This is a genomic window from Micromonospora sp. NPDC007208, from assembly GCF_042869175.1.
In the GTDB taxonomy this organism is placed as follows: Bacteria; Actinomycetota; Actinomycetes; order Mycobacteriales; family Micromonosporaceae; genus Micromonospora; species Micromonospora foliorum.
Genome location: NZ_JBIAFG010000009.1, coordinates 170157 through 227012 on the forward strand (window position 1 = coordinate 170157; position 56856 = coordinate 227012).

51 protein-coding genes (2 of these 51 running past the window's edge) are annotated in these 56856 nt (G+C 69.9%); 21 read left to right on the forward strand and 30 right to left on the reverse strand.

Annotated elements, in window-relative coordinates:
• Both ACFYL6_RS19715 and ACFYL6_RS19720 read right to left on the reverse strand, forming a co-directional pair.
• Positions 1 to 523, reverse strand: partial view of a copper resistance protein CopC gene (locus ACFYL6_RS19715; protein ID WP_387172943.1) — the 5' portion only. 35 nt of this gene lie to the left of the window's left edge; only the first 523 of its 558 coding nucleotides appear in the window; it begins with the start codon at positions 521 to 523; the stop codon falls past the left edge of the window.
• A gap of 1 nt (position 524) precedes the next feature.
• Positions 525 to 1094 carry a hypothetical protein gene (locus ACFYL6_RS19720; RefSeq protein WP_387172945.1) on the reverse strand — a complete coding sequence of 190 codons (570 nt, stop codon included), beginning with the start codon at positions 1092 to 1094 and terminating at the stop codon, positions 525 to 527.
• A gap of 235 nt (positions 1095 to 1329) precedes the next feature.
• On the opposite strand from ACFYL6_RS19720, the gene ACFYL6_RS19725 reads away from it, so the two are divergent.
• The 8 genes from ACFYL6_RS19725 to ACFYL6_RS19760 all read left to right on the forward strand — a co-directional run bounded on the left by ACFYL6_RS19725 (position 1330) and on the right by ACFYL6_RS19760 (position 14898).
• A complete protein-coding gene (locus ACFYL6_RS19725; RefSeq protein WP_387172947.1) occupies positions 1330 to 2385 on the forward strand; it encodes a carboxymuconolactone decarboxylase family protein in 1056 nt (351 codons plus the stop codon).
• A 37-nt stretch (positions 2386 to 2422) separates the two neighbouring features.
• Positions 2423 to 3478: a carboxymuconolactone decarboxylase family protein gene (locus ACFYL6_RS19730; protein ID WP_387172948.1), complete on the forward strand. Its 1056-nt coding sequence runs from the start codon at positions 2423 to 2425 to the stop codon at positions 3476 to 3478.
• A 361-nt stretch (positions 3479 to 3839) separates the two neighbouring features.
• The gene (locus ACFYL6_RS19735; RefSeq protein WP_387172950.1) at positions 3840 to 5804 is read left to right on the forward strand and encodes a CRTAC1 family protein; all 1965 of its coding nucleotides are present in this window, start codon (positions 3840 to 3842) and stop codon (positions 5802 to 5804) included.
• 5 nt (positions 5805 to 5809) lie between these two features.
• Positions 5810 to 6805 (forward strand): enediyne biosynthesis protein, encoded by a 996-nt coding sequence (locus ACFYL6_RS19740; protein WP_387172952.1) that lies wholly within the window; start codon positions 5810 to 5812, stop codon positions 6803 to 6805.
• Positions 6802 to 12567: an SDR family NAD(P)-dependent oxidoreductase gene (locus tag ACFYL6_RS19745; protein WP_387172954.1), complete on the forward strand. Its 5766-nt coding sequence runs from the start codon at positions 6802 to 6804 to the stop codon at positions 12565 to 12567. Before ACFYL6_RS19740 ends, ACFYL6_RS19745 begins: the two co-directional genes overlap by 4 nt.
• Positions 12564 to 13004 (forward strand): thioesterase family protein, encoded by a 441-nt coding sequence (locus ACFYL6_RS19750; protein WP_238660301.1) that lies wholly within the window; start codon positions 12564 to 12566, stop codon positions 13002 to 13004. The genes ACFYL6_RS19745 and ACFYL6_RS19750 overlap by 4 nt, the downstream gene beginning before the upstream one ends.
• The gene (locus ACFYL6_RS19755) at positions 13001 to 13552 is read left to right on the forward strand and encodes a flavin reductase family protein (RefSeq protein WP_387172956.1); all 552 of its coding nucleotides are present in this window, start codon (positions 13001 to 13003) and stop codon (positions 13550 to 13552) included. The genes ACFYL6_RS19750 and ACFYL6_RS19755 overlap by 4 nt, the downstream gene beginning before the upstream one ends.
• A complete protein-coding gene (locus tag ACFYL6_RS19760) occupies positions 13549 to 14898 on the forward strand; it encodes a cytochrome P450 (protein ID WP_387172958.1) in 1350 nt (449 codons plus the stop codon). Before ACFYL6_RS19755 ends, ACFYL6_RS19760 begins: the two co-directional genes overlap by 4 nt.
• Before the next feature lie 126 nt (positions 14899 to 15024).
• Here the strand turns inward: ACFYL6_RS19760 and ACFYL6_RS19765 are convergent, their stop codons facing one another.
• The 7 genes from ACFYL6_RS19765 to ACFYL6_RS19795 form a co-directional block, all read right to left on the reverse strand.
• Positions 15025 to 16179: an iron-containing alcohol dehydrogenase gene (locus ACFYL6_RS19765; RefSeq protein ID WP_387172960.1), complete on the reverse strand. Its 1155-nt coding sequence runs from the start codon at positions 16177 to 16179 to the stop codon at positions 15025 to 15027.
• Positions 16180 to 16299: 120 nt separating this feature from the next.
• Positions 16300 to 17760 (reverse strand): NAD-dependent succinate-semialdehyde dehydrogenase, encoded by a 1461-nt coding sequence (locus tag ACFYL6_RS19770; RefSeq protein ID WP_387172962.1) that lies wholly within the window; start codon positions 17758 to 17760, stop codon positions 16300 to 16302.
• 241 nt (positions 17761 to 18001) lie between these two features.
• Positions 18002 to 19078, reverse strand: a complete 1077-nt coding sequence (locus tag ACFYL6_RS19775) for an ABC transporter ATP-binding protein (RefSeq protein WP_387172964.1) — start codon at positions 19076 to 19078, stop codon at positions 18002 to 18004.
• Complete coding sequence (locus ACFYL6_RS19780) at positions 19078 to 20145, reverse strand: ABC transporter ATP-binding protein (RefSeq protein ID WP_387172966.1); 1068 nt, start codon at positions 20143 to 20145, stop codon at positions 19078 to 19080. Before ACFYL6_RS19780 ends, ACFYL6_RS19775 begins: the two co-directional genes overlap by 1 nt.
• Positions 20145 to 21056, reverse strand: coding sequence for a carbohydrate ABC transporter permease (locus ACFYL6_RS19785; RefSeq protein WP_387172968.1), 912 nt, complete (start codon positions 21054 to 21056; stop codon positions 20145 to 20147). The genes ACFYL6_RS19780 and ACFYL6_RS19785 overlap by 1 nt, the downstream gene beginning before the upstream one ends.
• The gene (locus tag ACFYL6_RS19790; RefSeq protein WP_387172970.1) at positions 21056 to 22006 is read right to left on the reverse strand and encodes a carbohydrate ABC transporter permease; all 951 of its coding nucleotides are present in this window, start codon (positions 22004 to 22006) and stop codon (positions 21056 to 21058) included. The genes ACFYL6_RS19785 and ACFYL6_RS19790 overlap by 1 nt, the downstream gene beginning before the upstream one ends.
• Complete coding sequence (locus ACFYL6_RS19795; protein WP_387172972.1) at positions 22003 to 23388, reverse strand: extracellular solute-binding protein; 1386 nt, start codon at positions 23386 to 23388, stop codon at positions 22003 to 22005. The genes ACFYL6_RS19790 and ACFYL6_RS19795 overlap by 4 nt, the downstream gene beginning before the upstream one ends.
• A 438-nt stretch (positions 23389 to 23826) precedes the next feature.
• On the opposite strand from ACFYL6_RS19795, the gene ACFYL6_RS19800 reads away from it, so the two are divergent.
• The 3 genes from ACFYL6_RS19800 (at position 23827) to ACFYL6_RS19810 (ending at position 26070) form a co-directional block, all read left to right on the forward strand.
• On the forward strand, positions 23827 to 24570 hold the full coding sequence (locus ACFYL6_RS19800; RefSeq protein ID WP_387172974.1) for a GntR family transcriptional regulator: 744 nt from the start codon (positions 23827 to 23829) through the stop codon (positions 24568 to 24570).
• 89 nt (positions 24571 to 24659) lie between these two features.
• Entirely contained in the window at positions 24660 to 25229 is a 570-nt protein-coding gene (locus tag ACFYL6_RS19805) for a DJ-1/PfpI family protein (RefSeq protein ID WP_091407098.1), read from the forward strand.
• Positions 25230 to 25248: 19 nt separating this feature from the next.
• Positions 25249 to 26070: an alpha/beta fold hydrolase gene (locus ACFYL6_RS19810; protein WP_387172976.1), complete on the forward strand. Its 822-nt coding sequence runs from the start codon at positions 25249 to 25251 to the stop codon at positions 26068 to 26070.
• A 117-nt stretch (positions 26071 to 26187) separates the two neighbouring features.
• Here ACFYL6_RS19810 and ACFYL6_RS19815 read toward each other — a convergent pair whose 3' ends face one another.
• Positions 26188 to 27141 (reverse strand): DMT family transporter, encoded by a 954-nt coding sequence (locus ACFYL6_RS19815; RefSeq protein WP_387172978.1) that lies wholly within the window; start codon positions 27139 to 27141, stop codon positions 26188 to 26190.
• Between ACFYL6_RS19815 and ACFYL6_RS19820 the strand changes: the two genes are divergently transcribed.
• Positions 27140 to 28534 (forward strand): PLP-dependent aminotransferase family protein, encoded by a 1395-nt coding sequence (locus ACFYL6_RS19820; protein ID WP_387172980.1) that lies wholly within the window; start codon positions 27140 to 27142, stop codon positions 28532 to 28534. The two genes, ACFYL6_RS19815 and ACFYL6_RS19820, sit on opposite strands and share 2 nt — an antisense overlap.
• Here ACFYL6_RS19820 and ACFYL6_RS19825 read toward each other — a convergent pair.
• The 6 genes from ACFYL6_RS19825 to ACFYL6_RS19850 are packed head-to-tail and all read right to left on the reverse strand — an operon-like array spanning position 28485 to position 33932.
• Positions 28485 to 29390 (reverse strand): RimK family alpha-L-glutamate ligase, encoded by a 906-nt coding sequence (locus tag ACFYL6_RS19825; RefSeq protein WP_387172982.1) that lies wholly within the window; start codon positions 29388 to 29390, stop codon positions 28485 to 28487. The two genes, ACFYL6_RS19820 and ACFYL6_RS19825, sit on opposite strands and share 50 nt — an antisense overlap.
• Positions 29391 to 29401: 11 nt before the next feature.
• A complete protein-coding gene (locus tag ACFYL6_RS19830) occupies positions 29402 to 30148 on the reverse strand; it encodes an SDR family oxidoreductase (protein WP_387172984.1) in 747 nt (248 codons plus the stop codon).
• Between the two features lie 36 nt (positions 30149 to 30184).
• The gene (locus tag ACFYL6_RS19835; RefSeq protein ID WP_387172986.1) at positions 30185 to 31309 is read right to left on the reverse strand and encodes a homoserine O-acetyltransferase; all 1125 of its coding nucleotides are present in this window, start codon (positions 31307 to 31309) and stop codon (positions 30185 to 30187) included.
• Positions 31310 to 31336: 27 nt separating this feature from the next.
• Positions 31337 to 32314: a cysteine synthase A gene (gene cysK, locus ACFYL6_RS19840; protein ID WP_387172988.1), complete on the reverse strand. Its 978-nt coding sequence runs from the start codon at positions 32312 to 32314 to the stop codon at positions 31337 to 31339.
• Between the two features lie 29 nt (positions 32315 to 32343).
• On the reverse strand, positions 32344 to 33156 hold the full coding sequence (locus tag ACFYL6_RS19845; protein ID WP_387173086.1) for an arginase family protein: 813 nt from the start codon (positions 33154 to 33156) through the stop codon (positions 32344 to 32346).
• Positions 33153 to 33932, reverse strand: coding sequence for a YqcI/YcgG family protein (locus tag ACFYL6_RS19850; RefSeq protein ID WP_387172989.1), 780 nt, complete (start codon positions 33930 to 33932; stop codon positions 33153 to 33155). Before ACFYL6_RS19850 ends, ACFYL6_RS19845 begins: the two co-directional genes overlap by 4 nt.
• Before the next feature lie 628 nt (positions 33933 to 34560).
• Here ACFYL6_RS19850 and ACFYL6_RS19855 point away from each other — a divergent pair.
• The 3 genes from ACFYL6_RS19855 (at position 34561) to ACFYL6_RS19865 (ending at position 37003) form a co-directional block, all read left to right on the forward strand.
• The gene (locus ACFYL6_RS19855) at positions 34561 to 35334 is read left to right on the forward strand and encodes a hypothetical protein (protein WP_387172991.1); all 774 of its coding nucleotides are present in this window, start codon (positions 34561 to 34563) and stop codon (positions 35332 to 35334) included.
• 215 nt (positions 35335 to 35549) lie between these two features.
• Positions 35550 to 36779, forward strand: coding sequence for a cytochrome P450 (locus ACFYL6_RS19860; protein ID WP_387172993.1), 1230 nt, complete (start codon positions 35550 to 35552; stop codon positions 36777 to 36779).
• A complete protein-coding gene (locus ACFYL6_RS19865; protein ID WP_387172995.1) occupies positions 36776 to 37003 on the forward strand; it encodes a ferredoxin in 228 nt (75 codons plus the stop codon). Before ACFYL6_RS19860 ends, ACFYL6_RS19865 begins: the two co-directional genes overlap by 4 nt.
• 45 nt (positions 37004 to 37048) lie before the next feature.
• Here the strand turns inward: ACFYL6_RS19865 and ACFYL6_RS19870 are convergent, their stop codons facing one another.
• On the reverse strand, positions 37049 to 37411 hold the full coding sequence (locus tag ACFYL6_RS19870) for a hypothetical protein (RefSeq protein WP_387172997.1): 363 nt from the start codon (positions 37409 to 37411) through the stop codon (positions 37049 to 37051).
• Between the two features lie 121 nt (positions 37412 to 37532).
• On the reverse strand, positions 37533 to 38837 hold the full coding sequence (locus ACFYL6_RS19875; RefSeq protein WP_387172998.1) for an amino acid permease: 1305 nt from the start codon (positions 38835 to 38837) through the stop codon (positions 37533 to 37535).
• Between the two features lie 144 nt (positions 38838 to 38981).
• On the opposite strand from ACFYL6_RS19875, the gene ACFYL6_RS19880 reads away from it, so the two are divergent.
• Positions 38982 to 39467 carry an Lrp/AsnC family transcriptional regulator gene (locus tag ACFYL6_RS19880; RefSeq protein ID WP_387173000.1) on the forward strand — a complete coding sequence of 162 codons (486 nt, stop codon included), beginning with the start codon at positions 38982 to 38984 and terminating at the stop codon, positions 39465 to 39467.
• A 237-nt stretch (positions 39468 to 39704) separates the two neighbouring features.
• Here the strand turns inward: ACFYL6_RS19880 and ACFYL6_RS19885 are convergent, their stop codons facing one another.
• The 4 genes from ACFYL6_RS19885 to ACFYL6_RS19900 form a co-directional block, all read right to left on the reverse strand.
• Complete coding sequence (locus ACFYL6_RS19885; protein WP_387173002.1) at positions 39705 to 40052, reverse strand: YnfA family protein; 348 nt, start codon at positions 40050 to 40052, stop codon at positions 39705 to 39707.
• Between the two features lie 174 nt (positions 40053 to 40226).
• Positions 40227 to 41645 carry an FAD-dependent oxidoreductase gene (locus ACFYL6_RS19890; RefSeq protein WP_387173004.1) on the reverse strand — a complete coding sequence of 473 codons (1419 nt, stop codon included), beginning with the start codon at positions 41643 to 41645 and terminating at the stop codon, positions 40227 to 40229.
• 75 nt (positions 41646 to 41720) lie between these two features.
• Positions 41721 to 42278: a GNAT family N-acetyltransferase gene (locus ACFYL6_RS19895; protein WP_387173006.1), complete on the reverse strand. Its 558-nt coding sequence runs from the start codon at positions 42276 to 42278 to the stop codon at positions 41721 to 41723.
• Positions 42278 to 42604, reverse strand: a complete 327-nt coding sequence (locus ACFYL6_RS19900; protein WP_387173008.1) for an ArsR/SmtB family transcription factor — start codon at positions 42602 to 42604, stop codon at positions 42278 to 42280. Before ACFYL6_RS19900 ends, ACFYL6_RS19895 begins: the two co-directional genes overlap by 1 nt.
• 135 nt (positions 42605 to 42739) lie before the next feature.
• Here ACFYL6_RS19900 and ACFYL6_RS19905 point away from each other — a divergent pair, with 135 nt between their 5' ends.
• The 4 genes from ACFYL6_RS19905 (at position 42740) to ACFYL6_RS19920 (ending at position 46188) form a co-directional block, all read left to right on the forward strand.
• Positions 42740 to 43117 carry an ArsR/SmtB family transcription factor gene (locus ACFYL6_RS19905; protein WP_387173010.1) on the forward strand — a complete coding sequence of 126 codons (378 nt, stop codon included), beginning with the start codon at positions 42740 to 42742 and terminating at the stop codon, positions 43115 to 43117.
• Positions 43118 to 43260: 143 nt separating this feature from the next.
• A complete protein-coding gene (arsB, locus tag ACFYL6_RS19910; RefSeq protein WP_387173012.1) occupies positions 43261 to 44376 on the forward strand; it encodes an ACR3 family arsenite efflux transporter in 1116 nt (371 codons plus the stop codon).
• Positions 44373 to 44780, forward strand: coding sequence for an arsenate reductase ArsC (locus ACFYL6_RS19915; RefSeq protein ID WP_387173013.1), 408 nt, complete (start codon positions 44373 to 44375; stop codon positions 44778 to 44780). Before arsB ends, ACFYL6_RS19915 begins: the two co-directional genes overlap by 4 nt.
• Positions 44781 to 44880: 100 nt before the next feature.
• Positions 44881 to 46188, forward strand: a complete 1308-nt coding sequence (locus tag ACFYL6_RS19920) for a hypothetical protein (protein WP_387173015.1) — start codon at positions 44881 to 44883, stop codon at positions 46186 to 46188.
• 94 nt (positions 46189 to 46282) lie between these two features.
• Here the strand turns inward: ACFYL6_RS19920 and ACFYL6_RS19925 are convergent, their stop codons facing one another.
• The 8 genes from ACFYL6_RS19925 to ACFYL6_RS19960 all read right to left on the reverse strand — a co-directional run bounded on the left by ACFYL6_RS19925 (position 46283) and on the right by ACFYL6_RS19960 (position 56148).
• Entirely contained in the window at positions 46283 to 47719 is a 1437-nt protein-coding gene (locus ACFYL6_RS19925) for a rhamnulokinase family protein (protein WP_387173017.1), read from the reverse strand.
• Entirely contained in the window at positions 47719 to 49752 is a 2034-nt protein-coding gene (locus tag ACFYL6_RS19930) for a bifunctional aldolase/short-chain dehydrogenase (protein WP_387173019.1), read from the reverse strand. The genes ACFYL6_RS19925 and ACFYL6_RS19930 overlap by 1 nt, the downstream gene beginning before the upstream one ends.
• Positions 49753 to 49788: 36 nt before the next feature.
• Positions 49789 to 50970, reverse strand: coding sequence for an L-rhamnose isomerase (gene rhaI / locus ACFYL6_RS19935; RefSeq protein ID WP_387173021.1), 1182 nt, complete (start codon positions 50968 to 50970; stop codon positions 49789 to 49791).
• On the reverse strand, positions 50967 to 51344 hold the full coding sequence (locus ACFYL6_RS19940) for an L-rhamnose mutarotase (protein WP_387173023.1): 378 nt from the start codon (positions 51342 to 51344) through the stop codon (positions 50967 to 50969). The genes rhaI and ACFYL6_RS19940 overlap by 4 nt, the downstream gene beginning before the upstream one ends.
• Positions 51345 to 51405: 61 nt before the next feature.
• Positions 51406 to 52488: a rhamnose ABC transporter substrate-binding protein gene (gene rhaS, locus ACFYL6_RS19945; RefSeq protein WP_387173026.1), complete on the reverse strand. Its 1083-nt coding sequence runs from the start codon at positions 52486 to 52488 to the stop codon at positions 51406 to 51408.
• 36 nt (positions 52489 to 52524) lie between these two features.
• Positions 52525 to 53580: an ABC transporter permease gene (locus ACFYL6_RS19950; RefSeq protein ID WP_387173028.1), complete on the reverse strand. Its 1056-nt coding sequence runs from the start codon at positions 53578 to 53580 to the stop codon at positions 52525 to 52527.
• A complete protein-coding gene (locus tag ACFYL6_RS19955) occupies positions 53570 to 54631 on the reverse strand; it encodes an ABC transporter permease (RefSeq protein WP_387173030.1) in 1062 nt (353 codons plus the stop codon). Before ACFYL6_RS19955 ends, ACFYL6_RS19950 begins: the two co-directional genes overlap by 11 nt.
• On the reverse strand, positions 54628 to 56148 hold the full coding sequence (locus ACFYL6_RS19960; RefSeq protein WP_387173032.1) for a sugar ABC transporter ATP-binding protein: 1521 nt from the start codon (positions 56146 to 56148) through the stop codon (positions 54628 to 54630). The genes ACFYL6_RS19955 and ACFYL6_RS19960 overlap by 4 nt, the downstream gene beginning before the upstream one ends.
• Positions 56149 to 56362: 214 nt before the next feature.
• Between ACFYL6_RS19960 and ACFYL6_RS19965 the strand changes: the two genes are divergently transcribed.
• Positions 56363 to 56856, forward strand: partial view of a LacI family DNA-binding transcriptional regulator gene (locus tag ACFYL6_RS19965; protein WP_387173034.1) — the beginning only. It continues 538 nt past the right edge of the window; the window shows 494 of its 1032 coding nt (coding positions 1-494); its start codon is at positions 56363 to 56365; the stop codon falls past the right edge of the window.

Consider the following 56856-nt stretch of genomic DNA (forward strand, 5'->3'; position numbering starts at 1 on the left):
GGTAGGGCCGGCGGAGGTACAGCAGTGCCAGCACGACCACCACGGCCAGCCCGTCGACGAAGAGCAGGAAGGCGCTCATCGGGTCGATCGAGTGTTGGTGCGCGGCGAGCGCGTCGGCGGTGGCCTGCCGGACGACCTCGGACGGCGCCGGAGGCGCCACCCCGGTGCCCACGCTGAACCGCAGGCTTCCGGTGGCCTCGCCCCCGTTGGCAAGCGCCATGTGGAAGGCGACCGTCAGGTTGCCCGGCCGGGCGACGGTGATCGGCACGGTCACCGTGCGCTCCGGGCCCTGTCGCGCGTCGCCCGACTGGATCGGGTTGCCCGCGTCGTCGAGCACGGCGACGTGGGAGAGCGCCAGGTCCGGCGCGTCGGAGAACGTGAGCGCGACGGCCGCGGGCGCCGCCGAAACGGCGGCACCCGCGGCAGGGTCGCTGGTGATCAGACCGCCGTCGGCGGAGGCCGACGACGCGACGCTCGAAAGCAGGAGGACGAAGAGCAGCAGCGCCCCACCTCGACGGAACACGTCAGGCCAGCGACGCTAGGGGACGCGGCGCGCAGCTGCACCGCATCGCCTCGGCTTCGACCCGGCTCGGCCGCAGGTGGTAGTAGACCGCGACCAGCATCGGGATGAAGACGATCGAGTTGTAGAACAGGTGCAACTCGACGCGGGGCATGACGAGCTGCAGGACGCTGGTCGGCACCGCGGCGCCGAAGAGATTGAAGCCGGCCTGCACCTGGATGAGGAGCAGCAGGTGCTCGATGTGGTGCCAGAACTGGATGGCGAGAGCGATCGTCCACCAGGTGCGGGCCCGACCGACGAAGCCCGGCCGGAGCAGGAAGAGGCCGACGAGCATCACGATGGCGTAGCCGTAGTGCAGGTACTCCGAGGTGACCAGCCACGGCCAGAACTGTCCGAGCACGCCACGCGACGCGGGTCTGGGCATGTCGAGCACGAAGATCTGGTACGCCTGCACGAGGTGTTCCGCCCAGTGCGCGATCACGATCACCATGAAGGTGTTCAGGGCGGCGCGGTGGTGCCGGCCGTTGAGGGACGCGAGGAAGCCCGACCTCGGTGGGGCCGCAACAGCGGACATGGACACTCCATTCGTCAGTGAGCGTGGCCCGGCGCTTACGGTAGTCAATGGGTGACGGAAGGACTTCTTTGAACGTGCTCTCGTGCCCGACCCGGGCCCGGGCGAGCCGGCCGCATTTTTGTGGCCACCACAAGCTGTTCGTGCGGATCCACCCGATACCGCAAGTTCGGAGACGGCACCGACCCGTCGGCATCGACATCCTTGGGCTTGCGGTCGAAGGGAGAGCGTCGTGGGCATGATCATGATTCGAGGCACCCGCCGGGCCGCGGGGACGGTACGGCACGTCACGCCGGTGCCGATCGCCGTGGCCGAGGGACTGGTGGCCACGGTGTACGAGCAGGTCGAACGCGACTTCGGAATGCTCGCCCCGCCGGTTGCCCTGCACTCACCGGCTCCCGAGCCACTCGCCGCGTGCTGGATGATCCTGCGCGAGACGCTTGTCGCCAGGGGTGCCGTCGACCGGGGAACGAAGGAGGCGGTGGCGACCGCCGTGTCCATCGGCAACGCCTGCCCCTACTGCGTCGACGTGCACAGCTCGACGATGCACGGCCTGGCTCGCGGGCGGGAGTCGGCGCAGATCGCCTCGGGCAACCTCCACCAGCTCGCCGATCCCGGCCTGCGGGCGGTCGCGAGCTGGGCACGCGACAGCGGGCACGTCGCCGCGGCGGTCCCGGTGCCGGCCGCGGCAGTCCCCGAGGTGCTGGGCGTGGCGGTGGTGTTCCACTACATCAACCGCATGGTCAACCTGTTCCTCCCCGAGTCGCCGTTCCCGCCGCGGCTGCCCGGCGCCGCACGGACGACGGTCCGGAGAGTGTTCGGGAAGTTGATGGATCTGCGCGGCAGCGGGCCCGAGCCAGGGGCGGCGCTGGCGCTGCTCCCAGCCGCGCCGGCGACAGCGGTGCCGGAGTGGGCCGCCGGCAGCCCGAGCATCGGCGACGCGTTCGCGCGGGCCGCCGCCGCCTTCGACCGCGCGGGCCTGCGTTCGGTACCCGGACCGGTGCGGTCGCTGGTCACCGATCGGCTGGACGCCTGGGACGGGCGGCCTCCCGGGGCCAACCGCGGCTGGTTGAGCGAGGCGGTCTCGGCGCTCGCGCCGGCCGACCAACCCGCCGGCCGGTTGGCCCTGCTGGCGGCGTTCGGCCCCTACCAGTCGATCGACGCCGACTTCGACGCGCTGCGGGCGACGGGAGTTGGCGACCGCGAGCTGATCGAGGTCACCTCCTGGGCGGCGATGAAGGCGGCGCTGCGGGTCGGCACGCTCGGAGTGGGGTCGGCGGCGTCACCGGCGTGATGCTAGTGCGACGTCCACACCCCCAACGGAGGTAACCATGGTCGCCGCCCGCGTTGTCTCGTCGGTCGTTCAGCGCCAGGTCAAGTACGTGACGCCTGTCGCACCAACCGCAGCCGACGGTCTGGTGGCCGAGGTCTACCGGCAGGCCACCGACGAGATGCGCCTGGTCGTACCGCCGCTGCTGCTGCACTCGCCGGCCCCCCGGACACTCGCCGCCTACTGGATGCTGATGCGCGAGCCGCTGATGACCGGTGGCGCCGTCGACCGGCTGGCCAAGGAGGCGGTGGCGTCGGCGGTGTCGGTGGCCAACATCTGCCCCTACTGCGTCGACATGCACAGCACCGGGATGTACGACCTGTCGACCGAGCACGACGCCGAGGCGATCGTCGCCGACCGGGTCGAGGACATCGTGGATCCGCGGGTGCGTACGCTCGCCGGCTGGGCGCGGGTCGCCCACCAGCCGGCGGCTTTCCCGGCGTTCGACCTGACGCTCACCCCGGCGGAACGCGCCGAGTTGGTGGGCGTCGTGGTGGCGTTCCACTACCTGAGCCGCATGGTCAACGTCTTCCTGTCGAGTTTTCTGCTGCCACCGCAGCTCGGCTCCCGGGCCAAGCGGAGGATGAAGCGCGGCGTCAGCCGGTTGCTGCACGACATCCTGCTCGAGGAGCACCCGGTCGGTCGCTCACTGTCCCTGCTACCCGCGGCCGACCTGCCGCCGGAGGCGGGCTGGGCCCTGGGCAACCCGGCGGTGGCGGATGCGGTAGCCCGCGCCAACGCGGCCTTCACCGCTGCCGGGGAACGGTCGGTCCCGCCGCGGGTGCGCGCGCTCGTCGCCGCGCACCTCGACACCTGGCAGGGCGCCGACACCGGCCTGAGTCGCGAGTGGTGCGAGCGGGCGATCGCCGACCTGCCGGAGCCCGACCGGTCCGCGGGTCGGCTCGCCCTGCTGGCGGCCTTCGCGTCGTATCAGGTCGACGAGGAGACCGTCGCGGAGTTCCGCGCCTGGCACGAGGGCGACGCCGTGCTGGTCGAGACGGTCGCCTGGGCCAGCTTCGCCACCGCGCTGACGGTCGGCAGCCGACACCTTCCGTAGTCGGCCGGAAAACACAATTATCACCCGGGCCGGTGCCCAAAAAATATCTGCGTATGTCCGGGTATTGAGCGCACCGCACGAACGAAGAAGCCCGCAGCACAGACGAAGAAGACATCGTTAAAGGCCCCTGCGACGCTCTATCCAGCGCGCTCACCGAAATCGGTGAGTCGGGATGTGTGGTGATAGGCCGTCGCCAAACTCCCTGTTCGAAGGGGTCGGAACTGGAAACTCGCGCTCACGGCTATCGGTGCTGATGCCCGTTCCGTGGAGCCATCCAGGTATCGGTGAAATGCCATTACCAAACCGATGGTAATGGGATTCCCGGCCCCGTACCCGTCCGTCACAATCGGAGGTCAAGTAGATGTCGCAGAAGGGTTCATGGCTGCATCGGCGGCTACCCGCAATCGTGGCGCTGGCCCTGGTCGCCCTGCTCTTCCAACTGGGGCGGTTGCCCTCCGCCTCCGCATCCGAGCTGGCGCAGACAGCGAGCGGGTTCGCGTTCCAGCCGGCCTCGATCGCGATGCCGGGGGGCTACCCGCAGCAGACCGTCCGCAAGGTCAACCAGAAGTACCAGGACATCAACGCGTGGATCTCGTCCGTCGGCTCGGGCGTCGCGATGAACGATCTCGACGGGGACGGGCTGCCCAACGACCTGTGCATCACCGATCCCCGTATCGACCAGGTGGTGGTCACCCCGGTGCCCGGCCCCGGCACTCCCCGCTACGCGCCGTTCGCGCTCAACCCGGCACCGCTGCCGATGAGCGACACGATGGCGCCGATGGGGTGCGTCCCCGGCGACTTCAACGAGGACGGCCGCACCGACGTGCTGGTCTACCTCTGGGGACGTACGCCGATCCTCTACCTCGCCAAGGCCGGCGCGGTCGGCCTGACGATGAACACCTTCCGACCTGTCGAGGTGTTGCCCCAGTCGCCCGGTGACCGCTACGACGGCCCGCAGTGGAACACCAACACCGTCGCGGTCGACGACTTCGACGGTGACGGCCACGTCGACATCTTTGTCGGCAACTACTTCCCGCACGGCCCGGTCCTGGACGACACCAAGAAGGACGGTGTCGCGATGAACCACTCGATGTCGCAGGCGTTCAACGGCGGCGAGGACTACTTCTTCCGGTGCACCGGCGCCACCGCCGGCACCGAGCCGACGGCGACCTTCGAACTGGTCAGCGACGTTCTTCCGCGCGCCGTGTCGAAGGGCTGGGCCCTCGCTGCGGCCGCCAACGACGTCGACGGGGACCTCCTGCCGGAGCTCTACGTGGCCCACGACTTCGGCCCCGACCGGATGCTCTACAACAGGTCGACCCCCGGCAAGATCGAGTTCGCTCCGGTCAAGGCGGTCCGTGACCCGCTCGTCCCCAAGTCGAAGCGGGTGGGCGCCGATTCGTTCAAGGGCATGGGCGTCGACTTCGGCGACCTGGACGGCGATGGCCTCTACGACATGTACGTCAGCAACATCGCCACCACCTTCGGCCTGGAGGAGAGCCACTTCGCCTTCGTCAATTCCGCAAAGGACCAGAAGGACCTCCGCACCCACCTCGACGACGGCACCGCCCCGTTCAAGGACGAGAGCGCGCCGCTCGGGCTCGCCTGGTCCGGCTGGGGCTGGGACGTGAAGATGGCGGACTTCAACAACAGCGGCGACCTGGTCGTGGCGCAGACGACCGGCTTCGTCAAGGGCGAGGTCAACAGGTGGCCGCAGTTGCAGGAACTTGCGATGTCCAACGACAACCTGCTCAGCAACACCACCTGGTGGCCGCACGTGCGCCCCGGCGACGACATCGGCGGCAGCCAGCGGTTGCACTTCTTCGTCAAGTCCGACAGTGGCCGCTACCTGGACATCGCGCCGCGGTTGGGCCTCGACGCACCGGTGCCGACCCGCGGCATCGCGACCGGCGACGCCGACGGCGACGGACGCCTCGACTTCGCGGTCGCCCGGCAGTGGGACGAACCGGTCTTCTACCACAACCAGAGCCCGAACCCCGGCGCCTTCCTCGGCCTCCGCCTGACCCACCCTGCCCCGGCCGGCGCGACGGCCGCGACCGGCACCGCTGGTTCGCCAGTCGTCGGCGCCCAGGTCAAGGTCACGACCGCGGACGGTCGGGTGCTGCTCGGCCGTGTCGACGGCGGCAGCGGCCACTCCGGCAAGCGCAGCAACGAGGTCCACATCGGACTCGGCAAGAACGTGACCGGCCCGGTACGGGTCGAGCTGAACTGGCGTGACCGCACCGGTCAGCCGCATCAACAGGAGCTTTCGATGACCCCGGGCTGGCACTCGCTCGAGCTCGGCGCCCAGGCCCAGGAGAGGTGAGCGACATGGCAACCAGTACCGTCACCCCGCCACGTCACGACCCGAAAGTCAACATCGCACTTCGCAACTTCGCTATCTCGATCACGGTCTTCAACATCCTCGGCTTCACGGTCTTCGGCTTCGAACAGCCCTGGACCTGGCCCTTCATCGCGGTCTTCGCCGGCTACACGATCGAGATCGCCCTGGAGGCCATCGGTGCCCGCGTCGAGGGCCGAGCCCCGCGATTCAGCGGCCGAGGGCTGCGCGGGCTGATCGAGTTCCTCTACCCGGCGCACATTACGAGCCTCGCGCTCAACATGCTGATCTACGTCAACGACCAGCTCTGGACGATGCTCTTCGGTATCGCGGTCGCCATCGGCGCCAAGTGGGTCCTGCAGGCCCCCATCCGGGGCCGGATGCGGCACTACATGAACCCGTCGAACTTCGGCATCGCGATGATCCTGTTGGTGTTCCCCTGGGCCAGCGTCGCGCCGCCCTACCACTTCACCGAGTACATCTCGGGCTTCTGGGACTGGCTGATCCCGGCGATCATCATCATCGGCGGCACGATGATCAACGGCAAGCTGACCGGTCGGATGTGGCTGATCCTGGGCTGGCTGTCCGCGTTCGCCCTGCAGGCGATCGTGCGCGGGGTGCTGCTCGACACGTCGATCCCGGCGGCCCTGGGCATGATGACCGGCGTCGCGTTCGTGCTGTTCACCAACTACATGGTCACCGACCCGGGCACCTCACCGTCGGCGCCGGCCGCGCAGGTCGCGTTCGGTGCCAGCGTGGCTGTGGTCTACGGCCTGCTCACCGGCTTCGGCATCGCGTACGGCATCTTCTTCGCCACCGCGGCCGTCTGCCTCATCCGCGGCGGCTTCCACTGGACCCTGCACTTCATCGAGAAGTCCAAGGCCGACCGCGCACCCAGCATCGGCACAGCCGCGATGCCGGTGCCAGCGAGCACCGGAAACGGCAACGGCAAGGAACACACAGGCAAGGAGGTCGTCCCCGCATGACTCGTGTAGCGATAGTCGGCATGGCGTGCCGCTATCCGGACGCCACGTCACCCAGGGAGCTGTGGGAGAACGCCCTCGCCGGGCGGCGCGCGTTCCGCCGTCTACCCGACGAGCGGATGCGGCTCGAGGACTACTGGGACCCGGACCCGAACACGCCCGACAAGTTCTACGCCCGCAACGCCGCCGTCATCGAGGGGTACGAGTTCGACCGGATCGCCTACAAGGTCGCCGGGAGCACCTACCGCTCGACGGACCTGACCCACTGGCTCGCCCTCGACATGGCCGCGATGGCCCTGGCCGATGCCGGCTTCCCGATGGCCGAGGGACTGCCCCGCGACCGTACCGGCGTGGTGGTCGGCAACACCCTGACCGGTGAGTTCACCCGTGCGAATCAGCTGCGGCTGCGCTGGCCCTTCGTCCGGCGGATGGTCGCCGCGGCGCTCAAGGACCAGGACTGGGACGACGACCACCTGATGACCTTCCTCGACTCGTTCGAGGCGACCTTCAAGAGTCCCTTCCCCGAGGTCGACGAGGACACTCTGGCCGGCGGGCTCTCCAACACCATCGCGGGCCGGATCTGTAACCACTTCGACCTCAAGGGTGGCGGCTACACCGTCGACGGCGCCTGTTCCTCGTCGCTGCTGTCGGTCGCGACCGCCAGCAAGACCCTCATCGACGGTGACGTCGACGTTGCCATCGCCGGTGGTGTCGACCTGTCGATCGACCCCTTCGAGATCATCGGGTTCGCGAAGACCGGCGCGCTGGCGACCGGTGAGATGCGCGTCTACGACCGTGGGTCGAACGGCTTCTGGCCGGGCGAGGGCTGCGGGATGGTCGTCCTGATGCGCGAGGACGACGCTCGCGCCGCCGGCCACCGCATCTACGCCACCATCGCCGGTTGGGGGATCTCCTCCGACGGCAAGGGCGGGATGACCCGACCCGAGGTCAGCGGCTACCGACTCGCGCTCGACCGGGCGTACGAGCGCGCCGGCTTCGGGATCGAGACGGTCGGCCTCTTCGAGGGACACGGCACGGGTACGCGGGTCGGTGACGCCACCGAGTTGACCGCGCTGTCCCTCGCCCGTCGTTCCGCCGACCCGAGCGCCGCTCCGGCCGCGATCGGGTCGATCAAGGGCATGATCGGGCACACCAAGGCCGCCGCCGGTGTCGCCGGCCTGATCAAGGCGGCGCTGGCCGTGCACCATCAGGTGCTGCCCCCGGCCATCGGCTGCGTCATGCCGCACGAGATCCTGGCCGACGACGACCACCCGGCGCTGCGCGCGCTGCGCAAGGCGGAGCCGTGGCCCGACCTGCCGAACGTCCGGGCCGGGGTCACGGCGATGGGCTTCGGCGGGATCAACACGCACATCGTGCTCGAGGGCGGCCCCTCCCGACGTCGGCGCGGGTTCGACAGCCGGACCAGCCGGCTGGCCTCCTCCGGCCAGGACGTCGAGCTGCTGCTGGTCGACGGCGCCTCCCGGGAAAAGTTGCGGGAGCGGCTGGACAAGCTCGTCGAGTTCGTCGACAGCGTCGCGTACGCCCAGCTGGGAGACCTGGCCGCGACGCTGCACGGGGAGTTGCGCGACCTGCCCTACCGGGCGGCAGTCGTGGTCTCGTCACCGTCCGACGCGGTCGCCCGGCTGCAACGACTCTGCGCCCTACTGGACGCCGGCGAGACGAGCCTGGTCAGCGCCGACGAGCGCAGCTTCCTGGGCCACGTCGGCGGTCCGGGCCGGATCGGCTATCTCTTCCCCGGGCAGGGCTCGGGGCGGGGGACGAGCGGCGGTGCCCTGCGCCGCCGGTTCACCGAGGTCGACGAGGTCTACACCAAGGCGGCGCTGCCCACCTCGGGCGACATGGTCGCCACGACGGTCGCCCAGCCCCGGATCGTCACCGGATCGCTGGCGGGCCTGCGCGTGCTGTCGGCGCTCGGCATCGAGGCGACCGCCGCGGTGGGGCACAGCCTCGGCGAGATCACCGCCCTGCACTGGGCGGGCGCGTTCGACGAGGACGCCCTGCTGCGTACCGCGATGGTCCGCGGCCAGACGATGGCCGAGCACAGCTCGTCGGGGACGATGGCGAGCATCGCGGCGGCACCCGAGGCGGTCCGGCCCCTGCTGGCCGACCTTCCGGTGGTCATCGGTGGCTTCAACGGTCCACAACAGACGGTGATTGCCGGCACGGCAGAAGGGATCGAGGAAGCCTGTCGCCGCGCCGGCGAAGCGGGCTTCACCACCACCCGGCTGCGCGTCTCGCACGCGTTCCACTCACCGCTTGTGGCACCGGCCGCCGACGCGTTCGGTGACCGGTTGACCGACGAGCAGTTCGACCCGCTGTCGCGCCGGGTGGTGTCGACGGTGACCGGCGACGTCCTCCCGGCCGACACCGACGTGCCGGCCCTGCTGCGACGCCAGATCACCGACCCGGTGCTCTTCACCCAGGCGGTGGCCTTCGCGGCGAAGGACCTTGACCTGTTCATCGAGGTCGGCCCCGGGCGGGTGCTGGGAGCGTTGGCGACCGCGGCGACAGACGTGCCGTCGGTGTCCCTCGACACCGATGACGAGTCGGTCGCCGGTCTGCTCAACGCTGTCGGCGCCGCGTACGTCGTCGGCGCTTTCCGGGTCGACGACGCGCTGTTCCAGGGTCGCCTGACCCGGCCGCTGCAGCTCGGGGCCAAGTTCAGCTTCTTCGCGAGCCCCTGCGAGGCCGCGCCGCCGCTGACCGTGCAGCCCCTGCGGCGGGCCGTCGAGGCGAAGAAGATCGAGACCGACACCGACGCCTCCGAGCCGCCGCTGCACCTGTTGCGTCGGTTGGTGGCCGACCGCGCCGAGCTTCCGATCGAGATGGTACGCGGCGAGAGTCACCTCCTCGACGATCTGCACCTCAGCTCCATCACGGTGGGGCAGGTGGTCAACCAGGCCGCCCAACTGCTGTCGGTGCCGAGCGCCCAGACGCCGACGAACTTCGCCGTCGCCACGGTCGGGGAGTTGGCCCAGGCGTTGGAGGACCTGGCCGGCTCCGCCGGGGAGGGTGGCGCGGCGACGGCGGCCACGGTGGCCGGTGCGGCCGCCTGGTCCCGGGCGTTCTCCGTCGACCTCGACGCCCTGCCGCTGCCGCCGCGCGTCGAGGTGGAGGCCAACGGCCCCTGGCGGCGCTGGTCGCGGGACGGCGACCGGCTCGCCGAGTCTCTACGGCAGGCGTTGGAGCACGGCGGCGTCGGTGGCGGGGTACTGGTCTGCCTGCCGGCCGACTGCACCGAGGCCGACCTGACGCTCGCACTGGACGGGGCCAAGGCGGCGATCGCCGACAAGCAGCGCGACCGGTTCGTGGTCGTGCAGCGTGGTCGGGGCGCCGCCGGGCTGGCCAAGTCGCTGCGGTTGGAGATGCCCCGGATCCGGACCACGATCGTTCGCGTACCCGCCGACTTCGACGACCCGGCGTTGGTCGTCGCGGAGGTGGCCGCCACCGGGCGGTTCCACGAGGTGTCCTACGACGCCGACGGCGTGCGACGGGTGCCCACCCTGCGGGCGATGCCGGTGCGACCGGCCCGCGAGATCATGCCGCTCGATGCGTCGGACGTGATGCTCGTGACCGGCGGTGGCAAGGGCATCACCGCCGAGTGCGCGCTCGCCGTCGCACAGGACACCGGCGCGGCGTTGGCCGTGCTGGGCCGCAGCGACCCGGCGACCGACGCCGAGTTGGCCGCCAACCTCGACCGGATGACGGCCGCCGGGGTGCGCCTGCACTACGCCCGCGCCGACGTCACCGACCCGGCGCAGGTCAGGACCGCGGTCGACGGCGTACGCCAGAAGTTGGGCCCGGTGACGGCGGTCCTGCACGGTGCCGGCCGCAACGAGCCGGCGACGCTTGCCAACCTGGACGCGGCGGCCTTCCGGGCGACGTTCGCCCCGAAGATCGACGGGCTGCGCGCCGTCCTCGACGCCATCGAGCCGGGCGCGCTGCGGATGCTCGTCACCTTCGGCAGCATCATCGGCCGGGCGGGCCTGCGCGGTGAGGCGCACTACGCGACCGCCAACGACTGGCTGGCCGAGATCACCGCGGACTTCGCGGCGGCGTACCCCGAATGCCGGACGCTCTGCCTGGAGTGGTCGGTCTGGTCCGGCGTCGGCATGGGCGAGCGGCTCTCGGTCGTGGAGGGTCTGCAGCGGGACGGGATCGTCCCGATCTCGCCCGACGAGGGCGTACGCCTGATGCGTCGCCTGATCGCCGACCCCGACGCCCCGCCGGTGGTGGTGATCAGTGGCCGCACCGAGGGCATCGACACCGTGCGTCGGGAGACGCCGACGCTGCCGCTGCTGCGGTTCGTCGGCACGCCGCTGGTGCACTACCACGGTGTGGAACTGGTGACCGAGGTCGAACTCAACGCCGGCACCGACCTGTATCTCGCCGACCACCTGCTCGACGGCAACCTGCTGTTTCCGGCGGTGTTCGGCATGGAGGCCATGGCGCAGACCGCCACCGCGCTCACCGGGCGAGCTGAGGTGCCGGCGATGGAGGACGTCGAGTTCCTCCGGCCGATCGTGGTAACTGTCGACGGCAGCGCCACGATCCGCATCGCGGCCGTGGTAACCGGCGACGGAGACGTCGACGTCGCCATCCGGGCCGCCGACACCGGCTTCGCGGTCGACCACTTCCGGGCGCGGCTGCGCTTCGGCGACCGCGGAGAGCTCGACGGCCCACCGGACGAGACCGGCGCCGGCCTGCCGCTGGTGCCCCTCGACCCGGCCACGGACCTGTACGGGGGCATCCTCTTCCAGGGACAGCGGTTCCAGCGGCTCCGCGGCTACCACCGGGCGGCGGCACGGCACGTCGACGTGGACGTGTCAGCGGTCGCGACCGACGATTGGTTCGCCAGCTTCCTCGGGGGCGACCTGCTGCTCGGTGACCCCGGAATGCGGGACGCGCTCATGCACGGTCTGCAGGTCTGCGTACCGCACGCGACGCTCCTGCCGGCCGGCATCGAACGCGTACATGCCGCTGGCCCGATCCTCGCCGACAAGGGCGAGGCCCGGTTCACGGCGACCGAGCGCAGCCGCGACGGCGACACCTACCTCTACGACATCGCGGTCCGCACGCCGGGCGGCGAGGTGGTGGAACGGTGGGAGGGCCTGCGCCTGCAGGCGGTGCGCAAGGGCGACGGGCGCGGCCCGTGGGCGGTGCCGCTGCTCGGCCCCTACCTCGAACGGTCACTCGACGACCTGCTCGGTGCCCGGGTAGCGGTGGCGGTCGAGCCACACGGCTCGGACGACCCGCCCCGACGCGCCATGACCGGCCTCGCGGCCGGGCGGGTGTTCGGCCGCCCGGTCGAGGTGCGCTACCGGCCCGACGGCCGGCCGGAGGTCGACGACGATCGGGTCGTCTCGGCGGCACACGGCGCCGGCGTGACCGTCTGCGTCGGCGGTCGGGGGGTGCTGAGCTGCGACATCGAGGCGGTCTCCGAGCGCGACGCGGAGACCTGGTCGACGTTGCTCGGCCCGCACGACGGCCTGGTCGGCCAGCTCACGAAGGACACCGACGAGGACGTCGACACCGCGAGCACCCGGGTCTGGACGGCGATCGAGTGCCTCCGCAAGGTCGGACTGCCGGTGCAGACGCCGATCACGCTCAGCGCGGTCGGGCCGCACGGCTGGCTCACCCTGGCCTCCGGCACCCTGCGGATCGCCGTGCTCGTGACCCGGCTGCGCGACCACGCCGACCCGGTCGTCGTCGCGGTGCTCACCGACGGGTGGTCGCTGCGATGAGCAAGTACTTCGAGTACCCGCACACGGTCGGCTTCGAGGAAACCAACCTCGTGGGCAACGTCTACTACGTCAACTACCTGCGCTGGCAGGGGCGGTGCCGGGAGATGTTCCTCAAGCAGCGGGCACCGGACGTGCTGGCCGACCTGCAGGACGACCTCAAGCTCTTCACTCTCAAGGTCGACTGCGAGTTCTACGCCGAGATCACGGCGTTCGACGAAGTCTCGATCCGGATGCGGCTCGTGGAACTGGCGCAGACCCAGATCGAGTTCGGCTTCGACTACGTGCGGCTCGACCCGGACGGCGGCGAGACGCTCGTCGCCCGAGGCCGGCAACGGGTCGCGTGCATGCGCGGCCCCAACACCCGGACACTGCCGGCGCGGGTGCCGGAGGCGTTGGCTCGCGCACTCGAGCCCTACGCGAACGGGGAGGCGAGATGAGCGGCGAACTGCTCAGTCCGAGCGAGGTGGCCGGATCAAAGCTGCTTCGGCGGGCGTTCGGGACCTTCGCGACAGGCGTCACCGTCGTGACGGTCGGCGGCGCCACACCACACGGCATGACGGCCAACTCGTTCGCGTCGGTCTCGCTGGACCCGCCGCTCGTGCTGGTCTGTGTCAGCCGCGACGCGATCATGCATCAGATCCTCACCGAGGCCGGCACCCTGGGCATCTCGGTGCTCGGGCACCGGCAGGAGAAGGTGGCACGCCACTTCGCCGATCGGTGGCGGCCTCTGGGGTTGGCGCAGTTCGGCTCGGTCGAGTGGACGCCGGGCAGTGTCACCGGCGCCCCGCTGATCGACGACGCGGTGGCTCACTTCGAGTGCCGGGTCTGGCGGACGTACGACGGCGGTGATCACACGATCTTCCTGAGCAGCGTGGTGTCGCTGCGTTGGGAGAGCACCGGTGACGTGTTGGTCTTCGTCAACGGGCAGTTCCGTGGCATGACCGAGCCGGCGGCGGTGCCCGAGCCGAGCGAGGCGGCGACATGACGCTTACCGCGTCGCGGCGGCGGCCGCCCGGACCACCGTTCTGGGCGGCGCCGAAGCTGCTGTGGAAGCTCGGCCGGGACCGGCTCGGGCTGATGTCGTCGGCAGCCGACGCCTTCGGTGACGCGGCCCGCATCGCGATCGGCCCGAAGGTTCTCTTCTTCTTCAACCACCCCAACCACGCCAAGCATGTGCTCGCCGACAACCCGGACAACTACCACAAGGGCGTCGGGCTGGCCCAGGCCAAACGGGCCCTCGGCGACGGGCTGCTCACCAGCGAGGGCGATCTGTGGCGCAAGCAGCGACGGGTCATCCAGCCGGTGTTCCAGCCCAAACGGATCGCCCGGCAGGCCGACGTGGTGGCCGAGGAGGCCGGTCGGTTCGTGGACCGGTTGCGTGGCCACATCGGGCGGGGTCCGGTCGACATCGCGGGCGCCGCCACCGGGCTCACCCTCGGTGTGCTCGGCCGTACCCTGCTCGACGCGGATCTCGGCGGGCTCGGCGACGTCGGCGGGTCCTTCGAGGCGATGCAGGACCAGGCGATGTTCGAGATGGTCACGATGAGCGCGGTGCCGATGTGGGTGCCGCTGCCGCACCAGGTGCGGTTCCGCCGCGCCCGCCGTCACCTGCAGACGGTTGTCAACGAGTTGGTCGATGCGCGCGGCGGCCGGCTCGACGGCGACGACGCCCTGAGCCGGCTGATCCAGTCGACAAACGCCGAGCCCGACGCCGCGGTCGGGCAGCGGCGGTTGCGCGATGAGTTGGTCACCCTCTGCCTGGCCGGTCACGAGACGACGGCCAGCACCCTGAGCTGGACGTTCCACCTACTCGACGAGAATCCGGCCGTCTGGGAGCGGCTGCGGGCGGAGGCGCTGTCGGTGCTCGGGGACCGACAGCCCACGTTCGACGACCTGCACGGCCTGCGTTACACGACGACGGTGATCGAGGAGGCTATGCGTCTGTACCCGCCGGTGTGGATGCTTTCCCGCATTCCGCAGAAGGCGGACACCATCGGCGGGTACGACGTGCCGGCCGGGGTCGACGTGCTGATCTGCCCGTACACCCTGCACCGCAACCCGGAGTTCTGGCCGGAGCCCGAACGGTTCCGCCCGGAGCGGTTCGACAAGGACGGCACTGCCTCGCGACCCCGGTACGCCTACATCCCGTTCGGCGCCGGCCCGCGGTTCTGCGTCGGCAACAACCTGGGGATGATGGAGGCGGCGTTCGTGGTCGCGATGGTCGCGCGGGAACTGCGGCTGGCCAAGGTGCCGGGATACCGGGTGGTGCCCGAGCCGATGCTGTCGCTGCGGGTTCGCGGCGGGTTGCCGATGACCGTGCATGAGGCATAGCGGGATCGGATCGGATCGGGCTGCGGCTCCGCGAAGGCGTCACGTCACTGTGGTGGCCCTCGCGGAGCCGCACGAACAGACCCGGGCGCCGTCCACGTCAGGTGAAAGGCCGGTCACTGTCTCTGCTCAGAGGAGGACGTGTCGGGTCCGGTCCCCGGTCCAGGCCGCTTCGAGGATCGCGGTCAGGCTGGCGGTGTCGGTCGGGCCTGGATGGTTCTGGATCAGGCGGGTGACGCCACTGGCCATCTCCGCGAAGCGCGGGAGGTCGGCGCGTGCCACGCCGATGTCCGCCAGGGTGGGCGGGATGCCGATGTCGGCAAGGAGCCCGTCGAGCCAGGTGAGGAACGTATCCGCGGCCTCGGCCTCCGAGGCGTCGGTCACGTCCAGCCCGCACACCCCGGCGAGGATGGCCAACCGGTCGCCGATGGCATCCCTGGCCGCGTCCAGCGCATAGGGCAGTAGCAGCCCGACGCCCAGGCCGTGCGGCGTGTGCGTGGCTGCGCCGATGGGGTACTGGAGGGCGTGCGGGGCCGCGTTGCCCGCGTGGGAAAACGCGAGCCCGGCGAGCATGGACCCGTAGGACATGTCCGCGCGCGCGTCCGTGTCGCCTCCATCCCTGACGGCACGACGCAGGCTACGGGCGATCCGCTCCGCGGCCCGGAGCGCGTAGTGGTCGGTGATCGGGTTGCGGCCGAGGAACACCTGCTCCACCGGATCGCGCGGTCCGTGGGCCCGGGGTCGCGCGGTGTAGCTCTCCACCGCGTGACAGAACGCGTCGATGCCGGAGTGGGCGGTGACTGTCGCAGGGCAGGTGTAGGTGAGTTCGGGGTCGACGATGGCGAAGTCGGGCACGATGTGGACGCTGGAAACCCCCACCTTCAGCTCGCGGTCCGGGTCGGTCAACACCGAGACGGGTGTGAGCTCGGATCCGGTGCCTGACGTCGTGGGGACCGCGACGAGAGGCATCGTCGGCCCCGGCACCTTCGACTCGCCGTAGAAGTCGCGCGGGGTCCCACCGTGGCGCCGGATGACGCCGACGATTTTGGCGAGGTCGATCACCGTGCCACCCCCGATGGCGAGGATCACGTCGGCGTCCACCTCGGCGGCGACCGAGACGGCCAGGGCGACATCGGTGAGTGGCACGTCTGGAGTCGCGTCGGAAAACACCTCGACGACGTCGACCTTCTCCCGCACGGCGGCCACGATCTCGGCCACGCCCGGCTGCCGCAGAAGAACCTGGTCGGTCACGATGAGGACGCGCGAGCCACTCTCGGCCACCACTCGTGGGATGTTCTGCGCGACTCCTTCGCCCACTATCAGCTGGCGTGGTCCGCGGACGGTCTCAAGCATGTCGGTGCCTCTCCGGAACGTCGGCGGCGATGTGGGGGGCGGACGTCCCGGTCACGGTAGGTCGATCGCCACGTAGGTGAGGTCGAGGTACTCGAGGATGCCCTCGTGCGATCCCTCCCTGCCGATCCCGGACTGCTTCACCCCTCCGAACGGAGCTGACGGGTCCGATATCAGGCCACGGTTGATGCCGAGCATCCCCGTATCCAGCCCCTCGGTGAACCGGAGCGCCCGCTGGAGGTCACGGGTGAAGACGTATCCGGCCAGGCCGTGCTCGGTGTCGTTGGCCTTCGCCATCACCTCGTCGTCGGACGTGAACGAGATGATCGGCGCCACCGGGCCGAAGATCTCCGCCTGCAGCATCCGCGCGTCCTCGGGCACGTCGACGAGGACCGTGGGCGGGTAGAAGTGGCCCGGCCCATCCGGACGCTCGCCGCCCACCACGATCCGGGCACCGCGATCGACCGCGTCGGCGACCAGCTCGTCGATCTTGGTGACCGAGGCCTCGTCGATCAACGCCCCGACGTCCACGCCGTCATCGAGACCATGGCCCACCGACAGCGCGTCCATCCGCTCGGCGAAGCGCGCCGTGAACTCCTCGCGCACCGGCTCCTCGACGTAGATCCGGTTGGCCGCGATGCAGGACTCCCCGATGTTGCGCATCTTGGCCACCATGACACCGTCGAGCGCGACGTCCAGGTCAGCGTCCGCACAAACGATCAAGGCCGCGTTGCCGCCCAGTTCCATCGAGGTACGCAGTACGTTGTCCGCAGCCTGTCGCAGCAGCACGCGCCCGACCTCGGTCGACCCGGTGAACGACAGCTTGCGGGTCCGACTGTCGGCCAGCAGTGCGGAGACCACCTCGCCGGAACGCTTGGTGGTCACCACGTTGACGACGCCCGGGGGAACGCCGACCTCCTCCATGATGCGGGCCAGGAACAGCATGGTGAGTGGCGTCTGGCCTGCTGGCTTGGTGATCGTCGTGCAGCCCGCGGCCAGCGCGGGAGCGATCTTGCGGGCACCCATGGCCAACGGGAAGTTCCAGGGCGTCACGAAGACGCACGGTCCAACCGGCTTCGGTACGGTGAGGATGCGGTATCCACCTGCGGGAGCAATGCTGTAGCGCCCCTCGACGCGCACCGCCTCCTCGGCGAACCACCGGAAGAACTCGGCGCCGTAGGCCACCTCTCCCCGAGCCTCGGCGAGCGGCTTGCCCATCTCGAGCGTGATCAGCCGGGCGACCTCCTCGGACCGCTCGGTCAGCGCCCGGTACGTCGCGGTCAACAACTCCGACCGCCTCCGCGGCGGGGTCGCCGCCCACTGCGCCATTGCCGTGCTCGCCGCGTCCAGAGCGGCGAGCCCGTCGACGACGCCTGCGTCCGCCACCTCGGCGATGGTCTTGCCGGTGGCCGGGTCCTCGACGGCAAAGGTGGCTCCGCTTGCGGCGTCGCGCCAGGCGTCGCCGATCCGGAGCCGCCGGTGCTCGGGGGCCAGGACGTTCATCGGGTCACTCATCGCGTCGCCTCCTGTGATCTTCTTGGTGATGTCCGGCGCGCCTCAGCGCTGTGCGCGTGGACGGACGGGGCACGCGCCCTCGTCAGGGGCGAGGTTGCCGAGCGGTGGCCCTCGCCCGCGCCACCGATCGCCTTCTCGGGCCACGGCCGTCTCAGCGTCGTCAGGCCGCGCACACTGGTGACGGTCCGCCGAGGCTGGATTGCCGCGTGCCGGCGCATGGTGCCGTCGCCGCCCGGCCCGCTTACCGCCCAGCCTCGGACAGTGACAGCCCGGTGCCCGCGTCGAACAGGTGCGCACGGTCCAGGTCGACCGTGACAAGCAGCCGCTCGCCCGGCGTACCGGTGACGGTGGGTCGTGCCTTGACCTTGAGGACCTGCTTCCCCACCAGGACGTCGACCACCGTGCGGTCACCGAGCGGCTCAAGCCCGTAGAGCTCACCCGACAACGACGCGTCCCCCCGCTGCTCGACGGACAGGTCCTCCGCGCGCAGGCCCAGCAGCAGGGCACGACCGTCCTCAGCCGTGGTCCAGCGGGGCCGCGGCAGCGTCCAGCCTCCCTCACCGACCAGGCGGTCTCCCTCGGCGTGGCAGGCGAGCAGGCTGATCGGCGGGCTCCCGACGAATCCCGCGACCCACTGGTTGGCGGGACGCTCGTACACCTCGGTCGGTGTTCCGACCTGTTGCACCTTCCCCTCCTTGAGGACCGCGACCTGGTCGGCCATGGACAGGGCCTCGACCTGGTCGTTGGTCACGTAGACGAAGGTTGCTCCGAGGCTCCGGTGGATGCGGGTGAGCTCGGTGCGCATCTCGACGCGAAGCTTGAGGTCGAGGTTCGTCAGCGGCTCGTCCATGAGAAACGCGCGCGGGCGACGGACCAGCGCCCGGGCCAGGGCGACACGCTGCATCTCACCGCCCGACAACTGCGCGGGACGACGCTGCAGCAGACGTTCGATGTGCAGCAGGCGCGACATCTGCTCGACGGCGGCCGCGATCTCACTCGACGAACAGTGGCGCGCCCGCAGCGGCGAAGCGATGTTCTCGTACACGGTGTGTCGCGGGTAGAGGGCGTAGCTCTGGAAGACCATGGCCAGGTCGCGTGCGGCCGGGGTGTCTCCGGTCGCGTCCCTGCCGTCCAGATGCACCGACCCGGCGTCAAGCTTCTCCAGGCCGGCGATCGCTCGCAGGGTCGTCGTCTTGCCTGCCCCGGAGGGCCCGAGCACGACGAAGAACGAGCCGTCCGGTACGTCCAGCGTCACCCCGTCCAGGGCCTGGACCTTGCCGAAGGACTTGTACAGCCCGTGCGCTGCCACGGTTCCCATCAGGCCACCAGTTCTTCCGTGCGCACGTCGTAGACCGCCGGGGTCCCGCCGGTGTGCCGCAGCCCGACCGTTGCGTCAGCGGCGAATCGGACCGTCGGTGGCATCCGAACCCGGACGTCGCGCTGGCCGCTGTGGGCGACCACGTAGATGATCTCGTCGCCCAGCCACTCCGCCGAGACCACGCGGGCCGGGACCGAGCGTTCCGCCCCTGGTGCGGTGACTTCCAGCGCCTCCGGCCGGACGCCGGCGACCAGGCGACGGTCGCGCGGCAGGCCTGGCGGTGGCGTGAGGACCAGCCCGCCCTGACCGCGCAGCTTCCCGTCGGCCACCTCCACCTCAATGAGGTTCATCGGCGGGGAGCCGATGAACGCGGCGCAGAAAAGACTCGCCGGGCGGTCGTAGACCTCCAGCGGCGTACCGATCTGCTCGACGCGGCCCTTGTTGAGGATGGCGATCCGGTGACCGAGCGACATCGCCTCGACCTGGTCGTGGGTGACGTAGACCATCGTCGCCCCCAGTTCCCCCTGTAGGTGCTTGATCTCCGTGCGCATGTCCGCCCTCAGCTCCGCGTCCAGATTGGTGAGGGGTTCGTCCATGAGGAATGCGCGCGGTCGTCGTACCAGGGCGCGGGCGAGTGCGACGCGCTGCTGCTCCCCGCCGGACAGCTGGCGCGGTCGCCGGTCCAAAAGCGGCCCGAGCCGCATCAGCCGGGCGGCCTCGTCGACCCGTTTGTGCACCTCCGGCTTGGGCAGCCCCTCGGCCCGCAGTGGGAACGCCAGGTTGTCGCGGGTCTTCAGATGCGGGTAGAGAGCGTAGAACTGGAACACCATGGCGATGTCGCGCTCGGCGGGCGGCAGGTCATTGACCAGCGTGTCGCCGATGCGGATGTCGCCCGTCGTCTGCCTCTCCAGGCCGGCTATGGCCCGCAGCGTGGTCGTCTTGCCGCAACCCGAAGGGCCGAGCATCACGAACAGCTCGCCGTCACCGATGGACAGGTCCACGTGGTCAACCGCGACCGTCCCGTCCGGGTAGCGCTTGTGCAGGGCGCTCACCTCGATGCCCGCCATCAGCGTCGCACCGCCCCGAGCGTCACACCGGCGATGAGGTGCTTGCGCACCAGGTACGCGAAGACGAGCACAGGTAGGGCGAACACCATGGAGGCGGCGGCCACGAGACCCCAGTCCGTAGTGGTGCCCCCGATGAGGCCGGCGATGGCGGGCGGGGCCGTCCGCACGTCGTCGCTGGAGGTGAGGAAGGTGGCGAACACGAACTCGTTCCACGAGAAGATGAGTGCGAAGACCGCCGTCGCGGCGATGCCGGGTACGAGCAGCGGCAGGGTGTATCGCCAGAACGCCTGCAAACGGGTGTAGCCGTCGAGCATGGCCGCGTCCTCGTACTCCGCGGGCACCTCGTCGACGAACCCCTTCATCATCCAGATCGTGAACGGGACGTTGAACGCGGCGTAGATGAGGATCAGGCCGAGCTTGCTGTCGATGAGTCCGACCTGGCGGTACATGAGGAAGATCGGGATCACGACCACCACGGGCGGCATGAAGCGGGTGGACAGGATGAAGAACAGTTGGTCCTTCTTGGCCTTCACGGCGAAGCGTGAGTAGGCCCAGGCCGCCGGGACCCCCAGCACGGTGGCGAGCACCGTGGAGACCCCGGCGACCACCACCGAGTTGAGGAACGAGACGGACAGGGCCGAGCGACCACCGCCGGGGGCGACGAAGACGTCCTTGAAGTGGTCCATGGTGACGTCGAAGTCGAAGAACTTTGCCGGGATGGCGTAGACGTCCCGGTTCTCCTTGATGGACGTCTCGATCATCCACAGCACCGGAAAGAGCATCACGACGGCCAACACGGTCAGCAGCGCGACCTCCAGCGCCGAGCGGCCCCGGCCGCGAAGGCGGCGCGTGGGAGGCGTGTGATCCCGGGCAGGACCTGCGGACACGGCCTCGTCGACGGAGACGGCCATCAGCCCTCCTTGAGCTTGTTCAGGTAGCGCAGGTAGAGCTGCGTGAGGACGATGACGACGAGGACCATGAGAATCCCGTACGCCGAGGCGGTTCCGGTGTTGAAGCCCAGGAACGCGACCTTGTAGATGTGGAACGACAACGTCTCGGTGGAGACACCCGGACCGCCGTTGGTGAGGATGTAGACGAGGTCGAACAGCCGGAAGGCCTCGATGGCCCTGAACAGCACGGCAATGAGAAGCAGTGGCCACACCAGCGGAAGGGTGATGGTGCGGAACCGGAACCACTCGGACGCCCGGTCGATCGAGGCGGCCTCGTAGAGGTACTTGGGCACCGCGGTAAGGCCGGCAAGTGCGATGAGCATGATGAACGGCGTCCATTGCCAGGTGTCCACCACGACCAGGGAAAGCAGTGCCGTCCGCTGCCGGGTGAGCCACTCCACCTGCCCCAGACCGACCGAGCCGAGCATGCTGTTGATCACACCGAACTGCGCGTCGAGCATGAATCGCCAGAACAGCCCGACCACTACCGGCGACAGCATCATCGGCACCAGGAACAGGGTGGTCAGCAGTCCTCGCCCGTGCGTGCGTCGGGAGATCAGGTAGGCGATGCCGAAACCGAGCACGGTCTGCAGGCCGACCGCGCCGACCACGTAGATCAACGTCGTCAAGGCCCTCGTGTGGACCTGCGCCGACGTCAGGATGGCGGTGTAGTTCCCGAACCCGATGAAATTGGCGGGCCCTCCGCGGGTGGCCGAGTAGTCGGTGAAGGACAGGTACAACGCCCACAGCAACGGGAACACCGACATGGCGAGCAACAGCAGCATCGCGGGGGAGATGAAGGCAACGGCGAGCCCGCGGTCGCCCAGCCGGCGGGACCGACCCCGGGCAGGTGGCGGCGCGGACGCCACCTGCCCGGGGTGCTCGGTCGTCAGAGGGACGGCGTCACTCACAGTCCGCCGCCGCCCTTGCGGCTGCTGGAGTCGAGTACGCCCTGCTGCTCCTTGGCGATGTCGTCGAGCGCATCCTTCGGCTTCTTCGCGCCGTTGAGAGCCGCGTTCACGTTGGTGTTCTCGATGTTGACAAGGCGCGCGTACTCGGGCACGTTCCACATGTCCCGCATCCGTGGGACCGAGTCGGTGTACACCTGGTTGAACGGCCCGGCATTGAGGAACTCGGGCGACTCCAGGGCGTCCGTACGCGACGGCACGCCACCAGCCGCGGCCCACTTCTTCTGGATGTCAGCCCGCTCGAACCACTCCATGAAGTTCAGGGCTTCCGCCTGGTTCGCCGTGGAGGAGTAGGCCGACACGTGCATCCCCATGCCGCCGAGAGGGACCAGGTTCGTCTTCTGGCTCGGCAGGGTGGCAAAACCCAGCTTGTCGAGAATCTGCTCCCGCGTGGTGCCGAGCGTCGACTGCTTCGGATCGAGCAGGCCGCCGCTCGCCGCGATCCAGTTGAACGCGATGCAGGCCTTGCCCTGGGCGACCGCCGCGTTCACCTCGTCGATGAACCAGTTGCCGGAACCCTTGGCGGTCAGCGGCTTCATCTTGTTGACCAGGACGTCCATCGCCTCCTGGCCCGCAGCGTCGTTGAGGACGCCCTCGATCTTGCGCGACTTGGAGTCCCAGAGGTTGCCGCCGTAGACGCCGTTGACCGTGTTGTAGGTGACCGCGGCGGCGTCGGAGCCGTTGGCCTGGTGGAAGGCCAGCCCGCTGACGCCGGGGTTGTCCGCCTGGCACTTCTGAGCGGCTGCGATCATCTGGTCCCAGGTCTGCGGTGGCTTGTCGCCGATCAGGTCCTTGCGGTAGATCATCGTCCAGGTGTCGCCGAGCAGCGGCAGTCCGTACAGGCTGGCGTTTTCGTCGCGCTTGCCGGTCTCCGCCTGGGGGTACTGCCCGTAGGCCGCCAGGAGGTACGGGTTGTAGGCCGTGACGTCGATGTTCTTCTTGACGAAGTCGGTGAGGTCGAGGATGTTGCCGTTCGTCACGGCCTCGCCGATGTGTTGCGAGTCCAGGATCGCGATGTCGAAGTCGGTCTTGCGCGCGGCGAACTGGGTGAACATCGCGTCGTGCCAGTTCGCGTTGGGCACCGTGTTGACCTTGATGGTCGCGTTCGGCCGTTCCTTCTTGTACTCCGCGTTCGCGAAGTCTTCGAGCGCGTGGGCGGGGGGCCAGTCGAACCAGATGAAGCTGAGGGTCAGCGGGTCCTTGGTGAGCTCCGGGATGGTCGCCGGCGCCTTCGGGGCGCTCGCCTTCGCGCCGTCGTCCTTGCCGTCGCCGCAAGCCGCCACGGTCGTGGCCACCAGCAGCATGGCCGCCGTCGCCAGCTGCACCTTTCGACCGGCTATGGACATGCGTCCTGTTCGCTTCGGATGCCGCATCTTCTTGCCTGCTTTCTGGGTGGGGACTTCTAGAGCCTCGCTATGTGCTTCGCCGAGCAGTTGCTGGGTGGTTCAGGCCTGTTGCCGGGCTGTCGCGCGGGCCGACCCGCGGACCGGCGTCACGAGTGCGCCGCGATGCACCGGGTCTTCATGCGGTCGAGAGGTCCTTCGGTCCAGCTGCGGCCCGGTGACGAACCGAGCAGGACGTCGAGCATGCTCGTGGGAGCTCCAGGTGATCGAAGTAGGGCGGTGGCGGGCGGTTCCGCGATGGTGCGGATGGCGGGCGCCCGTCGCTTTTCCTATACGATCGTGTGGGGGCGTCAGCATGTCGCAGCGTTGTGACTGGTGTCAATAGGTTCCCGAAGTCGCAAGGAAGGACCTCACGTCACGATGGACGACGAAGCGATGACCGCGCGGGGCCGTAGGGCCGGGACGGGCGGAATGCCGCCGGGCAGATCGGGCGGCCGGCTTGCCGACGAGGTGTACGACACGCTGCTCGGACAGCTGATGTCGCTACGGATCGAGCCTGGCTCCCGCGTCACGATCGACGTCCTGGCGCGAGAGCTGGGGGTCTCGCAGACGCCGATCCGAGACGCTCTGAACCGCATGGAGGCCGAGGGCCTGGTCGTGCGGGTGCCCCACGCTGGCTACCGCATTCCGCCCCAGATCACCCGTCACCGATTCGAGGACATGCTCGAGGTTCGCCTGCTCCTCGAACCGGCGGCGGCGCGCAGATCCGCCGAACGCGCATCCTCGGAACAGGTGGCCGGCCTGCGACGAATGCTGGAGGAGATGGCCGAGCTGGAGGGCGGCACCGGGCCGATGGCCTACGGCGCCTTCGGGCTACGCGACGCCGCCTTTCACGATCTCGTCGCCCTGAGCGCGGAGAACCAGGTCATCCGTGAAGCGCTGGCCCGCCTGCACAGCCACGTGCACCTCTTCCGGCTTCACCACGACACCCAGGTCACTCACCTGGCCATGGCCGAGCACGAGCACGTTGTGGCCGCGATCGCCGCGCGTGACCCCGACGCCGCCGCCTACGCGATGCGTCGGCACATCCTGCGCTCCGGCGAGCGTTTCCGCCGATTGTTCGACGAGATCGAGAACGCGGACGGAACGGCGGTAGAGGCTTGACGGGCGCGCCGGGCCGAGGAATGCTAACCCAATCCTGATCGGATCGGATTGGATCCACCTCACCCGCCCCCAGACGCGAGGAGAAGCAGGTGCCCAGAGCGCTGCTCCTGACCGGCGACGCCGCCGAGGAGCTCGACACCATGTATCCCTACTATCGCGTGCAGGAGGGCGGCTGGGACGTCGACGTCTCGTCACGGACGATGCGTGACGTGCAACTGGTCATCCACGAGTTCGACCCCAACTCCGACGCCTACGTGGAGAAGAACGGCCGGAAGCTGCCGGTCGACGTGCCCTGGGCCGAGGTCGACGTCGAACGCTATGACGCCCTCATCATCCCCGGGGGGCGTGCCCCCGAGTGGATCCGGGTCGACGCCGACGTCAGGCGCATCACCGAGCACTTCTTCGCGCGCAACCTCCCCATCGCGCTGGTGTGCCACGGCGCGCAGGTCCCAGCGGTGTACGGGCTACTGAAGGGTCGAAAGACGGCCTGCTTCCCGCCCATCACCGGTGACATGGAGAACGCGGGCGCGACGGTCATCGACGCTCCCGACGTCGTCGACGGCAACCTCGTCTCCTGTCGGGGGTGGCCGGACATGCCGCAATTCGGCAGGGCGATGATGGAGCTCTTTTCGAAGTCCGTCGACCCCGCATCGGCATGAGCACGCCGGTCCGGCCCTGGTGACGGCACTTCGGACCGTCACAGTCGACGGCTGCCCCGTCCACGTCCTGGAGAGCGGCACCGGGCCCGCGGTGCTGATGCTGCACGGCTCCGGACCCGGCACGACCGGGTCCGGCGCCTGGGCGACGACGGCGCAGGCGCTGGGCACGTCCTGGCACCTGGTTGCTCCCGACCAGGCGGGGTTCGGCCGTACACCAATCCCCGCGGGCTCCAGCGGCCTGCTCCGGCTGTGGACGGAGCAGGCCGCGGGCCTGATGGACGCTCTCGGCATCGAGCACTACGCCGTGGTGGGTCACTCCATGGGCGGTGCCGTGGCGCTGGCGTTGGCGGCCGCGCGCCCCCAGCAGGTCACCCGTGTCGTGGCGGTCTCGACGATGGGCGCCCCCGGGGCACCGATGTCCGCCGAGCTCGACGCGGTCTGGGCCGCCCCCGCCGGCCCGCTCGGAGCACGAGACATGCTGAGTCGCCTCGTCCTCGACCAAGCGCTCGTGACCGACTCGGCCGTCGATGCCCGTGCCGCTGCGATGCGAGCGGGAGAGGCCGCATTCGCGTCGTTGTTCCCTCCACCCCGGGCGCGATGGGTCGACGACCTCACCCTCTCGGCGCAAACGCTGGCAGCGGTGCGCGCGCCCGTGCTGCTCGTGCACGGTGCCCAGGACCGAGTCACCCCGCTCGGGACGGCAGCCCAGCCCCTGCTCGAACACCTGGCCGATGTCCGCCTGCATGTGTTCGGCCGATGCGGGCACGTGCCGGCGATCGAGCACCCGCACGAGTTCCGGCAACTGCTGTCGTGCTTCCTCCGCCGGGACCGAGGTCACTGATTGCTGCGGCACGTTGGCAGCCCGTGCTCAAGCAGATCAGCATCAAGCAGACGTGATCCGCGCAGAAGCTACTGAGAAGTGCCACGCGACGAGCGAGAGACCCCGCTGCCGTGACGGTCAGCGGCCGGGCTGAGTCGCCGACGCGGGTACGGTCATCTGGGCGCTGGCCCGGGTGCGCTGGATCAGCAGGACGCAGGCCAGCACCACCACCGCCGCCACGATCGAGGCCGGTGTGACGGTCTCGTCGAGTAGCAGCGCTGACCAGATCAGGGTGAGTACCGGCTGGGCGAGCTGGATCTGGCCTACCTTGGCGATGCCACCCCGGGCGAGACCCGCGTACCAGGCGAAGAAACCGAGGAACATCGAGACCACGGTGAGGTAGCCGAAGGCTGACCAGGCGACGGCGTCCGCCTGCGGGGGACTGACGACGGCGGCCACGGCCGTGATGGGTACCGTGGCGGGCAGGGAGAGCAGCAACGCCCAGCAGATCGTCCGGGCACCGCCGAGCTCGCGAGCGAGCACCCCGCCCTCGGCGTACCCGAGGCCACAAAGCACGACCGCCGCGAGAAGGAACAGGTCGGCCAGGGACAGGGCGCCGTGCACCGCGCCGCTGGCGGCGAGGAACGTGAGCACCGCCAGCAGCCCGGCGATGCTGGCGATCCAGAACAGCGGTGGCGGGCGCTCGTTCGACCGCAGCACCGCGAAGACGGCCGTCATGGCGGGCAGCACGGTGATGACGACCGCGCCGTGCGCGGAGGTCTGCGTGGTGAGCGCGAGCGACGTGAACAGTGGGAAGCCGACGACGACGCCGAGCGCGACGATCGAGAGCCGCCGCCACTGCCCGCGGGTGGGCCGCGGCGCACCGGTGATTTTCAGGTACGCGTACGCCAGCAGCGCCGCGCCGACCGCTCGGCCGAAGGCGACGAACCACGGGTCAAGATCCTGCACCGCGACGCGGGTGGCCGGCAGCGACATGCTGAAGGCGAGCACCCCCAACGCGCCGAGCGCGAGGCCAGCGGTCCGCTCCGCTGTTTCCGTCGCAGACTGAGTAGCGCTACTCTGCATCGTCATGGGTAATGGTAACGCAGTGGATCCTGTCGTCCAAGATCTGCGAAGGCTGGTCGACGGGGCGACACCCGGCACGCGCCTGCCCTCGGTGCGCGAACTGACCGTCCGCCACCACGCCTCCCCGGTGACGGTCACTGCGGCAATGCGACAGCTCGTCGCGGAAGGGCTCATCGAGACGCGATCGGGCCGGGGCACCTTCGTGGCTGCTCGGCCGGACGAGCGGAGCGCACCGGACCTGTCGTGGCAGACGGTGGCACTCGGTCCCCGCCGGTCCGGCGAGGCGGAGATGCAGGCGTTACTGGCGTTACCGCCCGCAGGGGCAATTCCGCTGTCCGGCGGTTATCTGGACCCGGACCTTCAGCCCGCCGCCGCGCTCGGTGCGGCGCTGGCCCGCGCGGCCCGGCAGCCCGCATCCTGGCAGCGCGGCCCGGCCGAGGGCCGCGAAGATCTGCGCGCCTGGTTCGCCCGCGAGGCCGGCGCCGGACTGCGCCCCGACGACATGGTGATCTGCCAGGGCGGGCAGGCCGCGTTGTCGTCGACGCTGCGCGCGCTGACCACGCCCGGCGACACCCTGCTCGTGGAGTCCCCCACCTATCTGGGCGCGCTGGCCGCCGCCCGCGCGGCCGGGTTGCGGCTGGTACCCGTGCCCGCCGACGCCGACGGCGTGCGCCCCGACCAGCTCGCCGTCGCGTTCGCCCGTACCGGCGCCCGGCTGTTCTACTGCCAGCCGCTCTACGCCAACCCGCACGGCGCGACGCTCGCCGTTCACCGCCGGGCGCACGTCGCCGCCGCGATACGCGACGCCGGGGCGTTCCTGATCGAGGACGACTACGCCCGTGACCTCACCATCGACGGCGAGCCGCCACCTCCGCTGGCCGCGGACGACCCGGACGGGCACGTCATCTACCTGCGCTCGTTGACCAAGTCCGTCGCACCCGGCCTACGGGTCGCCGCGATCGGCGCTCGCGGCCCGGCCGGCACCCGACTGCGGGCGGCCCGGTTGCTCGACGACTTCTTCGTCGCCGGACCGCTACAACAGGCCACGCTGGAGTTCGTCACCGCGCCCGCCTGGGCCCGGCATCGCCGCACCCTGCGAAACGAGCTGCGCTCCCGACGGGAGGCGCTGCTGTCCGCGCTGGCGCGGCGCCTGCCGTCGCTGGCCCCGCAGGGCGTTTCCCGCGGCGGCCTGCACCTGTGGGTCCGACTGCCGGACGGCACCGACGACGTCGCGCTGGCCGCCGCCGCTGCCGCCAACGGTGTCATCGTCTTTCCCGGCCGCCCGTGGTACGCCGCCGAAGCCCCGGCGCCGCACCTGCGCCTCACCTACGCCGCGGCACCGGCACAGCTCATGGACGAGGCGGTCGGCCGCCTCGCCGTCGCACTCGGCCAGCTATAGCGTCCGCGAATCGCGCGGCGCTGCCGTCGGCGAAGGGCAGGTTCAGCGAGGGCTCGCTGAGCTCCATCTCGAGCAGCAGCGGCTTGCCGTCGTGGCCGCGTACCAGATCGACGCGGGCGTAGAGCAACGGCCGGGCGAGTCCCAGGTGTGACGTCACGGCCTCGAGACCGGCCAGCGCGACTGCCCGTTCGTCGTCGTCGGCCGAGCGCGCCGTACGGCACTCGAACGTCGGCACGCTGGTCGTACCGTCGGCCAGCAGCAGCGCATCCTTTCGGATGGCGTGGCTGTACACGCCGTCGAAGAAGATCAGGTCGGTCTCGCCGTCGCGGTCGATGGACTCCAGGTACGGCTGCAGAATCACGCACAGACCCTGAGCGAAGAGCCGTTCGATGTGGCCGGCCGCCTCCGTCTCCCGCGACCGTGCGAACCGCTGGACGTCCTTCGAGTAAGCACCCACCGTGGGCTTCACCACCACCTCGCGGGCCCCGGGATGCAGCGCCCAGAACTCCCGCAGCGCCACGCCCGGTCCCACACCGGGCTCGGCGATCCAGGTCGGCACCACCGGAACCCCGTAGCTGGCGAGATCGACGAGGTAATGCTTGTCGAGGCTCCAACGAACCACCGGCAACGGGTTGACCAGGTCCGTCAGGCCGGTGACCCGCTCGCACCAGGCGAGGAAGTCCGGCAGCCGCTCCACGTATGTCCACGGCGAGCGCAGCAGGGCGGCGTCGAAGCGTGACCAGTCGACGTCCGGGTCCTCCCACGAGCAGACCTCCACCGCCAGGTCAACCGCCCGGCACGCGTCGAGCAGCAGCGGCATGTCATAGTCGACGGGCAGGCTCGCCTCGTCAGTCACCAGCGCAACGGTCACCACGGCAGGTTCTCTCCCTCGTGCACCCAGGCGCCGCTTGGCCCGTCGTCGTCCAACAGCGCCATGCTGACGCTCGTGCGCGCACCTTCCGAAACGTGCTGGTCGCCGTCGCCGTCGTTCAGGTCGGTCTTCGTGTATCCGGGATGCACGCAGTTCACCTTGATCGGGGTGTCGCGCAGCTCGTACGCCAGGTGCACCGTCCAGGAGTTCACCGCGCTCTTGGAGGCGCTGTACGCCGGCAGCGACTTGAACGTGTCGCTGTAGACGTACGAACTCGGGTTGCTGTGTGTGGTCAGCGACGCGAGCAGGCTGGAGACGTTGACGATGCGCCCTGCCGCGGATGCGCGAAGGAGCGGCAGGAAGGCCGTGGTCACCGCGACGACGCCGAAGAGATTGGTGTCAAAGGTCTCCCGCCACCGATCGAGGGGTTGCTCCGAGGGATTCCTGCCGTACTCCTCCACCCGGATGCCGGCGTTGTTGACGAGGATGTCGAGCCGGCCGTGCCTCGTTTCGACCTCCTCAACGGCGGACGCGATGGACTCCTCCTTCGTCACGTCGAGCACCAGGCCTTCGACATCAAGTCCCGCGTCGCGCAGTTCCACCGTTGCTTCGGCGACCTTCTTCGAGGTACGGCCGGACAGCAGCACCTGGACGCCGTTCTGGGCGAGTTGCCGCGCTGTCTCGAAGCCGATGCCACGGTTGGCGCCGGTAACGAGGGCGATCCTTCTCGGTTGTCCGGACACGTCGACCTCTCCGTTCGAAAAGAAGGGCTTGCCGGGTCACATCGCCCAGAGGAACTTCGCCACCGGTGGGCCGAAGCGGTCGATGTCGATCAGGAATGCGTCGTGTCCCTCGTCGCAGTCCAGTAGCAGGTACTGCACATCGGTACCGCCAGCGTGCAGTCCCTCGGCGATCTGCCGCTGCTGGTGCGGGGGGAACAAGATGTCGGTCTGCACGCCGATCACCAGCGCCCGCTCCAGGTTCAGCCGGGCCAGCACCGCACCGGCGTCGCCGTCGGGCTCCCCGTGGGCCTCGCCCAGGTCGAACCAGTCGATGCACCGGCTGAGGTAGAGGTAGCTGTTGGGGTCGAACCGGCGCAGGAACCGCTGGGCGTGACACTCCAGATAACCCTCGACCTGGAACTCCGGGCCGAACGCCGTCCCCTGCTGGCGCAGCTCCGGGGCGAGCCGCGCCCGGCCGAAGCGCACATCCCATTCCCGGGCGGATCGGTAGGTCATCATGCCCAGCTTGCGAGCCGCCGCCATGCCGTGCCGTGGATAGTTCTCCTCGTCGTATCGGCCCCGATTCCAGTAGGGATCCGACCGGATCGCCTCGCGCTGTAGAGACCGGACCGCGATCGAGAAGGGCAGGGAGTGCACCGCCCCGGAAATGTTGATGTGGTGGCGTGCCAGGCCGGGATGCCGAGCCAGCAGCGCGAGCGCGCTCATGCCGCCCATGGAGGCGCCGATCACGCACGCCAGCTCGTCGAAGCCGAGTGCTCGCACGGTGTACGCCGCCGCGTCGGCGATGTCCTCGATGGACAGGTCCGGGAAATCCAGCCGGTAGGACTCACCCGTGTTCGGGTCGACCGAGGGCGGCCCCGTCGAGCCCTTGCAGCTGCCCAGCGGGTTCACGCAGATCACATACCAGCGGTCCGTGTCGATGGGTTTGCCCGGCCCGAGCATCGCCTCCCACCAACCCGGGGTGGCGTCGTCCGGGTGCGAGGCGGCGTGCGAGTCCGGTGAGAGACCGGTGAGAATCAGGATGACGTTGTCCCGGGCTGTGTTCAGATGTCCGAAGGCCTCGTAGGCGATGCGCGCGCCACGCAGCGAGCCGCCGCGTTTCATCGTGAAGCCGTCGGGCAGGTCGATGAATCGAGTGGCGAGAGGGATGTATTCCCGCATGCGTCTGCTCCCCGTGCGGTGATTTCCTCAGGACTCGTACGGCGCGGCGTCCAGAGAGGCCAGCCACTCGTCGTCGGACCCCTCGCTCACCCCTTCGAACAGGAATGTGGAGAGATAGCGTTCGCCGGTGTCCGGCAGCATCGCAAGAATGACCGAACCATCCGGCGCGGTTTCTGCGACGCGCAGCGCTGTCGCCAGAGTGGCGCCGGCAGAGATCCCCACGAAGATTCCCTCTTCGGCGGCGAGTCGACGCGCGGTGTCTCGCCCCTGATATTCGTTGACGGTCACGAGGTCGTCGACGACGGTCCGGTCGAGGATCTCAGGCACGAAATTCGGCGTCCAGCCCTGGATCTGGTGCACGTTCCATTCCTGACCCGCCAGCACGGACGCGTTGTCCGGTTCGGGAACGATGATACGCACGCCCGGCCGAGCAAGCTTCAGCATCTGGCCGACGCCCGTCAGGGTGCCGCTGGTGCCGAAACCGGTCACGAAGAAGTCCAGCCGCTTCCCGGCGAAATCGCCGAGGATCTCCGACGCCGTGGTCTCCCGGTGGTATGCGGGATTCGCCGGGTTCTCGAACTGCTTCGCGCGGAACCAGCCGTGCTTCTCCGCCAACTCGTCGGCGATGCGGTTCCCGCCGCTGCTGCCCTCGACGCTCGGGAAGAGGATGACCTTTCCGCCGTAGGCGCGGATGAGTTTGCGCCGCTCCACGGAGTAGGAGTCGGACATAACCGCGACGAACTTGTAGCCTCGGGCCGCCGCCACCATCGCCAAGGCGATGCCGACATTTCCGGAGGTGCACTCCGCGATGGTGTCACCGGGTTTCAGTAGGCCCCGCGCCTCGGCGTCGAGGACGATGGCGAGCGCCAGTCGGTCCTTTACCGAGCCGCCGGGATTGAACGACTCGACCTTCACGTAGACGGTCACATGCTTCGGTGGGAGCCGGTGCAGTTTGACGATCGGTGTACGGCCAATGGTGTCGAGAATGTTGTCGTGAAGTGGCATGTGGCAGTCTCCATTCGCCGATGAGGGTGTCAGCGCGCCTCGTCGAACAACGGCGCGATCATGTCGAGCACGACGGAGACGGCCCGTTCGCTGTTCGCGTCATCGGCCGGAGCGTTGAACTCAGCCACCTCGACGCCGAGAATCCGCTCCGGGGGGAACGCCTCGAATATCGCCCGGATCTGCGCCGGCGTCATGCCGTCCGCGACCGTGTAGTCGGCCGGCACCGACCCCGGTTCCAGCACGTCCCAGTCGATGTGGATCCACACCGGCGACCCGCCGACCGCGTCCACGACGTTCTCCGGGCTCGCCTGCGCGGGCGGGATGACCCGGACGCCGGCGGCGCGCAGGAGCTGGTGTTCGGCCTCGTCGATGTCGCGCGCCCCGACGAGGATCGCGCGTTCCGCCGTGAGGCCCGCGCCGTGGCCGCTGTCCCAGAGCCCGCACACGCCGGACAGGACCATCCCGCCGAGATAACCCGTGCCGGTCGTCCCCGGCGTGTTGAAATCTCCGTGCGCGTCGATGTAGAGGACCTTCGCGTCCGGATACTCGCGGGCCGCGACCGGCAGGGTAGCGAGGCCGGTCGAGCAGGTGTTGGCGACCATCAGGGGCACATTGCCGTCCGCCACGCTGGCGGCGACCGCCTGCTGCAACCCGGTGAGCGTCTCCCGCGCCTGGGGCAGACTGACGCTCCAGTCGTCGTCGACCGCAGGCGAGGGGCTTCCAATGAACCGCCCCTTGATGCCGTAGCGGTCCTCCAGTGCCTTTGCGATGCGCGCCGCACCCTCGATCATCCGCGGTGCGCGGTCGGCCACCCGCCCTTGGGAAACAATAAGATCGATCATGTCGTTCCTTTCGTGCGTTGTATCCAGGGCCGTGCGTTGCGTCGAACGCTGGACGTTTCGAGAAGGAATGGGCACCTGTCGGCCCGTTCCACGTTCTCTTCGGTGAGTCCGTACTGTCGCCATTCCAGGGCGTTGGTGCCGTAGGAACCCAGCTGCGGGGAGCGGGGTGTACCGTCGTAGCGGTCTATCCGGTTGCGGATGTTCGAACGGGTCTTGCGTCCGCTCGGCGTGTCACCGGCGAAGACATCGAACCGCTCACGTGGGTTGATGACCAAGATGAAATGGTTCCCGAGGTTGCGGCTGCGGCGGACGCGGTGCGCGGGACTGCTCATGTTGCAGAACAGCGGCATGCCGTTGAAGCACATGGACCATGCCTCGGAATCGGGATCTCGGCCGACGTCATCTGGCCAGGGTGCAGGGTCGACCGCGTGCAGGCACTGGAGAACCCGCCAGCCGAAGGCGTGATATTCCTCGACAGAAGTCGCATCGGTGGCATCCGGTCCGAACGCCACGAGCAGGGGATAGGCGGTGTCCAACCTGCCGTCCCACGCCTCGGAGAGTTCGACGTATTTCTTGAGCCCATCGGCCAGATGCGCGATGTCGCGCGACGCGGCGCCTTCCACGAAGATGAACTGCAAGAGCTGCTTCCGGTACGCGTTTTTCGAGAAAACGCAGGGGAAGCCAGGATCCACGAGGCGGGATTCGATGTCGTCAAGAACAGTTCGGTGCCATCCTGTTGCGGCAGTGCTGATTTCCGACTGTGTGACCAGCGTCATGTTTCCCCCGTGCTTACTCAGTGATCTTCCGATACTGGAACAGGGCCGAACCGCTATTCAGCAAACAGGCGGAGTCGCTCCTCGAGGCGCTCCGGTGATTGGTTTCTCTCGCACCGAATCCGATGCGGCGGGGGAGCTGTGATCACGCTCCGAATCGACGCCAACACTAAGCGCAATGACTGCGCCCGCAGACCCGGATCCCGCCATGTGGACAACTTTTACACGTACGAAAAGAAGCGGAATCATTTGACCTGCGTGAATGCATCACGCTTGTGAACCCCGTCACGGCGGCTTCAGCCCGTCGTCGCGAGCGACCGGTCCCCGCACCCCGATGGAGTGGTGGCCATCGCGCCCGCGCAGTCGCACGTCGGCAGGTCCCCGCACGTCGCGCCGCACGGGCACTGCGTAACGCCACCGCCGGCCGACCGAAACCAACATCTTCCCTTAAAGTGATGCTCATCGATGCAACCGGAGCTGATGTGGTCGTGCCGGAACAGCTCGGATCGCTGCGGCGCGGAGGCAACGGCGCCGTAGCGGTGCGAGCGGGAGCACCTCAGCGTTGGATGGCCGGAAATTTCCTGCTGGCCCGGCCCCTGTGGTGGGGAGCCAGCCGTCTTGGAGGATGACGATGCGCAGTTCTCTCGCGGTGTTCAGCGCCGCCCTGATCCTCGGTGCCGCAGTCGGCAGCGTTCCGGCCGGCGCATCGGGGGCCTCCCCGTCCTCGTGTCCTCGGGGCCTGCTCTTCTGTGAGGACTTCGAGCGACTGCCTCCCGGGGGGCCAAGCACGTTGAACTGGGGCGTCGACACCCGCCACGGCACACTCACCGTCGAACGTGCCCGCCGTGGCAACCAGGTGCTGCACGTCCGCACGCTTGACAACGGACGTGCCTTCCTGCGCGTCGACGACTTCGCCGCGCCGGGCAACCGCTTCTACGGCCGGATGCGCCTGCGCGTCGACGCCTTCCCCACGGCCCCGGACTGGGCGCACTTCACGCTTGTGGAAGCGACCGGAACCGGAAGCGCGGAGGTCGTCCGTCCGGTCGGTGGCCAGTACGCGCCCACGGTCCCCGGAACCTTCTGGGGGGTCGGCGCCGACGGCGGTCCGACCGGCGACTGGACCAACTGGCGGGAGTCCGCCCCGGTCGTCGAGGACACCTGGCAGTGCTTCGAGTGGAAGATCGACGCGACCGACAACCGCGTCGCGGTGTGGATCGATGGCGTGGCGAACCCGGAGCTGACAGCCTCCACGAGTGACCACGGTGGCAACGATGTTCCCTTCGTCCTGCCGACGGTCGACACGGTGAAGATCGGCTGGCAGCTTTACCAGGGCGGCACGACACCGGGCGAGTTTGACCTCTGGATCGACGACATCGCCCTCTCGAGTAAGCGGCTCGGCTGCTGACGGTCGCCGCAGGCGTTCGCCACGGAAACCCTGTCGGGTACGGACGTGGACCAGCGCTCCATGGCGATCATCGACGTCTCCCGCTACGATCCGATGTCGGAAGATTACTGAGCGTCAATTTGTGCTGTCCGTAAGTCCTGGACGCTGGCAATCCGGTGCCACCACGAACGTGGTGCCGGCCTGAGGATCACGCCGTCTCGACGAAGGGAATCCGGATGACGGAGAGCACGCAGACCACCGAGAGCCGAACCGTTCCGCCCGCGCGGCCGTACCCGTTCAGTGTGCCCGACCGCCTCGTCGTCGATCCGACCTATGGCGAGCTGCGCGAGAACGAGCCGATGACCCGGGTAAAGCTTCCCTACGGCGAGGAGGCGTGGCTCGCCACCCGGTACGAGGACGTCCGTACGGTCCTCGGCGACGTGCGGTTCGGCCGCGCCCCGGCCGTCGAGCGCGACGAGCCCAGGCTCACCCCGCGCCAGCAGTACAGCGGCATGCTGACCATGGACCCGCCCGATCACACTCGGCTGCGCCGGCTGGTGGCGAAGGCGTTCACGGCACGTCGGGTAGAGGCACTGCGACCCCGAACCCAGGAGATCGCCGACGGACTGGTCGACAACATGGTCCGGCTCGGTCCTCCGGCCGACCTGGTGGAACACGTCGCCACGCCGCTGCCGATCCAGGTGATCTGCGAGCTGCTCGGGGTCCCGTACGCCGACCGCGACCGCTTCCACATCTGGTCCGAGGCGATCGTCTCGACCACCTCCCTGCCCATGGAGACGATCCAGGAGTACCTGAACAATCTCTGGGGCTACATGGGTGATCTGGTCGCCGAGCGCCGCCGCGAGCCGGGGATCGACGACCTGCTCGGCGCGTTGGTGCGGGCCCGCGACGAGAATCAGGATCGGCTCAGCGAGACCGAGCTGGTGGAGCTGGCCGGCGGGCTCCTCGCGGCCGGCCACGAGACCACCGTGACCCAGATCCCCAACTTCGTCTACGTCCTGCTGCACAATCCCGACCAGCTCGCTCGGCTGCGGGCCGACCCGTCGCTGGTGCCGGCCGCGGTCGAGGAACTGCTGCGGTACGTGCCGCTCGGCGTCGGCTCCTCCTTCGCCCGGTACGCCAAGGAGAACGTCGAGGTCGGCGGGGTGCTGGTCCGGGCCGGTGAGCCGGTTCTCGGCTCACTGTCATCGGCGAATCGGGACGGTACCGTCTTCGCCGACCCGGACCGGCTGGATTTCGACCGCGATCAGAACCCGCACCTGGGCTTCGGGCACGGCGTACACCACTGCGTCGGCGCACAGCTGGCCCGCATGGAGTTGCAGGTCGCCGTCGCCACCCTCGTGACTCGCCTGCCCGGATTGCGGCTCGCCGTACCGGAAAGCGAGCTGGAGTGGAAGCGGGGCATGTTGGTGCGGGGCCTGCTCGGCATGCCGGTGGCCTGGTGAGTACCGCCTGGCGGATCGTGGTGGACTCGCGCCGCTGCATCGGCACGAGCATCTGCGCCGGTACCGCGCCCGAGCACTTCCACCTGGTCGGCGGCCTGTCCGCGCCGCTGGCCGACGTCGTCGCCCCAGCCGAGGTCATCCTCGACGCCGCCGACTCGTGCCCGGTGGAGGCGATAACGGTCCACGACGCCACCGACGACCGGCTGATCGCGCCGCAGGAGTGACCCGTTCGTCGCGAGTGCGAGCCCTGGTCCCGGCCAATCGGCCGATCAGCAGTTCTCGGTGGTGTACTGGACCCACGGGTTGAGGTACGCCCCGCTGATGAAGCCGGACCCACCGGTGCTGAATCGCGCGTGCCACCAGACGGCGATGCCGTTGACCGTGTCGCCGCCCGTGGCGCAGTCCAGGTACGCCGTCACGCCACGATTCACCTGGCCATAGGCGGTGCAGGACGTGTGCGGTCCGGTGCGGTAACGGACACCGCTTGCCGTCACCACGGCCGTACGGCTGCTCCGGTCCGACCAGCCCTGCCCACAGGCCGCCGACGCCGGTGTCGCGGGCACCACGTAGAGCACCGCCGCCGCGAGCAGCGCGGTACCTGCCAGCCGAGCACCCATTCGTCGCGTGGTCATATGTCTCCCTCCACAAAGGTTACTTTCAGCCCAGCCTATATCGATGAATGTGCTCCCGGATCAGGTCTCGTCCGTGAAGCCTCCGGCCGTCTCCGTCCGGGTCGGCCAGTTCAGGTACGGGTCAGGCATCCGGGCCGCCGACTCTGACCGACGACGTGACCTCCGATCGTGGTGGACCAGCGGCGCGGACCCGCGCCGACGCGGCACCGCTGATGAACGCGGCCACTCCGAGTGCGACCGGGATGAGGACGAGCATCCCGCAGAACGCCAGGACCAGTGCGGTGAAGGCCACGCCGGTGATGGCGCCGTACCAGAGGACGCCACCCCGCGGCAGCAACCGGGTGGCGGCCACCATCCCGGCGCAGGAGACGGCCGCGAGGCACGCGGACGTGAGCCGCATGAGACTGTCCAGATCGACCGTGAACACCACAGTGAGCAGGATGCTGACCGCACACAGGATCATCTGCACCGTGAGGCTGCGACGCGGTACGTCGCCCGCGGTCCCGCCTGCGGCCAGTGCCTGCGGCAGCGCACCGTCGCGGCCCAGTGCCGCCCCCAGCCGGGCGCCGCCGGCGATGTACGTGTTCACCGCGATGAAGCTGAGGAAGACCGCTGCGACGGCGGTGATCGTTCGGCCCGCCGGGCCGTACGCGGTCTCCAGCAGGAGGCTCAGCGGCACCGGTGTGGTGGCGGCAGCGCCGCCGAGCACGCCGATGGTGGTGACGGTGAGCGAGAGATAGAGCACCGACACGATGCCCAGTGTCAGTCCGGTGACCAGCGGTAAATGGCGTCGCGGGTCGCGGAACTCGGCGGAGAGGTGGCTGGCGGCCTCCCAGCCGGAGAAGGCGTAGAAGAGGACTGTGGCGGCGGCGCCGATGGCTGCCCAGCCGTGCGGGGCGAATGGGGTGAAGTTGACCGTGCGGCTGGCGGGCGCCGCCACGATCACCGTCACCAGCAGCAGGACCACCAGCACGCCGACCATGGCGAGTTGCACCCGGCCCGACAAGCGCAGCCCGACATAGTTGGCGACGAAGGCGGCGGCGAGGATCGCCGTTCCGATCCACAGGGCCGCGGTCGAGTCGGCGCCCAGCGCCGCCGCGACGTACTCGCCGCCCACCAGTGCGCCGGCCAGCACCCCGACCGGCACCGCGCAGTAGAACCACCAGCCGACCGCCGCAGCGAGACGGGGGCCGAAGGCCCGGTTGACGAACGTGGCGACCCCACCACCGTCGGGGTAGCGCGCGCCGAGGGCCGCGAACGTGACGGCCACCGGCACGCTGAACGCGAGGAGGATGGCCCAAGCCAGGATCGAGGCCGGCCCCGCGGCCTTGGCGGCGAGCGCGGGCAGCACCATGACGCCCGGGCCGAGGACTGCCCCGATGAACAGGGCGGTCGCTTCCACCAGCCCCAGCCGGTGCTTTCCCATGCTGTCTCCCCTCGGTGTTTCCCGCTGAACGCGACCGCCGGCTCGAGGCGGTCGAAGCAGAGGGAAGCCGCGTTGTCAGGAAAGCTAGACGATTGAACGGTGAATGCCGGCTGGCGCTGAACTTCGTTCGGAGAATTCGTCATAATGGCGGTCATGGACGAATTGGATTCGGCGATCCTCCGACATTTGCAGCTCGATGCACGGCAGACCAACAGGGAACTGGCCCGTACGCTGGGGATCGCTCCGTCCACCTGCTTGGAACGCGTCCGGTCGCTGACCCGCCGCGGTGTCATCACCGGGTTCCACGCCTCGGTCAGCCTGACCGCGCTCGAGCGCAGGGTGCAGGCGCTGCTCTCGGTCCAGGTGCGTCCGCTCAGCCGCCCGGTCATCCAGGGCTTCAAGCAGTACGTCTCCGGTCTGCCGGAGGTTCTGTCGGTGTATGTCGTCGCCGGCGGGGACGATTTCCTGGTGCACGTGGCGGTGCGCGACATCGAGCAGTTGCACGCGTTCCTGATGGACAAGGTCAGCAAGCGACGGGAGGTCGTCAGCTTCCGCAGCTCGATCATCTACGAGCACACCGGCAACATGCTGGTGACACCGCTCTCCGACGAGGACGAGCCGGCTGGCTGAGGCGCCACCCACCAGCCAGCCACCTCGGTCCCAGCGTCACGGACATGCCCACTCCGGGCAGCAGTTCACCCACTGAGCCCGCTGACTGACGCGGCATGCGTAGTTGTGGTCGACTCCGGGTGGCGGGTGTTGCGCTACGTCGGGTCGGTGGGGGCCGAGGCGGTCGGCAAGGTCATGGTCAACTCGCTTCTCGATCGACCCGGCCGGCATCACTCCCGACCACGCTCCGACGCTTTGTCACCCACCGCCGCCTGCGGACCGGGGCGCGTACATGATCAGCGCGACACCGATCAGGCAGATGCCGGCGCCGATGACGTCCCACCGGTCGGGCCGGAACTTGTCGACGATCACGCCCCAGGCGAGGGACCCGGCGACGAACACGCCGCCGTAGGCGGCGAGGATGCGCCCGAAGTTCGGGTCGGGCTGGAAGGTGGCGACGAATCCGTACGCGCCGAGGGCGATGACGCCGGCGGCGATCCACCACAGGCCGCGATGTTCCCGCCAGCCCTGCCAGACCAGCCACGCCCCGCCGATCTCGAACAGGGCGGCGACGACGAACAGCAGGATGGAGCGGACGACGGTCATCGGTGGACCGTACCGGGCTGCCGGTGGTCCGCGTTCATGCTGGTGACCCGGTCGAGCATCATCGCGCCGGTGGTCCCGACGCCGATCATCACCGCGTACAGCTGACCGAGGGTGTGGATCTGGGACCAGGCCCGCCGACGATCGCGTCGGCGGGCACTGTGATGGTGGTGGGCATCAGTTGCCGCAGCAGCCGCCGGTCTGCGTGTCGGCGGGTGCTGCGTCGAGGGTGAGCAGGGCCAGCGGCGCGGCGAGCAGCCCGCCGGCGATGCCGGTGGCCAGGCCTCGTCCGGAGCTCTGGGCGGCTGGTGCCGGCCCACAGCAGCTGTCGGCGTCGGCTGACTCGTTCGGGTTGCTGTTGCACACCCCGGTCTCGGGTAGGTCGAGTTGGACGTCGCGGGCGGCTGTCCAGTCGCCGGCGAGGGCGGCGACGACGGAGCGGACCTGCTCGTAGCCGGTGGCCATCAGGAACGTCGGCGCCCGCCCGTAGGACTTCATGCCGACGGCGTAGTAGCCCGGCTCGGGGTGGGTGAGCTCGTCCACGCCGTGTGGGGGCACGGTGCCGCAGGAGTGCTCGTTGGGGTCGATGAGCGGGGCCAGGGCGCGGGTGGCGCCCAGGACCGGGTCGAGGTCCAGGCGCAGTTCCGCCGCCATCGAGTGGTCGGGGCGGAAGCCGGTTGCCGCGACGATGCGGTCCACACTGATCTGCTCTTCGCTGCCGTCGGCATGGCGCACGACCACGCTGACCCGACCGTCGGTGGGGGTGAGGGCGTGCACGGCGAAACCGGTGAGCAGGCGGATCCGGCCGGCGTCGACGTGCGCGCGCAGCCGGGAGCCGAGCGCGCCGCGCGCGGGCAGCGCGTCGGCTTCGCCGCCGCCGTAGGTGCGCGCCGGTGAGGTGGAGCGGATCGCCCAGGTCACGTCGGTGCCCGGGACGGATTCGGCCAGTTCGGCGAGGGAGAGCAGGGTGTTGGCGGCGGAGTGGCCGGCGCCGACGACGAGGGTGTGTCGGCCGGCGAAGCGGTCCCGGTCGGCGCCGAGGACGTCGGGCAGGGCGTGCTCCAGATGCCCGGCGACGTCGTGCTCACCGCGGGCGGGCAGTCCGGAGGCGCCGAGGACGTTCGGGGTGCTCCAGGTGCCGGAGGCGTCGACGACCGCGCGGGCGAGCACCTCCTGGCCGTCGGCGAGGCGGATCAGGAACGGCGTGGACTCACGGCCGGCGGTGCGCAGCCGGTCCAGGCCGAGGCGGCTGATCGCCTCGACGCGGGCGCCGTAGCGCAGGTGCGGCTTGAGCTGCGGCAGTTGGGCGAGGGGTTGGAGGTAGTCGTCGGCCAGCTGCGCGCCGGTGGGCAGGGCCTCCGGGTCGGGAGCGACCCACCCGGCGTCGTCGAGCAGGCGGCGGGCGGCGGGGTCGATGTTGTAGCGCCAGGGGGAGAAGACCCGGACGTGGCCCCACTGCCGCACGGCGACGGCGGGGGTGTCACCGGCTTCCAGGACGAGGAACGGTAGGTCACGCTCGTGTAGGTGCGCGGCGGCGGCCAGGCCGACCGGGCCGGCGCCGATCACCACGACGGGCAGATCATCCAGGGCGTTCATCAGGTATCTCCTCGGTTTCGAGAGTTGTCGAATCAAACAGGTAGACGGCGGCCGTGCGGCGGGGTCGATGGTTGGTCAGGTGATGACGGGGCTGCGGCGCTCCAGCAGGATCACGTCGCGCCACCGGCCGTGGTGGCGGGCGACCCGCTCGCGCACGCCGATGACCCGGAAACCGGCGCGTTCGTGCAGGCGGAGGCTGGCGGTGTTCTCGCCGAAGACGCCCGACTGGATGGTCCAGACGCCGGCCGCTTCGGTGGAGGCGATCAGGGCGTCCAGCAGGAGGCGGGCGACGCCGCGGCCTCGGGCTCCGGGGTCGACGTAGATGGAGTGCTCGACCACGCCGGCGTAGACCGCGCGGGCGGAGGTGGGCGAGACGGCGACCCAACCGATGACCGTGCCGTCGCCGTCGCCGTCGCCGTCGCCGTCGCCGTCGCCGTCGCCGTCGCCGTCGCCGTCGCCGTCGCCGTCGCCGGCGACGAGGCGGTGCTCGGGTAGTTTGCCGGCGTCGAACTGCGCCCAGGTCGGCGCCGTGGTCTCGAAGCTGGCGTCGCCGCCGTCGAGGCCGGCCTGGTAGATGGCGAGAACCCGTGCGGCGTCGCCGGCCGTCATGGGGCGAACGGTGATGTCGGCCATCAGGATGCTCCGATCGGGTGGGGGGCAGGTCGGCCCATGACGACGTCGGCGGCGGAGGGGAAACAGTCGACGCAGGCGTCGTTGATCCGGTAGTGCCGGGCGGTGCCGACCGCCTCGACGAGGACGAACCGCACGTCGGTGAGGATCTTCAAATGTTGGGAGACGGTGGACTGGGCCAGGCCGACGGCGGCGACGATCTCGCCGACGCTCATCGGTCGGGCGTGACGGGCGAGGTACTCGACGATCTGAACCCGGGTCGGGTCCGCGAGGGCCCGGAACCACGACGCGTACTGCTGCGCGGTGCTCCGGTCGAGCAACTCGTCCACGACCCCACCTCTCTATCGTTCATCGTCGATCGGCGATGAAACTGTAGCGGGTGCCGCCCCTTCCCATGACACCTGTCTTGACGTTCGTCGAAACAGAGATTTGCACGCTGCTTAGACACCTGTCAACCTAGAGGCATGTCAAAGCAAGCCGGGTCGCTTCCCGTCATCGACCTCACCGCCGACACGCCGTGCTGCCCGCCGCTGGCGCAGAGCCGGGTGCCGGCGCAGACCGCCGCGGTGCTCGCGCCGGCGTTCAAGGCGCTCGGCGATCCGGTGCGGCTGCAGCTGATGTCGATGATCGCCTCCGCGAAGGGCGGGGAGGTGTGCGTCTGCGACCTGACCCCGGCGTTCGACCTGACCGGGCCGACGATCTCGCACCACCTCAAGACGCTGCGCGAGGCCGGCCTCGTCGACGCGGAACGCCGCGGCACCTGGGTGTACTACCGGGCCCGGCCGGCCATCCTGCGCCAGCTCGCCGGACTGCTCAGCGTCGAACCGGCCGCCGTGGCCTAAGGCCAGGGCGGCGATCCGGGCCGGCCGCTCCGCGACGACATCGAACGCGGCGTCCGGCGCCTCCCCGACGACCTCCACGTCGCCCGTCCGGCAGGACAGAGCCGACCCACACCACCAGCGACCCAGAACCGACGGGAGTGCCCGTGAGCACCCGCACCACCCCCCACACCGACCCCGGCGAGAACGCCGTCGTCGGTGGCCTGTCCCGACTCGACCAGTTCCTCCCGGTGTGGATCGGGCTGGCGATGGTCGTCGGCCTGCTCCTGGGCCGGCTGATCCCCGGGCTGAACAGCGCGCTGGACGCGGTGCAGATCGGCGGGATCTCGCTACCGATCGCGGTCGGCCTGCTGATCATGATGTATCCGGTGTTGGCGAAGGTCCGCTACGACCGGCTCGACACCGTCACCGGCGACCGCCGGCTGCTGATCTCATCGCTGGTCCTCAACTGGGTCGTCGGCCCTGCCGTGATGTTCGCCCTGGCCTGGATCTTCCTGGCCGACCATTCCGCGTACCGCACCGGTCTGATCATCGTCGGCCTGGCCCGGTGCATCGCCATGGTCATCATCTGGAACGACCTCGCCTGCGGTGACCGGGAAGCCGCCGCCGTCCTGGTCGCCCTCAACTCCGTCTTCCAGGTCGTCGCCTTCGGCGTGCTCGGCTGGTTCTACCTGTCCGTACTGCCTGGCTGGTTGGGGCTGTCCGGCGCCGAGCTGAACGTCTCCGCGTGGGACATCGCCCGTAACGTGCTCATCTTCCTCGGCATCCCGCTGCTCGCCGGCTACCTCACCCGCCGCCTCGGCGAGCGCACCAAGGGCCGCGCCTGGTACGAGGCCCGCTTCCTGCCCCGCATCGGCCCGGCCGCCCTCTACGGGCTGCTGTTCACGATCGTGATCCTGTTCGCCCTGCAGGGAGACGCGATCACCAGCCGGCCCCTGGACGTCGTCCGCATCGCCCTGCCCCTGCTGGTGTACTTCGCGCTCATGTGGGCCGGCTCCTACGCCCTCGGCCGGGCCATCGGTCTCGGCTACGAGCGCACCACCACCCTCGCCTTCACCGCCGCCGGCAACAACTTCGAACTCGCCATCGCCGTCGCGATCGGCACCTTCGGCGTCACCTCCGGGCAAGCCCTCGCCGGCGTCGTCGGCCCCCTGATCGAGGTACCCGTCCTCGTCGGACTCGTCTACGTCTCGCTGTGGGCACGCCGCCGCTACTTCACGTCCACGCCATCCACCACCCAACCGGTAAGGGAAACACCGTGAGTGACAAGCCCAGCGTCCTGTTCGTCTGCGTCCACAACGCCGGCCGTTCCCAGATGGCCGCCGGCTGGCTACGCCACCTCGCCGGCGACACCGTCGAGGTCCGCTCCGCCGGCTCCGCCCCGGCCGAGACGATCAACCCCGCCGCCGTGCAGGCCATGCGCGAGGTCGGGATCGACATCACCGACCAGACCCCCAAACGTCTGGAGTACGCGACCGCGGAGTCCTCCGACGTGATCGTGACCATGGGCTGCGGCGACACCTGCCCGGTCTTCCCCGGCAAACGCTACGAGGACTGGAAACTCGACGACCCGGCCGGCAAGGGCGTCGACGCCGTCCGCCCGATCCGCGACGAGATCCGGGACCGGGTACAGGCACTCCTCGCCGACCTCGTTCCCACCGACTGAACCACGTTTCGCTGCGCGTACCCGCTTCCGGCGAGCGGTGCGGTCGGGTCGATGACATCATTCGCTGGATCACGATGTTCATCGATCGAGGGGGGCGACGGTGCACGCAGCGGACAGGTCGGCGACCCGACGGCGTACGCGACAGCTCACCGCCGGCGTGGTCGGCGCGTTGGCCGTGCTGGCCGCCGTTCCGGCACCCGCGCGGGCGGCCACGTGGTCCCCGATCCAGGTCGTGTCGGAGGCCGGCTGGAGCGGGCAGGACCAACCGTTCGTCGCGGTCGACCGGCAGGGCGACTCGCTGCTCGCCTGGGCTGGCTGCGACAGCAACGCGAACGGCTGCTACGACCAGGTGAAGGCGCAGACCGTGTCGGCCGACGGCGTGCTGGGGCCGATCCAGACGCTCTCGCCGCTCGGCGCGTCCGCGTCCTGGCCCAAGGTCGCGTCCGACGATGACGGCGACTCCGCGCTGGTGTGGACACAGGACGGTCTGGTGGCGGGCCGCCGGGTGTCCGCCACCGGCGAACCGGGCCCACTGCGCACGATCGCGACGTGGAGCGCGATCAGTCCGGCCGTCGCGGTGGACCCCTCAGGTCTGGCGCTGGTGACCTGGACGGAGATCCGCGACGGCGCGTACACGACGAAGGCCCGTTACTTCGGCGCGGACAGCTCCCTCGGCCCGGAGCTGACCCTGGGCGTCGGTGCGGACCAGCCGGTCGTGGCCGTCGACCGCACCGGAAGCGCCCTCGTCGCCTGGACGGAGACCTACGAGCGGGTCGTCGCGCGCCGGGTGGGCCCGGAGGGGGTCTCCGCCCTGCGCGTCATCGCCGGTGCGGCCGCCGACGTCAGGTACGCCAGCGTCTCGGTCGCCCTGGACCGGGACGGGGACGCGGTGATCAGCTACCGGTGGTCGAAGGCGGGTGAGCCGCCTCGCCTCCGCGCGCGGCACTACAGCCACACCGACACCTTGGGCAGCGTCATCAGCGTGTCGCCGGTCGCCCACGAGCTGACCCTCTTCGACGAACTCGCCGGCGACCTCGACGGTGACGCGGTGCTGACCTGGGGCCGCTGGACCTCCGACGGCACGCAGGTCTTTGCCCGCTCGATCTCCAGCACCGGAGTCCTCGGCGCGGTCACCAGGCTCGGCGCCGGCGACTGGCCGAAGGTCACCCTGGACGACGACGGCGACGGCCTCATCACCTGGCAGGCGCCCAGCCCGGACTTCTCAACCAGCCGGGTGCACGCCAGGACGATCGGGCAGGACGGCGCGTTCGGGTCGGCCGAAATCCTCGCCCCCGACGGGCGCTTCGCGCAGCCGGCGTCCAGCCCGACGGGCCGGTTCTCGGTGATCTGGCAGAAGGGGTCCTATCCGAGCGACATCCGAGCGCGCTTCCGTGGGCAAGCGGGCTGACCCGGCACAACACACGCAGTACGCCCTCACCGGCCAGCCCCGGGCGGGACGATCACCACGTGCAGGTTGCGGGGCCACAGGGCTATTCGCATGGTCAGTCGTCCCATCCGAGGCGTCGGGCAGCCGCCCGCCACGCCGTCGCGTCGCCGCGTGGCTCGTACCGCACGATCTGTCGGGTCTGCCGTAGCACGGACCGCAGCGACGCCAGGTCACCGCCGATCACGCCGAGGGCGCGGGCCTGCACCAGGGCGTTGCCCAGGGCGGTGGCCTCGACCGGCCCGGCGAGCACCGGCAACCCGCAGGCGTCGGCGGTGAGCTGGCACAGCAGGTCGTTGCGGGCGCCGCCGCCGACGACGTGCACGGCGTCGACGTGCCGGCCCGAGAGTCGTTGCGCCTGCTGGACGGCGCGCCGGTGCGCCAGCGCGAGGCTGTCCAGGATGCACCGCACCGTGGCCGCCCGGTCGTCCGGTACCGGCTCGCCGGTGCGCCGGCAGGCCTCGGCGATGCGGGCGGGCATGTCGCCGGGTGGCAGGAAGGTGGGGTCGTCCGGGTCCACCACGCAGCGGAAGGCCGGCCTCTCCGCCGCCTGCCGGAGCAGGGCGGGCAGGTCCGTGGTGCCCCAGGTGCGCAGTGACTCCTGTAATGGCCAGAGGCCCATCACGTTACGCAGGTAGCGGGTCGTGCCGTCGACACCGGATTCGTTGGTGAAGTTGGCCAGCCGGCTCGGCTCGCTGAGCACCGGGGCGTCCAGTTCGACGCCGACCAGGGACCAGGTGCCGCAGGAGATGTAGGCGAAGTGCTCTCCCACCGCCGGCACGCCCACCACGGCCGAGGCCGTGTCGTGCGATCCCACCGCCACCACGTCGGGCGTCCCGGGTAGGTCGAGTGCGGGCAGGACCGGACCGATCCGGGTGCCCGGCTCGCGCAGTGGCGCGAACAGCTCGCTGCGGATCCCCGCGTCGGCCATCAGGTCGGTCGCCCAGGCGCGGCGACGCAGGTCGTAGAGCTGGGTGGTGGAGGCGTTGGTGACCTCGGCGCCGACCTCACCGGTGAGCCAGTACGCGATGAGGTCCGGCATCAGCAGCAGCGTGTGCGCGGCCTCCAGCTGCGGCGTACCGGCGGCGGCGGCGAGCTGGTAGAGGGTGTTGAACGGCAGGTGTTGCAGCCCGGTCGTGGCATAGAGCCGCTCCGGTCCGAGCTGCTTCGCCACCCGGTCGCTGACACCGTCGGTGCGCCCGTCGCGGTAGTGCACGGGGTTGCCGAGCAGAGCCCCGGTGGCGTCGAGCAGCCCGTAGTCCACCGCCCAGGTGTCGATGCCGATCCCCGCGACCGGGCCAGCGGCGCGCAATCCGTCCAGGACGCCCTGGTAGAGCGCCAGGACGTCCCAGTGCAGGGTGCCGGCGACCCGCACCGGTTGGTTGCGGAACCGGTGCGCCTCGCTCAGCTCCAACGTCCCCGGCCCGACGCGCGCGAGCATGACCCGGCCGCTGGACGCGCCCACGTCCACCGCGGCCAGTCGCATGGCGGTCATCAGCGGAGGAAGGCCGCGGCGACACCGGCGTCCACCGGGACGTGCAGTCCCGTGGTGTGCGACAGTTCGCCGCCGGTGAGCACGAAGACCGCGTTGGCGACGTGCTCGGGCAGCACCTCGCGCTTGAGGAGGGTGCGCTGGGCGTAGAACTCACCCAGCTTCTCCTCCGGAACGCCGTAGACGGCGGCCCGCTGGGCACCCCAGCCTCCGGCGAAGATCCCGGAGCCGCGGACCACCCCGTCGGGGTTGACACCGTTGACCCGGATGCCGTGCCCGCCGAGTTCGGCGGCGAGCAGCCGAACCTGGTGCGCCTGGTTGGCCTTCGCCGCGCCGTACGCCACGTTGTTCGGACCGGCGAACAGGGAGTTCTTGCTGGAGATGTAGACGATGTCCCCGCCCATTCCCTGCGCCAGCAGCACCCGTGCGGCCTCCCGGGAGACGAGGAAGGAGCCCTTGGCCATCACGTCGTGCTGGATGTCCCAGTCCGCCTCGGTCGTCTCCAGCAGCGACTTGGACAGCGACAGCCCGGCGTTGTTGACGATCAGGTCCACCCCGCCGAAGGCCAGCACCGCCTCGCGCAGGGCGGTGGCCACGGCGTCACCGTCGCTGACGTCGGCCGCGACGGCGACCGCCACGTCGGCGCTGCCGATCTCGGCGGCGACGGCGGCGGCCGCCTGCGCGTCCCGGTCGGCGACCACGACACACGCGCCCTCCGCGGCGAGCCGGCGGGCGACCGCCCGCCCGATGCCGGAGCCACCTCCGGTGACGAACGCGACCCGGGTGGCGAGGGCCTTCGGCTTCGGCATCCGCTGAAGCTTCGCCTCCTCCAGGGCCCAGTACTCGATCCGGAACTTCTCCGCCTCGTCGATGGGCGCGTAGCGCGACACGGCCTCCGCGCCGCGCATCACGTTGATGGCGTTGACGTAGAACTCGCCGGCGACGCGGGCGGTCTGCTTGTTGGCGCCGAAGCTGAACATGCCCACACCGGGCACCAGGACCACCGCCGGGTCGGCGCCGCGCATCGGCGGGCTGTCCGGGGTGGCGTGCCGCTCGTAGTAGGCGCGGTAGTCGTCGCGGTAGGCGGTGTGCAGCTCCCGAAGTCGGGCGATCACGTCCTCGACCGGCGCGGTGGGCGGGAGATCGAGCACCATCGGACGGACCTTGGTGCGCAGGAAGTGGTCCGGGCAGGACGTGCCGAGCGCGGCGAGCGCGAGGTGCTTCTCCCGCGCCACGAAGTCCAGCACCACGTCACTGTCGGTGAAGTGGCCGACCTGCGGCCGGTCGGTGGACGCCAGACCCCGCAGCACCGGGAACAGCGCCGCCGCACGACGCCGTCGCACGTCGGTCGGCAGCGGCTCGTAGCCGGCGATGACCGGGCCGAAGGGCTCGGCGCGACCCCGCTCGTCCAGGTACGCCTGCGCGGACCGGATGATCTCCAGCGAGTTCCGCTCACACTCGTCACTGGTCGCGCCCCACGCCGTGATGCCGTGCCCACCGAGGATCACGCCGATCGCCTGCGGGTTGGCCCGTGCCACCGCGGCGATGTCCAGGCCGAGCTGGAAGCCGGGCCGCCGCCACGGAACCCACAGCACCCGGTCGCCGAAGATCTCCTTGGTCAGCTCCGGCCCGTCGGCGGCCGCGGCGATCGCGATACCGGCGTCGGGGTGCAGATGGTCGACGTGCGCCGCGTCCACGAGGCCGTGCATGGCGGTGTCGATGGACGGCGCCGCTCCGCCCCGGCCGTGCAGGCAGTAGTCGAACGCGGCGACCATCTCGTCCTCCCGCTCGACGCCCGGGTAGACGTCGACGAGGGCGCGGAGCCGGTCCAACCGCAGCGCGGCCAACCCCGACGGGGTGAGGGTGCCGAGGTCACCGCCAGAGCCCTTGACCCAGAGGAGGTCGACCGGGCCACCGGTGACCGGGTCGGTGGCCGCACCCTTGGCGGAGGTGTTGCCCCCGGCGTAGTTCGTCGTGGTCGGGTCGGCGCCGAGCCGGTTGCTGCGCGCGATCAGCGCCTGAACCTCGGATTGCATGTCCTCACGTCCCCAGTCTGCGGTTCTCGGTGGTGGTCAGGCGCCCCAGCCGGCCTGCTGGCCGCCGGCGCGTTCGGCGCGGATCGTGTCGAAGTAACCGGAGCGGGCGTACGCGGCCATCGGGTCCGGATCCAGGCCCAGGTCCGTACGGAGCTCGGCGAGCAGCGGTCGGACGTCGGTGTTGTACGCGTCCATCAGCACGGCGTTGGCGGCGAGCACGTCACCGCCGCGCTGCGCGGCGGCCAGCGCGTCCGCGTCGACGAGCAGCGCCTTCGCGGTCGCCTCCTGCACGTTGAGCACCGAGCGAATGATGGCCGGGATCTTCGCTTCGATGTTGTGGCACTGGTCGAGCATGAAAGCGATGCCGGCCTCCGGTGCCAACGCGTCGCCCCGGACGATCTCGTACATGATCCGGAACAGCTGGAACGGGTCCGCCGAGCCGACCATCAGGTCGTCGTCGGCGTAGAAGCGCGAGTTGAAGTCGAACGCGCCGAGCTTCCCGACGCGCAGCAGAAACGCCACGATGAACTCGATGTTCGTGCCGGGGGCGTGGTGCCCGGTGTCGATGACCACCTGCGCCTTCGGACCCAGCTCCAGGCAGTGCGCGTAGGCGGTGCCCCAGTCCGGCACGTCCGTGGTGTAGAAGGCCGGCTCGAACAGCTTGTACTCCAGCAGCAGCCGTTGGTCGTCGCCGAGCCGGTCGTAGGTTTCGCGCAGCGCCACCGCGAGCCGGTCCTGCCGGGCCCGGATGTCGTCCTGGCCCGGGTAGTTGGTGCCGTCGGAGAACCAGAGCTTCAGGTCGCGCGAGCCGGTGCGGTCCATGATGTCGACACACTCGAGCAGGTGGTCGATCGCCTTGCGGCGCACCCCCGGATCCGGGTTGGTGACACTGCCCAGCTTGTAGTCGTTGTCCTGGAAGACGTTGGCGTTGATCGCGCCCAGACCGACGCCCTGATCTCTGGCGAACGCGGCCAGATCGGCGTAGTCGTCGACCCGGTCCCAGGGGATGTGCAGCGCCACCGTCGGTGCGACGCCGGTGAGCCGGTGCACGACCGCCGCGTCGGCGATCTTCTCGTACGGGTTGCGCGGCACCCCCTCCTGCGGGAACACCTTGAATCGGGTGCCGGAGTTGGCGTACGCCCAGGATGGTGTTTCGATGCGCTGGGACCGCAGGGCCAGCTTGACCCGTTCGAGGGTCCGCGCGTCGGGCTGCGTCATGATTTGTCTCCCGTCTCTACGGCGGACCGCGCCGCAGGATCTGCGGCAAGCTGCGCCTCAAGGTTGAAGACCTCGTCCAGTGGCTTCATGGCGCGGTCGGGTGTGCCCTGGTCGAGGTCGACGAAGTACGACGCCATCTCGGCCTGCCAGCGGGCGTTGACGTCGCTGGCCTGCATGGCGGCTTGGGCGGCGGCGAAATCGTCGGTGACTAGATAGCCCACGAGCAGGCCGTCGTCGCGGAGGAAGAGCGAGTAGTCCCGCCAGCCGCTCTCGGCCAGCGCGGCGAGCATCTCCGGCCAGACCTGCTCGTGGCGGATGCGGTATTCGGTGAGACGTTCGGGGTCTACCTGGAGGGTGAAGCAGACGCGGGGCACGGTTCTCCCGTCGGCTCCCCGGTCGGTGCACGGCGTGTGCCGGCACCGACCGGGAGGGCGATCAGAACTGGAACTGGTCGATGTTGTTCTTGTCGAACACGGTGGGTGGGCCGAGGATGACCACCCCGTCCTTCGCGACGGTGAACTCGCCGAGCTTGCCGGCCTTGAACGTGTCGCCCTCGGCGCCGGTGATCTGGCCGGAGGCCAGTGCCGCGCCGGCGTACGCCGCCAGGTAACCGAGGTCGGCCGGGCTCCACAGGGCGAACGCGTCGACGGTGCCGTCCTTGACGTACTGGCGCATCTGGTTCGGGGTGCCCAGCCCGGTCAGCTTGACCTTGCCCTTGTACTGCGACCCGCTGAGGTAACGGCCGGCCGCCGCTACACCGACAGTGGTGGGGGAGATGATGCCCTTGAGGTTCGGGTACGACTGCAGCAGACCCTGGGTCTCCTGGAAGGACTTCTGGTCGTCGTCGTTGCCGTACGCCACGGTGACCAGCTTGATCTTGCTGTACTCGGGCTTCGTCAGCTCGGTCTTCATCAACGCGATCCAGGCGTTCTGGTTGGTCGCGTTGGCGGTGGCGGAAAGGATGGCGATCTCGCCCTCGCCGCCGATCTGCTGTGCGATGAGCTTGACCTGGTTCTCCGCGATGCCCTCGGCGGTCACCTGGTTGACGAAGATCTGGCGGCACTCCGGCTTGGTGTCGGAGTCGAAGGTGACGATCTTCGCGCCGGCCGCCTTCGCCTGGTTGAGCGCCCCGCAGATCGCGTTCGGGTCGTTGGCCGAGGTGACGATGACGTCCATGCCCTGCTGGGACAGGGTGTTGATGTAGCTGACCTGGGAGGAGGCGCTGGCCTCGGAGGGGCCGACCTCCTTGAACTCACCCTTGAACTCGGTGACCGCGTCCTTGCCGCCGTTGTCCGAGACGGTGAAGTAGGGGTTGTTCAGGGCCTTCGGCAGAAAGGCGATCTTCAGCCCTGCCTTGATGGCGGCGTCGGGGTTGGCCGCGCCGCTGGCCTGGTTGCCGGCGCCGGGTTCGTTGGTGGAGTTGTCCCGGGTGGTGCCGCCACAGGCGGCGTTGAGCAGCAGTGCGGCGAGGGCGAGGCTGGTGGCCCCGACCCGGAGGCCTCTGCGGTATGCGGACATCGTCATCCTTCCGGGGGTGGTGGGTGCGGGGGAGCGTCACGAAGCGGCGGAGTGCCGCTGTCGTCGACGCTGCAGCCGGGCGCGGATGTCCGCGACGGCGTTGGGCAGCACGACGGATGCGATGAGCAGGCTGCCGGTGACGATGGTCAGCGCGTTGGCGTCGACGTCGGCGAGTTGCAGCGCGTTGCGCAGGACGCCGAGGAGCAGCACACCGGCCACCACACCGAGCAGGGCACCCCGGCCGCCGAAGATCGAGACACCGCCGAGCAGCACGGCGGTCACCACGGTCAGCTCCAGGCCGGTGGCGTTGTCGCCGCGGGCGCTGGCGTACCGCAGCGTCCAGAAGATGCCGACCAACCCGCACACCGCGCCGGAGACCACGAACAGCCAGAACTTCGTCCGGGCCACCGAGACGCCGGTGAACGTGGCTGCCTGGTCGTTGTTGCCCATGGCGTAGAGCGCGCGACCGGCGGCGGTGGCGTGAAGCACGACCCCGAAGACCACGGCGAGCAGCAGCAGCGGGACCACCACGACCGGGACCGACGTGCCCGGGATGGTGCGCACCACGGCGGCGGTCCAGTCGGCCGGGAAGTCCGCGACCGCCTGGTCGCCGAGCACCACGAAGGACAACCCCCGGTAGAGGGCGAGCGTGCCGATGGTCACCGCGAGCGACGGCAGACCGAAGCCGGTGACGAAGAGGCCATTCACCGCGCCGAGCGCGGCGCCCAGCAGCACCACGAGGACGCAGATCAGCTCCAGGGACAGTCCGCTGGAGAGCCAGAGCTGCCCCATCAGCGTGCTGCACAGCCCGACCATGCTGGCCACCGAGAGGTCGATCTCACCGGTGATCACGATCAGCGTCATCGGCAGCGCGATGAGCGCCAGCGGCATCAGGTCGAGCAGCAGGAACTGTGCGTTGCGGCCGGTGGCGAAATTGTCCACGGTCAGGCTGGCGACCAGCACCACCACCACGAGGACGCCGACGATCACCGCGTCCCAGGAGCCGAACAGCCCGCGCAGGCTGGCGAGGCGGCCCGCCCCGGGCTCGGCCTCGGCGGTGGTCGGTGCGGCGTACAGGCTGTCATGCGCCATGCGCGCTTCTCCCTCGGAGCCGGGCCGCCACCCGCAGGGCCAGGAGCCGGTCCAGCCCGATGGCGGCGAGGATGAGTGCGCCGACCACGGCCTGCTGCCAGAACGGGTCGATGCGCAGGACGGCGAGTGAACTGCCGATCGTGGTCAGCAGCACGGCGCCGAGTGCCGCGCCGTAGGCGCTGCCGCTGCCTCCGAAGATCGCCACCCCGCCGACCACGGCGGCGGCGACGACCTGGAGTTCCAGGCCGGTCCCGGCGGCCGCGTCGAGGGTGCCGAACCGGGCCGCGTACAGCACGCCGGCGAGCCCGGCGAGGGCGCCGCTGGCGACGAAGACGGCGAACACCCGCCGGCCCACCGGGATGCCGGAGAGTCGGGCGGCGGCCGGTTCGGAGCCGATCGCGTACAGCTCCCGGCCGCTGCGGTAGGAGCGCAGGTAGAAGCCGACGACGGCGACGACGACCAGCGCGACGAGGAACAGCACGGGTACGCCGAGCACAGTCTGGTTGCCCAGCCGCAGGAACGACGGGGGCATGTCGGCGGCGTTGATCTGCCGGCCGGACGCCCAGTAGTAGTCGACGCCGCGGAAGGCGTAGAGGGTGCCGAGGGTGATGACCAGGGCGGGTACCCGGGCCACCGCGATCAGGCCACCGTTGACCGCGCCGCACAGCGCGCCCAGTGCGACACCCACGACGAGCGCCACCGGCCACGGCGTACCGGGTGCCGAGAGGAACAGCGAGCCGGTGGCGAAGGCGACCAGACCCAGGATCGAGCCGACCGAGAGGTCGACGTTGCGGGTGACGATGACCAGGGTCTGCCCGACCGCCAGGATCACCAGGATCGCGCAGCCCAGCAGCAGGTCCTTGATGCTCTGGCCGCTCAGGAACCGATCGTTGCGCAGGGTGGTCACCAGGACCAGCAGGCCGAGCGCGATCAACAGGCTCAGCTCGCGTACGGCGAGCAGCCGCTCGGTGAGGCTGCGGCGCTGTCGATCGGGGTCGGTCGGGGCGTTGCCGGTGGCCCGTTCGGGCGCGTCGGCGTCGGTGAGGCTCATGCGGTCGCTCCTTGACCGGTGGCGGCGAACATGATGGAGGTCTCGTCCGCCTCGGCCCGGGGCAGCTCGCGAACCAGTCGCCCCTCGTGCATGACGAGAACCCGGTCGGCCATGCCGAGCACCTCGGGCAGCTCGCTGCTGATCATGAGGATGGCCAGGCCCTCGCCGGCCAGCTCGGAGAGCAGTCGGTGCACCTCGGACTTGGTGCTGACGTCGATGCCACGGGTGGGTTCGTCGATGATCAGGACCCGTGGTTCGGTGGCCAGCCACTTGGCGAGCACTACCTTCTGCTGGTTGCCGCCGGAGAGGGTCGCCACGGGCGCGCCGAGCCGGGAGGCCTTCACCTGCAGCCGCCGCGTCCAGTGGCGGGCCTCGGTGCGCTCCGCGCCGCCGAGCAGGAGGCCCAACCGGCTGAGCGCCCGGCGGCGGGCCAGCGTGGCGTTGCGCTCTACCGACAGCTCCATGACCAGGCCCTGCTGCCGTCGGTCCTCGGGGACCAGCGCCATGCCGGCCGCGATCGCCCGGCCCGGGTTTCCCGCCGCGACGTTGCGACCGGCCACCAGCACCGCCCCCGCGTCGTAGCGGTCGACACCGAAGATGGCGCGGGCGACCTCGCTGCGTCCGGCGCCGACCAGTCCGGCGAGCGCGACGATCTCCCCGCCCCGGACGGAGAACGACACGTCGGTGAAGACGCCGGCCCGGGTCAGTCCACGGACCTCGAGCAGGGTGTCCCGCAGCTCGGCGTCCTGCTTCGGGTAGAGCGAGGAGACGTCCCGGCCCACCATGCGCCGCACCACCTCGTCGACGGTCAGGTCGGCGGCGGCGTCGCTGGAGATCCAGGCGCCGTCGCGTAGCACGGTGACGCGGTGGCACAGGTCGAACACCTCGTTGAACCGGTGCGAGATGAACAGCACGGCCGCACCACCCTCGCAGAGCGACCGTGCGACCGCGAAGAGCCGTTCGACCTCCACTCCGGAGAGCGCGGCGGTGGGCTCGTCCATGACCAGGACGCGGGCGTCGAACGAGATCGCCTTGGCGATCTCGACGAGCTGCTGGTCGGCGATGGAGAGGCCACGCGCGGGTCGGGTCGGGTCGATGCGCACACCCAGCCGCTGGAACAGCTTCTCGGCGTCGCGGTTCATCGCGGCGGTGTCGATGCGGCGCAGACCGCGCAGCGGTTGCCGACCCATGAAGATGTTCTCCGCCACGGAGAGATCCGGAAAGAGTGTCGGCTCCTGGTAGATGACAGCGATGCCGGCGGCCCGGGCGTCGGCGGGACCGCGCAGCCGCAGCGGTTGCCCGTCCAGGGTCATCGAGCCGGAGTCCGGTGCGTGTGCGCCGGCCAGAACCTTCACCAACGTGGACTTGCCCGCCCCGTTCTCGCCGACCAGAGCGTGGGCCTCACCGGAGTGCAGCGCCAGGTGCACCCCGCGCAGCGCGGCGACGGTCCCGAAGGACTTCGTCACGCCGTCGAGGACCAGCAGCGGAGCCTGCGTGCCCGGTGCGTCGGCGGTCATCCGAACCCTCCTGAATCGTTTCATAAGTTGTTGCATGGACGGTAGGGGTAGGCCTTCGCGAGCGTCAAGAGTTTCGATGCTATTTCTTGGTCGTTGCTGACGCGGGCTCCAGGCCGCTGTTGGTGCGCTGCATGAAACGTTTTAGGCGCTATACACTGCCGAGCGACCCGGTCGACACGGGTCACGACCACGGTACGGAGCATCTGGGGAGTCCATGGCAACGGCGAACATCAAGGAGGTCGCCCGGCACGCCGGCGTATCCCTCGGCACCGTGAGCAACGTGCTCAACCGACCCGACACGGTCGCTCCCGCCACCCGTCAGCGGGTGCTCGACGCCATCACCACCCTCGGTTACGTCCGCAACGACTCCGCCCGCCAACTGCGCGCCGGGCACAGTCGCACCGTCGCCATCGTCGTCCTGGACGTGGCCAACCCGTTCTTCACCGACGTGGTCCGAGGGGCCGAGCAGGTGATCGAGGCGGCGGGCGCCATGCTCGTCGTCTGCAACAGCGGCGAGGACGGCGCCCGGGAGCGCCGCCACCTGGAGCTGTTGGAGGAACAAAGGGTCCGTGGTGTGCTCATCACCCCGGTCGACCACGGCCCGCAGCCCGTTCTGGACAAGCTCATCGAGCGAGGCATCCCGGTGGTGCTGGTGGACCGGGGCACGGGCCGGGCGAACCGTTGCTCGGTGGCGGTCGACGACGTGCT

What these genes read in the sequence shown, in the direction of transcription:
- ACFYL6_RS19720 (WP_387172945.1), bottom strand. Translation starts at nt 1,094, where the DNA reads ATGTCCGCTGTTGCGGCCCCACCGAGGTCGGGCTTCCTCGCGTCCCTC.
- ACFYL6_RS19725 (WP_387172947.1), top strand. Translation starts at nt 1,330, where the DNA reads ATGATCATGATTCGAGGCACCCGCCGGGCCGCGGGGACGGTACGGCAC.
- ACFYL6_RS19730 (WP_387172948.1), top strand. Translation starts at nt 2,423, where the DNA reads ATGGTCGCCGCCCGCGTTGTCTCGTCGGTCGTTCAGCGCCAGGTCAAG.
- ACFYL6_RS19735 (WP_387172950.1), top strand. Translation starts at nt 3,840, where the DNA reads ATGTCGCAGAAGGGTTCATGGCTGCATCGGCGGCTACCCGCAATCGTG.
- ACFYL6_RS19740 (WP_387172952.1), top strand. Translation starts at nt 5,810, where the DNA reads ATGGCAACCAGTACCGTCACCCCGCCACGTCACGACCCGAAAGTCAAC.
- ACFYL6_RS19745 (WP_387172954.1), top strand. Translation starts at nt 6,802, where the DNA reads ATGACTCGTGTAGCGATAGTCGGCATGGCGTGCCGCTATCCGGACGCC.
- ACFYL6_RS19750 (WP_238660301.1), top strand. Translation starts at nt 12,564, where the DNA reads ATGAGCAAGTACTTCGAGTACCCGCACACGGTCGGCTTCGAGGAAACC.
- ACFYL6_RS19755 (WP_387172956.1), top strand. Translation starts at nt 13,001, where the DNA reads ATGAGCGGCGAACTGCTCAGTCCGAGCGAGGTGGCCGGATCAAAGCTG.
- ACFYL6_RS19760 (WP_387172958.1), top strand. Translation starts at nt 13,549, where the DNA reads ATGACGCTTACCGCGTCGCGGCGGCGGCCGCCCGGACCACCGTTCTGG.
- ACFYL6_RS19770 (WP_387172962.1), bottom strand. Translation starts at nt 17,760, where the DNA reads ATGAGTGACCCGATGAACGTCCTGGCCCCCGAGCACCGGCGGCTCCGG.
- ACFYL6_RS19775 (WP_387172964.1), bottom strand. Translation starts at nt 19,078, where the DNA reads ATGGGAACCGTGGCAGCGCACGGGCTGTACAAGTCCTTCGGCAAGGTC.
- ACFYL6_RS19780 (WP_387172966.1), bottom strand. Translation starts at nt 20,145, where the DNA reads ATGGCGGGCATCGAGGTGAGCGCCCTGCACAAGCGCTACCCGGACGGG.
- ACFYL6_RS19785 (WP_387172968.1), bottom strand. Translation starts at nt 21,056, where the DNA reads ATGGCCGTCTCCGTCGACGAGGCCGTGTCCGCAGGTCCTGCCCGGGAT.
- ACFYL6_RS19800 (WP_387172974.1), top strand. Translation starts at nt 23,827, where the DNA reads ATGGACGACGAAGCGATGACCGCGCGGGGCCGTAGGGCCGGGACGGGC.
- ACFYL6_RS19820 (WP_387172980.1), top strand. Translation starts at nt 27,140, where the DNA reads ATGGGTAATGGTAACGCAGTGGATCCTGTCGTCCAAGATCTGCGAAGG.
- ACFYL6_RS19815 (WP_387172978.1), bottom strand. Translation starts at nt 27,141, where the DNA reads ATGACGATGCAGAGTAGCGCTACTCAGTCTGCGACGGAAACAGCGGAG.
- ACFYL6_RS19835 (WP_387172986.1), bottom strand. Translation starts at nt 31,309, where the DNA reads ATGCGGGAATACATCCCTCTCGCCACTCGATTCATCGACCTGCCCGAC.
- cysK (WP_387172988.1), bottom strand. Translation starts at nt 32,314, where the DNA reads ATGCCACTTCACGACAACATTCTCGACACCATTGGCCGTACACCGATC.
- ACFYL6_RS19845 (WP_387173086.1), bottom strand. Translation starts at nt 33,156, where the DNA reads ATGATCGATCTTATTGTTTCCCAAGGGCGGGTGGCCGACCGCGCACCG.
- ACFYL6_RS19850 (WP_387172989.1), bottom strand. Translation starts at nt 33,932, where the DNA reads ATGACGCTGGTCACACAGTCGGAAATCAGCACTGCCGCAACAGGATGG.
- ACFYL6_RS19855 (WP_387172991.1), top strand. Translation starts at nt 34,561, where the DNA reads ATGCGCAGTTCTCTCGCGGTGTTCAGCGCCGCCCTGATCCTCGGTGCC.
- ACFYL6_RS19860 (WP_387172993.1), top strand. Translation starts at nt 35,550, where the DNA reads ATGACGGAGAGCACGCAGACCACCGAGAGCCGAACCGTTCCGCCCGCG.
- ACFYL6_RS19870 (WP_387172997.1), bottom strand. Translation starts at nt 37,411, where the DNA reads ATGACCACGCGACGAATGGGTGCTCGGCTGGCAGGTACCGCGCTGCTC.
- ACFYL6_RS19875 (WP_387172998.1), bottom strand. Translation starts at nt 38,837, where the DNA reads ATGGGAAAGCACCGGCTGGGGCTGGTGGAAGCGACCGCCCTGTTCATC.
- ACFYL6_RS19880 (WP_387173000.1), top strand. Translation starts at nt 38,982, where the DNA reads ATGGCGGTCATGGACGAATTGGATTCGGCGATCCTCCGACATTTGCAG.
- ACFYL6_RS19885 (WP_387173002.1), bottom strand. Translation starts at nt 40,052, where the DNA reads ATGACCGTCGTCCGCTCCATCCTGCTGTTCGTCGTCGCCGCCCTGTTC.
- ACFYL6_RS19890 (WP_387173004.1), bottom strand. Translation starts at nt 41,645, where the DNA reads ATGAACGCCCTGGATGATCTGCCCGTCGTGGTGATCGGCGCCGGCCCG.
- ACFYL6_RS19895 (WP_387173006.1), bottom strand. Translation starts at nt 42,278, where the DNA reads ATGGCCGACATCACCGTTCGCCCCATGACGGCCGGCGACGCCGCACGG.
- ACFYL6_RS19905 (WP_387173010.1), top strand. Translation starts at nt 42,740, where the DNA reads ATGTCAAAGCAAGCCGGGTCGCTTCCCGTCATCGACCTCACCGCCGAC.
- ACFYL6_RS19925 (WP_387173017.1), bottom strand. Translation starts at nt 47,719, where the DNA reads ATGACCGCCATGCGACTGGCCGCGGTGGACGTGGGCGCGTCCAGCGGC.
- ACFYL6_RS19930 (WP_387173019.1), bottom strand. Translation starts at nt 49,752, where the DNA reads ATGCAATCCGAGGTTCAGGCGCTGATCGCGCGCAGCAACCGGCTCGGC.
- rhaI (WP_387173021.1), bottom strand. Translation starts at nt 50,970, where the DNA reads ATGACGCAGCCCGACGCGCGGACCCTCGAACGGGTCAAGCTGGCCCTG.
- rhaS (WP_387173026.1), bottom strand. Translation starts at nt 52,488, where the DNA reads ATGTCCGCATACCGCAGAGGCCTCCGGGTCGGGGCCACCAGCCTCGCC.
- ACFYL6_RS19950 (WP_387173028.1), bottom strand. Translation starts at nt 53,580, where the DNA reads ATGGCGCATGACAGCCTGTACGCCGCACCGACCACCGCCGAGGCCGAG.
- ACFYL6_RS19955 (WP_387173030.1), bottom strand. Translation starts at nt 54,631, where the DNA reads ATGAGCCTCACCGACGCCGACGCGCCCGAACGGGCCACCGGCAACGCC.
- ACFYL6_RS19960 (WP_387173032.1), bottom strand. Translation starts at nt 56,148, where the DNA reads ATGACCGCCGACGCACCGGGCACGCAGGCTCCGCTGCTGGTCCTCGAC.